Annotated in this window: 48 protein-coding genes (1 of these 48 running past the window's edge); 15 read left to right on the top strand and 33 right to left on the bottom strand. The window is 35.7% G+C overall.

Features of this window, described 5'->3' with window-relative positions:
* The 5 genes from VB264_RS11155 to VB264_RS11135 form a co-directional block, all read left to right on the top strand.
* Positions 1–538 carry the 3' portion of a CPBP family intramembrane glutamic endopeptidase gene (locus VB264_RS11155; RefSeq protein ID WP_323249364.1) on the top strand. It extends 395 nt beyond the left edge of the window, so 538 of the gene's 933 nt are visible here — the last part of the coding sequence; the start codon falls outside the window, past its left edge; the stop codon is at positions 536–538.
* A gap of 28 nt (positions 539–566) precedes the next feature.
* A complete protein-coding gene (locus VB264_RS11150) occupies positions 567–803 on the top strand; it encodes a putative signal transducing protein (protein WP_323249362.1) in 237 nt (78 codons plus the stop codon).
* 23 nt (positions 804–826) lie between these two features.
* Positions 827–1,663 (top strand): phosphatidate cytidylyltransferase, encoded by an 837-nt coding sequence (locus tag VB264_RS11145; protein ID WP_323249360.1) that lies wholly within the window; start codon positions 827–829, stop codon positions 1,661–1,663.
* Between the two features lie 123 nt (positions 1,664–1,786).
* A complete protein-coding gene (locus tag VB264_RS11140) occupies positions 1,787–2,512 on the top strand; it encodes a carboxypeptidase-like regulatory domain-containing protein (RefSeq protein WP_323249359.1) in 726 nt (241 codons plus the stop codon).
* Between the two features lie 270 nt (positions 2,513–2,782).
* Entirely contained in the window at positions 2,783–3,517 is a 735-nt protein-coding gene (locus tag VB264_RS11135; protein WP_323249356.1) for an acyl-[acyl-carrier-protein] thioesterase, read from the top strand.
* A 17-nt stretch (positions 3,518–3,534) separates the two neighbouring features.
* Here the strand turns inward: VB264_RS11135 and VB264_RS11130 are convergent, their stop codons facing one another.
* From VB264_RS11130 to VB264_RS11100, 7 genes are all read right to left on the bottom strand, one after another.
* Complete coding sequence (locus tag VB264_RS11130) at positions 3,535–4,044, bottom strand: hypothetical protein (RefSeq protein ID WP_323249354.1); 510 nt, start codon at positions 4,042–4,044, stop codon at positions 3,535–3,537.
* A gap of 3 nt (positions 4,045–4,047) precedes the next feature.
* A complete protein-coding gene (locus VB264_RS11125; protein WP_323249352.1) occupies positions 4,048–5,946 on the bottom strand; it encodes an OmpA family protein in 1,899 nt (632 codons plus the stop codon).
* A gap of 88 nt (positions 5,947–6,034) precedes the next feature.
* Positions 6,035–6,619, bottom strand: coding sequence for a 7-carboxy-7-deazaguanine synthase QueE (locus VB264_RS11120; protein WP_407654652.1), 585 nt, complete (start codon positions 6,617–6,619; stop codon positions 6,035–6,037).
* 562 nt (positions 6,620–7,181) lie between these two features.
* On the bottom strand, positions 7,182–7,661 hold the full coding sequence (locus tag VB264_RS11115) for a group II truncated hemoglobin (protein ID WP_323249348.1): 480 nt from the start codon (positions 7,659–7,661) through the stop codon (positions 7,182–7,184).
* A 183-nt stretch (positions 7,662–7,844) separates the two neighbouring features.
* Positions 7,845–8,282, bottom strand: a complete 438-nt coding sequence (locus VB264_RS11110) for a VOC family protein (protein WP_323249346.1) — start codon at positions 8,280–8,282, stop codon at positions 7,845–7,847.
* A gap of 177 nt (positions 8,283–8,459) precedes the next feature.
* Positions 8,460–9,296: an alpha/beta hydrolase gene (locus VB264_RS11105; protein ID WP_323249344.1), complete on the bottom strand. Its 837-nt coding sequence runs from the start codon at positions 9,294–9,296 to the stop codon at positions 8,460–8,462.
* Positions 9,297–9,416: 120 nt separating this feature from the next.
* Positions 9,417–10,157 (bottom strand): CPBP family intramembrane glutamic endopeptidase, encoded by a 741-nt coding sequence (locus VB264_RS11100; protein ID WP_323249342.1) that lies wholly within the window; start codon positions 10,155–10,157, stop codon positions 9,417–9,419.
* Positions 10,158–10,571: 414 nt separating this feature from the next.
* Here VB264_RS11100 and VB264_RS11095 point away from each other — a divergent pair, with 414 nt between their 5' ends.
* The 4 genes from VB264_RS11095 (at position 10,572) to VB264_RS11080 (ending at position 13,470) form a co-directional block, all read left to right on the top strand.
* Complete coding sequence (locus VB264_RS11095; protein ID WP_323249340.1) at positions 10,572–11,273, top strand: hypothetical protein; 702 nt, start codon at positions 10,572–10,574, stop codon at positions 11,271–11,273.
* Positions 11,274–11,365: 92 nt separating this feature from the next.
* On the top strand, positions 11,366–11,803 hold the full coding sequence (locus VB264_RS11090) for a DoxX family protein (RefSeq protein ID WP_323249339.1): 438 nt from the start codon (positions 11,366–11,368) through the stop codon (positions 11,801–11,803).
* Positions 11,804–11,877: 74 nt separating this feature from the next.
* Entirely contained in the window at positions 11,878–13,005 is a 1,128-nt protein-coding gene (locus tag VB264_RS11085) for a helix-turn-helix domain-containing protein (protein WP_323249336.1), read from the top strand.
* Between the two features lie 273 nt (positions 13,006–13,278).
* Complete coding sequence (locus VB264_RS11080) at positions 13,279–13,470, top strand: hypothetical protein (RefSeq protein WP_323249334.1); 192 nt, start codon at positions 13,279–13,281, stop codon at positions 13,468–13,470.
* 52 nt (positions 13,471–13,522) lie between these two features.
* Here the strand turns inward: VB264_RS11080 and VB264_RS11075 are convergent, their stop codons facing one another.
* From VB264_RS11075 to VB264_RS11060, 4 genes are all read right to left on the bottom strand, one after another.
* Positions 13,523–14,731 (bottom strand): hypothetical protein, encoded by a 1,209-nt coding sequence (locus tag VB264_RS11075; RefSeq protein WP_323249332.1) that lies wholly within the window; start codon positions 14,729–14,731, stop codon positions 13,523–13,525.
* 2 nt (positions 14,732–14,733) lie between these two features.
* Positions 14,734–15,168 (bottom strand): hypothetical protein, encoded by a 435-nt coding sequence (locus tag VB264_RS11070; protein ID WP_323249330.1) that lies wholly within the window; start codon positions 15,166–15,168, stop codon positions 14,734–14,736.
* A 613-nt stretch (positions 15,169–15,781) separates the two neighbouring features.
* The gene (locus tag VB264_RS11065; protein WP_323249328.1) at positions 15,782–17,320 is read right to left on the bottom strand and encodes an RtcB family protein; all 1,539 of its coding nucleotides are present in this window, start codon (positions 17,318–17,320) and stop codon (positions 15,782–15,784) included.
* A gap of 377 nt (positions 17,321–17,697) precedes the next feature.
* Positions 17,698–19,212: a TROVE domain-containing protein gene (locus VB264_RS11060; RefSeq protein ID WP_323249326.1), complete on the bottom strand. Its 1,515-nt coding sequence runs from the start codon at positions 19,210–19,212 to the stop codon at positions 17,698–17,700.
* Positions 19,213–19,389: 177 nt separating this feature from the next.
* On the opposite strand from VB264_RS11060, the gene VB264_RS11055 reads away from it, so the two are divergent.
* Complete coding sequence (locus VB264_RS11055; protein ID WP_323249325.1) at positions 19,390–20,397, top strand: helix-turn-helix transcriptional regulator; 1,008 nt, start codon at positions 19,390–19,392, stop codon at positions 20,395–20,397.
* 54 nt (positions 20,398–20,451) lie between these two features.
* Here VB264_RS11055 and VB264_RS11050 read toward each other — a convergent pair whose 3' ends face one another.
* The 9 genes from VB264_RS11050 to VB264_RS11010 all read right to left on the bottom strand — a co-directional run bounded on the left by VB264_RS11050 (position 20,452) and on the right by VB264_RS11010 (position 32,582).
* Positions 20,452–22,725, bottom strand: coding sequence for an NADP-dependent malic enzyme (locus VB264_RS11050; RefSeq protein ID WP_323249323.1), 2,274 nt, complete (start codon positions 22,723–22,725; stop codon positions 20,452–20,454).
* A 139-nt stretch (positions 22,726–22,864) separates the two neighbouring features.
* Positions 22,865–23,734: an aldose 1-epimerase family protein gene (locus tag VB264_RS11045; protein ID WP_323249322.1), complete on the bottom strand. Its 870-nt coding sequence runs from the start codon at positions 23,732–23,734 to the stop codon at positions 22,865–22,867.
* 178 nt (positions 23,735–23,912) lie between these two features.
* Positions 23,913–25,175 carry a cation:dicarboxylate symporter family transporter gene (locus VB264_RS11040; protein ID WP_323249320.1) on the bottom strand — a complete coding sequence of 421 codons (1,263 nt, stop codon included), beginning with the start codon at positions 25,173–25,175 and terminating at the stop codon, positions 23,913–23,915.
* A 252-nt stretch (positions 25,176–25,427) separates the two neighbouring features.
* The gene (locus tag VB264_RS11035; RefSeq protein ID WP_323249318.1) at positions 25,428–26,342 is read right to left on the bottom strand and encodes an AEC family transporter; all 915 of its coding nucleotides are present in this window, start codon (positions 26,340–26,342) and stop codon (positions 25,428–25,430) included.
* Between the two features lie 74 nt (positions 26,343–26,416).
* Complete coding sequence (locus VB264_RS11030) at positions 26,417–29,416, bottom strand: TonB-dependent receptor (RefSeq protein ID WP_323249316.1); 3,000 nt, start codon at positions 29,414–29,416, stop codon at positions 26,417–26,419.
* Positions 29,417–29,573: 157 nt separating this feature from the next.
* Positions 29,574–30,551 carry a FecR family protein gene (locus VB264_RS11025; protein ID WP_323249314.1) on the bottom strand — a complete coding sequence of 326 codons (978 nt, stop codon included), beginning with the start codon at positions 30,549–30,551 and terminating at the stop codon, positions 29,574–29,576.
* Between the two features lie 179 nt (positions 30,552–30,730).
* Positions 30,731–30,901, bottom strand: coding sequence for a hypothetical protein (locus VB264_RS11020; RefSeq protein WP_323249312.1), 171 nt, complete (start codon positions 30,899–30,901; stop codon positions 30,731–30,733).
* An 11-nt stretch (positions 30,902–30,912) separates the two neighbouring features.
* Positions 30,913–31,806 (bottom strand): Rpn family recombination-promoting nuclease/putative transposase, encoded by an 894-nt coding sequence (locus tag VB264_RS11015; protein ID WP_323249310.1) that lies wholly within the window; start codon positions 31,804–31,806, stop codon positions 30,913–30,915.
* Between the two features lie 197 nt (positions 31,807–32,003).
* On the bottom strand, positions 32,004–32,582 hold the full coding sequence (locus VB264_RS11010) for an RNA polymerase sigma-70 factor (protein ID WP_323249308.1): 579 nt from the start codon (positions 32,580–32,582) through the stop codon (positions 32,004–32,006).
* Between the two features lie 207 nt (positions 32,583–32,789).
* Between VB264_RS11010 and VB264_RS11005 the strand changes: the two genes are divergently transcribed.
* The 4 genes from VB264_RS11005 (at position 32,790) to bshB1 (ending at position 37,072) form a co-directional block, all read left to right on the top strand.
* Positions 32,790–33,749, top strand: a complete 960-nt coding sequence (locus tag VB264_RS11005) for a purple acid phosphatase family protein (protein WP_323249306.1) — start codon at positions 32,790–32,792, stop codon at positions 33,747–33,749.
* Between the two features lie 375 nt (positions 33,750–34,124).
* Positions 34,125–35,063, top strand: a complete 939-nt coding sequence (gene trxB, locus VB264_RS11000) for a thioredoxin-disulfide reductase (RefSeq protein ID WP_309912147.1) — start codon at positions 34,125–34,127, stop codon at positions 35,061–35,063.
* Between the two features lie 46 nt (positions 35,064–35,109).
* Entirely contained in the window at positions 35,110–36,228 is a 1,119-nt protein-coding gene (locus VB264_RS10995) for a peptidoglycan DD-metalloendopeptidase family protein (RefSeq protein WP_323249303.1), read from the top strand.
* Between the two features lie 124 nt (positions 36,229–36,352).
* Positions 36,353–37,072 (top strand): bacillithiol biosynthesis deacetylase BshB1, encoded by a 720-nt coding sequence (gene bshB1, locus VB264_RS10990; protein ID WP_323249301.1) that lies wholly within the window; start codon positions 36,353–36,355, stop codon positions 37,070–37,072.
* Between the two features lie 51 nt (positions 37,073–37,123).
* Here bshB1 and pdxH read toward each other — a convergent pair whose 3' ends face one another.
* From pdxH to VB264_RS10950, 8 genes are all read right to left on the bottom strand, one after another.
* Positions 37,124–37,768 carry a pyridoxamine 5'-phosphate oxidase gene (gene pdxH / locus VB264_RS10985; RefSeq protein ID WP_323249299.1) on the bottom strand — a complete coding sequence of 215 codons (645 nt, stop codon included), beginning with the start codon at positions 37,766–37,768 and terminating at the stop codon, positions 37,124–37,126.
* Positions 37,769–37,991: 223 nt separating this feature from the next.
* On the bottom strand, positions 37,992–38,303 hold the full coding sequence (locus tag VB264_RS10980; RefSeq protein ID WP_323249297.1) for a LytR/AlgR family response regulator transcription factor: 312 nt from the start codon (positions 38,301–38,303) through the stop codon (positions 37,992–37,994).
* A gap of 127 nt (positions 38,304–38,430) precedes the next feature.
* Complete coding sequence (locus tag VB264_RS10975; RefSeq protein ID WP_323249295.1) at positions 38,431–39,921, bottom strand: c-type cytochrome domain-containing protein; 1,491 nt, start codon at positions 39,919–39,921, stop codon at positions 38,431–38,433.
* A gap of 263 nt (positions 39,922–40,184) precedes the next feature.
* Complete coding sequence (locus tag VB264_RS10970) at positions 40,185–41,258, bottom strand: twin-arginine translocation signal domain-containing protein (RefSeq protein ID WP_323249293.1); 1,074 nt, start codon at positions 41,256–41,258, stop codon at positions 40,185–40,187.
* A 3-nt stretch (positions 41,259–41,261) separates the two neighbouring features.
* Positions 41,262–41,630 carry a glyoxalase superfamily protein gene (locus tag VB264_RS10965; protein WP_323249291.1) on the bottom strand — a complete coding sequence of 123 codons (369 nt, stop codon included), beginning with the start codon at positions 41,628–41,630 and terminating at the stop codon, positions 41,262–41,264.
* Between the two features lies 1 nt (position 41,631).
* Positions 41,632–42,954: an alpha-L-fucosidase gene (locus VB264_RS10960; protein WP_323249289.1), complete on the bottom strand. Its 1,323-nt coding sequence runs from the start codon at positions 42,952–42,954 to the stop codon at positions 41,632–41,634.
* 76 nt (positions 42,955–43,030) lie between these two features.
* Positions 43,031–44,512, bottom strand: coding sequence for a DUF1501 domain-containing protein (locus VB264_RS10955; RefSeq protein WP_323249287.1), 1,482 nt, complete (start codon positions 44,510–44,512; stop codon positions 43,031–43,033).
* A 129-nt stretch (positions 44,513–44,641) separates the two neighbouring features.
* Entirely contained in the window at positions 44,642–47,428 is a 2,787-nt protein-coding gene (locus tag VB264_RS10950) for a DUF1553 domain-containing protein (RefSeq protein ID WP_323249285.1), read from the bottom strand.
* A gap of 362 nt (positions 47,429–47,790) precedes the next feature.
* On the opposite strand from VB264_RS10950, the gene VB264_RS10945 reads away from it, so the two are divergent.
* The gene (locus tag VB264_RS10945) at positions 47,791–48,675 is read left to right on the top strand and encodes an AraC family transcriptional regulator (protein ID WP_323249283.1); all 885 of its coding nucleotides are present in this window, start codon (positions 47,791–47,793) and stop codon (positions 48,673–48,675) included.
* A gap of 79 nt (positions 48,676–48,754) precedes the next feature.
* On the opposite strand, the gene VB264_RS10940 is transcribed toward VB264_RS10945, so the two are convergent.
* The 5 genes from VB264_RS10940 to VB264_RS10920 all read right to left on the bottom strand — a co-directional run bounded on the left by VB264_RS10940 (position 48,755) and on the right by VB264_RS10920 (position 56,788).
* A complete protein-coding gene (locus VB264_RS10940) occupies positions 48,755–51,346 on the bottom strand; it encodes a TonB-dependent receptor domain-containing protein (RefSeq protein ID WP_323249282.1) in 2,592 nt (863 codons plus the stop codon).
* A 369-nt stretch (positions 51,347–51,715) separates the two neighbouring features.
* Positions 51,716–52,711, bottom strand: coding sequence for a YpdA family putative bacillithiol disulfide reductase (locus VB264_RS10935; RefSeq protein WP_323249280.1), 996 nt, complete (start codon positions 52,709–52,711; stop codon positions 51,716–51,718).
* 213 nt (positions 52,712–52,924) lie between these two features.
* Positions 52,925–53,641, bottom strand: coding sequence for a head GIN domain-containing protein (locus VB264_RS10930; protein WP_323249278.1), 717 nt, complete (start codon positions 53,639–53,641; stop codon positions 52,925–52,927).
* 269 nt (positions 53,642–53,910) lie between these two features.
* The gene (locus VB264_RS10925) at positions 53,911–56,346 is read right to left on the bottom strand and encodes a PspC domain-containing protein (RefSeq protein ID WP_323249276.1); all 2,436 of its coding nucleotides are present in this window, start codon (positions 56,344–56,346) and stop codon (positions 53,911–53,913) included.
* Positions 56,347–56,419: 73 nt separating this feature from the next.
* Positions 56,420–56,788 (bottom strand): PadR family transcriptional regulator, encoded by a 369-nt coding sequence (locus VB264_RS10920; protein ID WP_323249275.1) that lies wholly within the window; start codon positions 56,786–56,788, stop codon positions 56,420–56,422.
* Positions 56,789–57,671: the final 883 nt, after the last annotated feature.

Below are 57,671 nucleotides of genomic sequence, written 5' to 3'. Positions count from 1 at the left end.
AAAACTACAATTGCCTGCTTCATTAAAGGGATTAGAGGAGTGGATGGAAAATGCTGAAAAATCAACAGGAGAGTTGACCAAATTCCTTACAACCTTTAAAAATCCTGCACAGTTTGTTTTAGCTATAATTGTAGTAGCAGTATTGGCAGGCATAAGCGAAGAGCTATTATTTAGAGGAGTATTACAAAACTTAGCCTTAAAAGCCTTTAAAAACCATCATGCAGCCATTTGGTTTGCTGCTTTCTGGTTTAGTTTTATTCATTTCCAATTCTATGGCTTTATTCCTAGGATGTTATTAGGTGCTATGTTTGGATATTTGTATTATTGGACCCAAAATCTATGGCTTTCTATGTTCGCCCATTTTGTGAACAATGGTTTTACTTTATTGATGGCATATTTATATCAGATGAAAGTAACAAACACGGATATTGAACAAACCAAAACAGTACCCATAGCCATGGCGTTGATTTCAGGTTTATTTACCATCATTTTACTTCGTTGGTTCTGGCTTAATAGTATTTATAGAGACAATGATTGATTACATTTGATTTTTTGAACTGATAACAATGCTATTTATGACAGATTGGAAGAAAATTTACGAGTCTACAAATCCATTTAAAGCAGAGCTTGCCAAAGTTTATTTAGAAGATGAACATCAAATAAATACTGTGGTTATCAGTAAAAGAGATAGTTCATACCTTATTGGGCGTTGTGAAGTATATGTTCATTTGAAGGATGCCGTTTTGGCGAAATTCTTGTTGGAAAACGAGGGTGGTTTTGAAGAAAGTAAAGAAATTGCATAAACTATTAATAAAAAATAATCAATATGAATGAAAAACTACAAGGAATGTCAAATCTAAAACAAAGGATAATTGCAGCCGTTGTGGCTGTTCCTTTTTTGATATTTTGCATTGTTTTTAGCGATTGGACTTTCTTTGGGCTTTTTGCTATTATCGCTATTTTAGCACAGCTTGAATTTTATAAATTATTAGGCCTTGATGGCGACGAGCCCCTTACCTACTATGGTACCTTTTGTGGTTTCATCTTGGTGTCAGTTACCTTTTTAATCGAAAAAGGGATTATTCCTGAAGCTAATTATTATATCCTCTCGCCTTTGATGGCGTTGATATTTTTTATCAAACTTTATAAGGCACAAGACGAAAAACCATTTAAAAATATCGCTTATACTTTTCTCGGTGTTATTTATGTTGCCTTGCCTTTTGCACTAATTATCATTTTAGCATTTTTAAATAGTACAAATTTTAGTTGGCAACGTCCTTTAGGTTGCTTATTTTTGCTATGGGCAAGCGACACTGGTGCTTATTTTGCTGGAACAAAATTTGGGAAAACGAAGTTATTTGAAAGAGTATCACCAAAAAAATCATGGGAAGGAAGCGTTGGAGGATTTCTGGCTTCTATGTTGGTTTCTTTTATTCTTTCAAAATACTTTACAGACCTTTTGCCTTGGCAGTGGTTTGGGTGTGGTGCGATTATTGTAGTAGCAGGTACTTATGGAGATTTAGTAGAATCATTATTCAAAAGAAGTATTAAAATAAAAGATTCAGCTTCGACCATTCCAGGGCATGGCGGTTTCTTGGATAGATTCGATGGTTTATTGCTTTCTATTCCGTTTATTATTACTTTTTTAAAGCTATTTAACTAAACTTAGTCTGAATTCTACTAAACTTATCAAACGTTAAAAACTGTTAAAGCCACACAAGATTTTCATTTGAAAGCGTTATATTGAGTAAGTTTACATAAAAATTCATCATCTGAAAGTGAAACGATGTTACTAAGATTTAAATACATATTAATTGTTACTTTACTTATTTGTCTATCTCAATACTCAAGCTTTGGACAAGGACAGGATAAATCCGTGATTTTCTCGGGTAGAGTTGTTGCTGACCGTAGTTCTGATTTTTTGCCTAATGCTTATGTTTTCAACCCGCAATCTGGGAGAGGGACTTTGACAGACGATTTTGGTAATTTTTCATTGTATGTATATCCTGGCGATAGTGTGGTATTTACTTATGTGGGTTATAAAAAGAAGTATTATATCATTCCTAGAACCAACGAGCAAACGCAGGTAGCTACTATTTTCATGACTGAAGAGTCAAGAATGTTGGCGGAAGTAAAAATTTATCCATACGGTACTGAGGATGAATTTAAGAAGGCTTTTCTAGATATGAAGTTAGATAATGAAGCAGGAAGAAGAGCATTAGCTAAAAACCTTGAACAATCTAAATTGAATGTACTAGCCCTTAGGGCTGGCTTGAGTGGTGCTGGGAACTTCAAGAATTTCTCTGACCAAATGACCTACGCAGCAGCCAATAGAAGCTTTGTTCAAAGTCCTTTAATGTCTTTGACTAATCCTTTTGCATGGGCAAACTTTATCAAGTCTATCAAAAACGGAGATTTAAAAAAGACTGAGTATAAAAAAGCATATGAAGATGCTCCTTCTGAGGGGATTTCTAGACAGAAATTCTTGAAAGAACAAAAAACTGGAAATTAAATTTAATGTTATTTTGCTTAGTTACATTTCCAGTAATTTTTACAGCATTTATCAATTATAGAAACTTCCAGAAAAACGGTTTATAGAACTGTTTTCTGGAAGTTTTTTTCTTTTTAAAGTAGTGATTATGATTAGCAAATAGTGATTGGAGAACGACCCGCCGTCGAGGCAGCATTTTAAACTACTAATTATCAGTTGTTTACTACAAACAAAACCTTGCTTAAATTGTATTGATTACTTTACTTACAACCGAATTAACCACTTTGAAAATTGGAGTTTATTACAGAATCATATCGTATTAGAATTACCGAAGTAGATGCACATAGCAATCTTACCATCCCTGCATTAAATGGACTTTTTCAAGAAATGGCTTGGCGACATTCAGTAGATGCCAACGTATCAGCCCCGGAACTAACGGCCCAACATAATATTACTTGGGTATTGTCTCGCTTAAAAATCTGGATTGAAAAATTGCCCTCTTATGACGAAACGGTTACTGTAAAAACGTATGTACAAGAAATTGATAAATACTTTTATTACCGTGATTTCAAAGTATATGATGCCAACGGCATAGAGATTATTCGTGCCAATGCGCTATTTGGCTTGATTGACATTGCACGTCGTAGAATTACTTCAGTACCCGACTGGATGCGTGCCATCACTCCTATTTGTGCTAGCGAAAAACCAGTACAAAAGGTTTCTGGGAAAATTTTGCCTTTAACTTGCATTGAAACCCAAAGATCATTTGATATTCGCTGGCATGATATTGATTCAAACCAACACGCTAATAACAATCGCTATGTGGAATGGCTGATGGAAAGTGTCCCTACCAATGTATTAAACGATGGCGTGCTGAAAACCTTTGAGATTATTTTCAAGAATGAGAGTCTCTTTGGCGATAAAATCATCACCCAAAGTCAGCGAGGAACAGAAGGTTTTATACACAAAATGGTTAACCAGAATGGATTAGAATTGGTAACAGGAGCAACCGTTTGGGAGGTATAAAATAAATGATATACCTCTTATAAGGCTTTTAAAATCTTATTCGCTCGATTTTTAAAGGCGGGTGATTGATAAGGTAATTGTTCTTCAATGAGAAACTTTAATTCACTTTTTAGTTCGGGATACAATTTGCTTAAATTGAATAGAATCGTCATAGAGAATACTCTGATAGCAATGGCTTCGTCATGATTACTTAGGTATTTGAAACAAGTATCAACCGCTAATCCATGTAGTTCTTCTGGGATAGCAATATCTTGTAAAACCCTAACAGTATTGCGTTTGATGGCATCGTGTAAATTGTCTTGCTCTAGATTCAATAGCATTTTTTCGATATAAGGCGTAAGCAGAAAAGGCCAGCGATGAATGCAATCCGACATGATATTGGCAGTATGTTGATTTTTTCTACTATCTCCTTCAAAAAAAACTACCATCAACTCATCAAACCTTTCAGGTTTTCCATCAATCCAGTCTATAATTTTCGTAAATATTTCTCTTGAAAAGCGTTCAGGGATAGCCTCTTTGATATTCATGGTTTACAAAAACTTAATTTCAATTCTTCTGTTTAGCTTTCTATTATCGGCAGAACTATTGGGTAAAAGCGGTTTGTTTTTTCCATAACCCTCCGCTTTAATCATGGTAGAGTTAATGCCCTTTTGAATAAGATAAGTTCTGACAGCATTAGCTCTTTTCTGAGAAAGCACCAAGTTTTCAGCATCCTTCCCAACATCATCCGTATGTCCAGAAACCTCTATCGGCAATTCTTTATTTTCATTCAGCAAAATAATCAGTTTATCCAATTCTATCATCGACTCTGGGTGTAATTCCCATTTGCCCGTATCAAAAAAGATATTATTTAGGATCTCTTTCGCATTCTTTTGAATAGGCTCAAGCGAGATATTTAGCACCTTATCCGTACTGATTTGTTGTGATAAATCTACATTAATACTTTTAAAAAAATAGCCTTTTTTATTGACGAAAATAGCATATTCTATTCCAGCAATAAGTACAAAAGTATAATTACCCGTTTTATTATCTGAGGTAAACAAGCCCATCTTTTGCTTGTCTTTTAACGATACCAATTCAATATCTGCGGCTAAGGCTTGCTGAGTCTTGGCATCTGAAACGATTCCTTTCAAGAAAAAAGTAGGTTTAAATCTAGTCTGCAAGCTTTCGGGCAAAATGATTTCTACAATTTTTGCCCTACGATATTTATTATCTTGATTTTGCTCTAAAGAATAATAGGCTTTTTTACTATCTGAGGTAATAAATAAAGCTACTTGGTCTTCATGGGTATTTAAGGGAAATCCTAGGTTCTCTGGCGTACTCCACTTCCCTTCCTGATTTTCAGAGAAAAATAAATCCAGTCCTCCCAAACCGACATGACCTTCTGAGGAGAAAAACAACGTTTTGCCATTGGCATGGATAAATGGGGAAAGGTCGTCTTCTATGGTATTGATGGTATTGCCAAGATTTACTGCTTTTGCCCAGTTATTAGTGGAATCTAATTGACTAACCCAAATATCACGCTTGCCAATACTTCCCTTTCTATCAGATACAAAATAAAGCGTACGCCCATCAGCCGATAAAGATGGTTGTGATTCCCATTCACCAGAATTGATATTAGTGCCTAAATTTTGAGGAGGTGACCAATCATCCCCCTGTTTATAAGAAATAAACAAATCGCAACTTCCGTAGCCTTTTCGTCCTCCGCAAGAGGTAAAGACTAAGATTCTACCATCAGCCGAAATAGAGGCGGTACCCTCGTTTTGAAGCGTATTTATTTTATCAGAAATGGATGTAGGAACAGACCATGTGCTGTCTTTGAAAACTGATTGGTACAGGTTTTCATCTTTTTCTTCTTGACCAGTAAAAATAAGTGTTTCACGGTCGGCAGAGAGTACTGGAAAATATTGGGATTCAAAACGATTGACTGTTTTGGGCAGTTCTATCGGAGAGATTTTCAAAGGGTTTTCAATTGCTTTGATGGCAAACTTACAACTTTCGAGCCGTGCTGAATAACGTTTTTTATTAGAAAGAGAAACAGCAGGAAGTCCTTTTTCAAGATAAACCAAGGCTTTCTGATATTCGCCCTTTTTTAAATACAGCATCCCTACTTGTTGCGAAGCAATTTCACTAACACTGGTTTTCTCTTGGGCATTGATGGCTTTTTCGTAATGTAAAATAGCATTACCAAACTGCCTGTTTTGTTCATACAGCTTGCCTAAATGGAAATAGGGTTCTGCAAATAAATTATCTTTTTCAATGGCTTCTTCAAATTCGTTGAAAGCCGTTTCGATATCCCTATTTTGTAATGCATTTAAGCCTTTTTGATAGGCATCAACTGCTTTTTTATTAGTCGAAGAAAGTGTATTCTGACCTTTAGACTGGAAAATATAAGTAATCAAGATAACGAATAACAATATACTTCTCATGTATGGCAAGTTTAATAGCGCAAAAGAATTTGTTTTACAATTTAGTAAGAAACTAGTCAATTGTTATGCGCTATTAACCAAGTATCCACTAAGGAATATCCATAAATTTATGTACTTGTAACGAAATTCTCCACTTCGGATTGTTCTTGATGTATTCAATAATCTGTGGAAGCATCTGTTCCATTCTACTCCATTCTGGTTGAAGATAAAGCATACAATCAGGAGAAACCAAGGCAGCAAAGCTCTCAGCCCATTCAAAGTCTGATTGATTGAAAATAATAACTTTCAATTCATGTGCTTTCGGATAAATATCAGGATTAGGCGATTTGAATTTTTTAGGAGAAAAACAAATCCAATCCCAAGCACCCGTTACTTGTTGACAAACACCTGATGTTTCTATATTGGTTTCAAATCCTGCTTGATGCAAAGCGCCGGTCAATTCATCTAAATTGTGCATCAAAGGTTCTCCACCAGTAATCACTGCCAAACGACCAGCATGAGCGGAGGCTTCTTCAACGATTTGACTAATACTTAATTTTGGATGTGCGTTAATATCCCAAGAGTCTTTTACATCGCACCAATGGCAACCCACATCACATCCGCCCAGACGAATAAAATAGGCTGCTCTACCTTGGTGAAAACCTTCGCCTTGAAGCGTATAAAAGGTCTCCATTGTGGGAAGTGAGTGATTTGATGAAAGAATTTCTATATTGTTTTGTTGTACTGTCATGACTGTAATGTAAAAATATAATTACAAAATTAACATTTTTCTGGCAGTAAATTGTGTTTGGGAGTTGAAAGGTGTAAAAGGGGTGAGTTTGAAGGTGCTGAGGATTGATTATAGATTTCTTTATAACTCAACTCATGGCATGACTTTGAGTCATGCCATGAGTTACATATAGACTGTGTTTATTTCTTTGTAGTATTTTTAAGATATTCTTTAAATTGCTATTTTTCACAAAGTTCCTTCAATTTGTCGAGTGCTTTGGGATAACTATAACTAGTCGTAGGCTCTCCTACGACTCAAATTAAAAAGAGCGTCCGCTCGCTCGTTCAAATGAAACTATTTTTTTCTTCGATGAAACAAAATATCTCTTTTTGATATAGAAATATAGTTTTGATAATTTGTACGTTCCTTACACACATGTTATTGGTCTTGCCCCCGAAACAAACATCAATAACGGCGCAAACTTTTGCCAATATAATCTTAGCAGATTGTGGTATTTCGCTTTTATTTAATTATTATTTGGGTTATATGGCCCGCCTGTTTCTCCCCAGCCCCATTTAGGCATTGGTTCGCTTGTGTCTAATGGATTATTGGTCAATTGAGAATTGATAACTGCTAGTCTGGTTCCCCATTCAATGTAACCCACGAAAGCAGAGCGAAATTCAGGGTCACTTTTTAGTCCAACTTCATCGGCCGTTTGCAACAGAAGTTGAACCCAACGTTGGCGTTTATTTTCTGTAAGCATTTTGCCTATATGTTTTCCAATCATTTCAGCATGGCTTCCACCGTCCTCAATTGTGTATAATTTGTCTCCACCAAAAACTTCTGCAACAAAATGAGAAACATGTTTGATATGTTCTGATGACATATTTTTAAAAACTTCGCTGAGTAAGTCGTCCTTTAAAACTTTATCATAAAATTTCGAAAACAAGGTCTCAAAGGTTTCCATATCACCCGCCCATTCATATAAGGTTGGTATATTTTCCATTTCCTATAAATTTTTAGAGTGGTATTTTACAATGACTGAAAAAGTTCTGCTTCTTAGCAAATGTAGTGAAAATCACTACATTTGCCAAGATGAGGAGTAGTACAACAGCCGATTTTTATTCCTCCTTCCAGTCTTATGCAAAGCTTTTGTTAGGTTATTAGGCATTCGCTTGTTTTTCTTCGGTTAAATTTGTCCTTCATAATTTGGGTCAAAATCTATCATCCATTCAATTCCGTATTTGTCTCTAAACATACCAAAGTATGAACCCCAAGGACTGTCGGCAATAGGCATTTCAATTTGTCCACCTACTGAAAGTCCGTTAAATAATTTGTCGGCTTCTTCTTTGCTTTCTGCACTGATTGAAATTTTACTTCTGTGTTCATTTTCGTTTGTTCGTCCCATAATTTCCGGGACATCATTAGCCATTAGAACGTTTTTACCAATCGGCAAAGCAATGTGCATTATTTTGTTTGCTTCATTTTCTGGGACTGCAAATTCAGGACTAGCAAGGTCTTTGAAACGCACAATTTTTGCGAATTCTCCGCCAAATACTGATTTGTAAAAATTAAAAGCTTCTTCGGCATTTCCGTTAAAGTTAATGTGTGGATTGATGAGTGCCATAGTTTTTATGTTTAAATTCTTTATATACAAACCTACCCTTTAACACTCAATAAACAAGGTCTAAAAGCGACAAAAAAGAGGTTCTTTGTGCCAATATCTATCACTAGTACTAGGCTCTACAACTAGTCGTAGGTGTTGTTGGTGAACAAACAAAAATAACGGCGGAAAAGCCTCTTTCTAATCTCGTAAAATAAACCTTAATGCATCAAAGTACGCAACTATTGGTTCTGTCATATGGGTTTCTTCGGGGTAGTTTTTATACATATATTCTAGTCCTTTCAGTTTTCTATTTGTAATCAAACTATCAAATTTTAATAAATCTGTATGAAAGAAAGTTCCTTCGTTTCCATCACTGTAAAAAAAACGCTTTTTGAGAGATGACAATTTTGCTAATTTAGCTTCTGTAAGTTTTAGCATATAATTATTGTCCCACCAAAAAGAGGGACTTACGGCTATATACGCATTAAACATATCAGGATGTGTGAGCATACAATTTATGGTTGCAATACCCCCGAAAGAATGCCCCGCCAATATTTTATAGGATGTCGTTTTGTAATTTATTTCAATATGAGGCATTAATTCTGTTTCTATGAATTGAAGAAATTGCTCATTACCGCCACTTGGTTTTAAGGTAGTGTCCTCCTTTCCATCGTAAGTCTTTGTACTATGCGAAGGGGTAAGATCTTTTTTCCTGTCAATATTAATAATGCCTACCACTATTACTTGAGGGAATATTTTAAAATGGCTTAGGTAATTAATATATGAGGATAGTATATGAAAATGGTTTTCTCCATCCAATAAATATAACACAGGCAAAGCCTTATTGGGCTTTGTTGAATCTTGTTCTGGAACATGAATATAGAATTGCCTGTCTTGATTTAATACTTTGGAGTGTAGTGTATATACTTCATTTGAAATGTGATTAAAAAGTTTAACACTTTGAGCTTTTGATTGCAATGAGAAAAGCAATAAAAATAATATCCCGTATTTTATAGCATTAACATTGATTGACATAGCGTATTTATTTAAAATTAATTTGCAATATTTACGTTTGACACGGCTTAGTTTTCCAATATTTTGTCCGAATTGCCTACAACTAGCAGGTATTGCCGACGGTGCGGAATTAGAATTCCGTCAAGCCCCACTATTGTCAATACCAATTTTGGCGGTTGTTGTTTCTATTTCAATAGCGTTATTTTGCTTTTTTGATAGCAAATTGAGGTACCAATAGGTAACTACTGGAACAGCAAAAAGTTGGAAAATAAAGACAACTGCAGATAAAATTCCACCCAATTTCTGTCCTCCACTAATAACCAAAAGCTGTTTTCCTAAAGGTCCATTCGAAAAGATAATTGTACTTACAAAGTTCCATCCGAAATGAAGTCCAATTGGCAAATACAGAGATTTTGTCCTTGCAAACGCCATTGCGAACATAGCTCCCCAAATTCCTGTCATTATGAAAATAATAGTCATTTGTAAAGGATTTCCCAATGCTCCAGACGTAAACCAATGATAAATACCAAAGCATATTGCAGAAGTTATGCAAGCAGTCCTGACGCCAAATTTTTTAATAAGTATATAAAGCAAAGCACCTCTGAAAATTAATTCCTCATATAGCACCGAATTTAGTGTCCACCATGAACTGGCTAATAATTTTTGCCTTGTAAATTCATTATTAAGTGTCCACTTGTTATCTATAAAAAAAACGAAGGATAAATAATAAAGTGTACCACAAACAGCGGCTATTAAAATACCAAAGAAAAGATTAAAAAGTGTGCTTTGTGTTGGAACAATTCCCAAAACCAACAAACCCTTTTTGAAAAATATCCATAGCAATAGCCAAGAAATTATAAGTTCAACTATTAGTCCAAGCATGAGTTTGTTTATTTTTTAATGTTAGTCTGTACAAATATGATGGCCGCTAACTCATAAATATAAGCATATTTGCGAGTTTTTCTAAAAATAAGTGATTGATACAAATAAATCAATAAACACTTTCACAAATCTACAAACACTTAACTTTCAATTAATTACACCAATCAATTTTAATAATTCTGTCTTATAACAAGACGAAACACTAAAATCATATTCTAACCCATGAATACCTGCATTTAATGAACTGTAAACTCTCTATTTTTTAGCTTAGAGGGGCTTCCCACAATATCAAGAACGTCTCAAATCATCATTCAAGACGTTCTAAATCATTTTTTAAGGCGTTTTAGTGTTTTTGATGGGCAAACTTTGACCCATCAATTAAACGAGGTAAAAACCTCCAAAAAACTCTCTAAAATGAAAACGCAACTCAAAACACTTTTTTTCATTTGTTCGCTTTTAATCACTTTCATCGGACAAGCCCAAACAGAACCTTCTCGTGTAAGCTTTACTATCAAAAATCCTTCTCTTAAAAATAGACTGATTGGCTTTAGTAGTTACAACACACAATTACAAAAAATTACTGGAGGCTATGGTTATGGCTTAAATGCACTGGCTTCGCACGCTGTCAATTTGCCTTCACCTGTTTATGTTTATCAAGAAAAAAATGGTAAGAAAGAATTATTCTGTGTAGTAACTCAGAAAGATGATGGGAAAGTCTTTTTCATCAATCAAAACTATGAAATTACTCGTGAACAGTATTTAGACTTTGCTCGGGCTGAAATGACTCAGAAGAATAATGAAAAAGAGAAAGACGAAAATTCAATAGAAAGTATAGCCAAGAAAATGGGCATTAAATTGGTGGGTGTCAAGATAAAAGGTGCATCATGGTTTCCTTCGATGGCTCATGTACGTTATGAATTACCTTGGGGAAACGATAAGCAAATAGGTTTTTCAACCTCTTTAGGTAAGGCAAAAGGTAAATATGTATTTCTTCCACTGGGTACAAAAATATATCAGTGCAGTGATAAGTATTGGGACAGAAGCGTAAAATTCACAGAGAAACTTCTACTAACTATTGAAGGAAGCAAAGACGATTATACCGTTTCATTACAATAAAAAATTCGTGGATTTACTCAAGCTATTTTGTAAAGAAGCCCTTACAAACTCATTGTTATATTTTACATAATTAATTAAAAAAAATCAAAATCATGAAAACATTATTCTCAAAAATCATCACTCCTGTTTATACATCTGCTTGGTACACTGACCTGTTATTGGCTTTGCCACGCATTGTTGGCTGTTATTTTTTAGCCATAAATTTTGGTGGAAGTAAGTTCCCTTGTCCAGATTGGTTTATCCAAGATGTTGCTAAATTTGGTTTTCCATTCCCTACATTTTTTGCATGGGCTGCGGTACTCGCTGAAACATTTGGGGGTGCTTTGTTAGTTATTGGTTTATTTACCCGTGTAGCAGGCTTTATGGTAATGTGTACGATGTTAGTAGCAATTTTCTTTCAAAAATGGGGAGGTGAAGTCTGGGAAATGTTACCAGCTATGGGTTTTCTCTGGATTTCTTTATACGCCATAGTGATGGGTTCTGGACATTTTGGACTAGACCATCTCATTGCTAAAAAGTGGCTCAAATAAAACATTTTACGCTTAATTTGATTTCATTGTTTAGAATGCCCAATAATACCTTTATTTCATAATATTCTTCCAAGATGCAAATCTACTGGTCAAATTATTCTGTTCCGCTTTGGTTTGGTTTTATTCAAGCGTGGATTTATGCTTTTCTTTTTTGGAAAAGAGCCTATCAAAACAACCGTCTTTCCGACTACCTATTTGGTTTGGTATTGATAGGAATGGCTTTTAATATCTGGGAGTATATGCTGGGTTTTTCGGGCATTGAAATCCTATGGCAAGAACTAAATTTTCTTCCAAGAACATTTGGTCTTGCTTTTCCTCCACTTTGTTACTTTTATTTTAAAAGCCAAATAGACAAGGATTTCCGTTTTACTTTAAAGGATGTTTTTCATTTCTTACCCTTCTTGATAGATACCTTATATCGTATCGTGATTTTTTCAATGGGGAAAGATTTTGTTCAGTATTTTGAGAAAAATTATCACAGTGCTTGGGGAATCGGTCATCTTGAACTACTGATAAGCATTATGCTGACTGCTTATTATGTGTATAGAGCATTTAAACTTTACAATCAGTATAGATTGTGGACAAAAACCCAGTTTTCAGATATAGAGGCTGTTAGTTTTAAATGGTTTCGTAATCTATTGATTGTACTACTCTTAGATTGGGTAGTGTCATTGATTAAATTGGTAGTGATTAGTAATTTCAAATTAGATTTTCAGCAGGATTGGTGGGATAATTTAATAGGTGTGATATTGATATATTACATTTCAATTACGGGTTATGCACAAGCTCAACCAACCAAAAATTTAGTCTTCAAAGAAGCAGAGAACACAATATTGGAAAATCCACAAAAAGAGAAATTTGATGAAGATGAGTTAAGCCAATGGAAAACAAAAATATTAACATTAATGCATGATGATCAACTGTATTTACAGCCTGAACTCACGCTTTCTGATATTGCCATTCGACTTAAAACTAATATCTCTGTGCTTTCGGGTGTAGTGAATAATGCCTTTGGAAAGAATTTCAATGATTTTGTGAATGAATACAGAGTAAAAGAGTTTCAAAAAAGAGTCCTGTTGCCTGAAAATAAAAATATTACTCTTTTGGGTATAGCCTTTGACTGTGGTTTTAATTCAAAAGCCACTTTCAATCGTTCCTTTAAGAAATTTACTGGAAAATCACCGAAAGAATTTTTGACTTAATACGTTTTCATGCTCTTTCATTTGTTCCGAAGGGCAAATCAAACTGGTCTTAGGTTTTTCCTAAGACCTAAAACAATGAAGAGCGTCACGCTTGAAAGGGCTTATTGTAAATATTAAATTGTTTCAAGGCAAAATAAATATTTATCCCTCATACATTGTGCGAGCGTGACGCTCTTTAACATTTTGAGTCGTAGGAAACAACCTACGACCAGTTTAAGGGGCAAAACAAAAGTGTCTAAATTAGCCAATATGAAACTCAAATCTGTCTTACAAATGGCAGCTTTATCAGCAGTCAAATATGATAAACAGCTCAAAGAATATTACGAAAAAAAATTAGCAAAAGGCAAATCAAAATTGTCAATTTTAAATGCGGTTAAAAACAAATTAATCCACCGTGTAATATCAGTTGTACAAAGAAAGAAAAAATATGAAAATTCCGTTAATTTTTCCTTGTTTTTATCATAGAAATCAACGGCGGAAAATCTGGTTTCATAAGTTTTCCCCATGTTGTGCGATGTTATATATCGAATGCGTATCCCGAATTGTCGAGCCATTTTACAATGTGTTCTGATGATAAAAAATAACCTCTGTCTGCGTCACCACTTATAAGCATCCCACACCATGAATATCCCTGTGAATCGTTTGAACATATCCAAGCACCTGAATCACCAGCTCTAACAGGTGAATCTTGAATATAATAATTTGTACCCAAAAGTTTAATTGGAATGCTCCTCAACTCAATCAGATTAGTAAAGCAAGCATATTTAGAAACAGAGCCTTGTTCATATGCTATTTTATATGAAACACACAATCCGCCAACTGTTAGTTGCTTTCTTTCATTAGTGGTCCGTCCATTAAACTCAACTTTCATCCCTTGATTTATGTCCTTAAATTCCTTTAGCTTATTTATTTTGCCGAGTTCATGAACAGCAAATTCGCAAAGTTCATCTTTTTTTACTTGAATTAGCGTTACATCCATATTGCCTTTACTGCTATCTGGACTACAAGGTGCTTGAGGGTCGCAAAAGTTCAAATTGCTTGAAAGCAATACCTTACCAATGTCTCTGTTATTACTTTTGGAATCATATTTTGCAGGTTGAAAAACTGATTGATTTTGCAACGAAGCAACATGAGAACACGTTACGCCAAATACATTTCCGTCTTTGTCTTTTAAGAACCCGCCTAACGTTCCATATCTCTTTTCATTATCCTCGCTGATGCTAATACCTCCGACTAGAGGAATATGTTTGCTTTGAGAGTTTAAAAATGTATTTCTACTCCTTCTTTCAATTAATACTCTAAAATTTTCATCATTACGATATTCGCCTACAAGCTCTTCAAACAGTTCAATCCTTGCGTCATTGAATACACTAATGATTACCTCGAATGGGCTAAAAAACGCTCTTTCAATATTTTCTGGAATTAATTTTCTGAAATTATTAATTTCAGAAAAGCCAATTTGCGATGAGTCTGTAAACTCTGTACTTCCCCAAAAAGGCATATCAAACATGAATGGAAAATCATAGCCATATCTAAAAAATCTTTCGTAGGTATAGAAGATATGCGGAATATCATTCGGGGGAATTTTTTTTGTGATTGAATAGAGAGATAAAAAATTGTCGGAAAAACGAATTACTGTTCCCTGATGTCCTTGATATTCGGCTACAGTATTAAAAAGGCTATTTAATTTTTGATTTTCTCTAATAAAGTCTAAAAAGAATTGCATAACTATTTATTTAAGGGTATGGCAGCACTAATTAAGCTAAAAGCAACGAGTACAATTGAAGCTACAGCTTGGTCAAATATATCTGGCGATATTGTCTGTAGTAATTGTTTTCCTGTGGTAACATAAGCCCAAACAATAAACGCAACCGTTGATAGAATCAAGTGATTACGTTTTGGTTTGTCTGCTTCAGCAACATTGTTTAGGTATATTGGTGTCAGAATAAGTCCAATAGCAAAAACAATCCAAGCAATCACATTTTGAACTTGAATATTTTTTACAGAACCAACAAATCCAATCATTGTTAGATACCCTGCAATAATTTCGCTTGGTATTAATCGAGCAACCTTATCAAGGTGGTCACTGAAGCCTTGTCCTTCCCCAGCAAATGCTTTTGGTTGTGTCGGATCATATTTTTTTTCGTAATAGAGACGTCCCATATTTTTGGTTTTTTGTTACTAATGAAGGTTGCTCAAAATAATATCGCACAACTCGCTAATAAGCGAAAGTTTGATAGTATTTTTTATATTGTTCATACCTAATTTCTATTTTTCTAAAGTACTACTTTATTTTTTCTTTGCAAACTCATGTCTGTATTTTAAAATTCAAAAATTTAAAGACGGGTTAAATGTTTATTTTTTATCATATTCCCTTCAAATAGCCTTTAAAACCTAATTAATCGCTTGTTTGTTTTGAAAAAATTATCGTTTAATAAAATATGTTTATAGTTATCGGTTCCATTTTAATTAGCTGATAGATAGGCAGATGAATGCTATTATAGAGATCAGAGCTGATTGCTCTAAGCCACCTTATTGGTAATTTCTCACTTTCCCAAAATTCAAAAAAATGGCTATAACATCAGAAACAGGACACTACGCTATTCGATTTGTTCCGAAGGTCAAATCGAATGAATGATAAAAACGTTCTCTGAACGTTCAAGCATCTTCTTGCTTGATTAAAATCCAATTTTATCAAACCTTCTATTTACCTCTCAATGCAAGTAGAAAAGCGGTAACAAAAACGCTTGATAAGAACCTCCCACCAAGCGTTTGATTAATCCTCTGCTTTCTCTCTCCCATCTGCCATTCTTACAATTTTAGGAGAAAATCTGGCTAATACATGTACTAATTCTTCCTGCGACGCCATTACTTTATTGATGTCTTTATAAGCTTGTGGAGCTTCATCTAAATCTGCGCCAATCAGTTGTACACCTGCTTTATCAAGGGCTTCTCTTAGGTCGCTTTTGGTAATCATTCGTAATGCTTTGGTACGCGACATCCTTCGTCCTGCACCGTGTGCAGCCGAATTAATGCCTGCATCAATGCCTTTGCCACGAATTACAAACCCTGGCTGTGTCATCGAAGCAGGAATAATGCCTAAATCGTTAGCTCCTGCTGGCGTTGCTCCTTTTCGATGAACCATCACCTCAGTACCATCTCCTAGTTGTTCCTTCCAAGCAAAATTATGGTGGTTTTCAATGCGTTTTAAAGGCGTTTGATTCATGGCTCTCGCAATTTTATCATGAATTTCATGGTGATTCGCCGAGGCGTAATCTCCCGCTAAATTCATTGCTAACCAATATTCTTGTCCTTCGTCGGTATTCATATCCAACCAAGCCAAATGCTTGGCTTCTTTAGGCAAACGAGTTTTATCCATGGCAATTTTTGAATAATGATTCGCAATATTCCCTCCTAAACCACGTGAACCAGAATGCGAAAGCAAGGTTAAGTACGAACCTTTAGGCAGATTCATTAAATCGTCTTCTGCCAAAATCTCTAAAACACCCCATTCTACAAAGTGATTTCCAGTACCAGAAGTACCCAATTGTCGGTAGGCTTTATCCTTTAAATCACGGGTAATTTTGATTGCTCCCCATTCTGAACGGTCAAAAAGTGAGTCGTCAAATTTCTTTCCAGATTCCCCACCTATTCCGAAGAATGTGTTTTCAGTCAATACTTTTTTCAACAATTTATCTTCTTTTTGAATCATGTTGGCTGGCAAATCAAAAATACTCATGCACATTCGGCAAGCAATATCAACCCCAACTGCATAAGGAATAATGGTATTGGCAGTTGTGGTCAATACACCTCCAATAGGCAAACCATACCCTTGATGGGCATCAGGCATTAAAGCCCCTGCTACCGAAATTGGCAACTTCATAGCAGTTTGCATTTGGTCTAATGCACCTTGTTCAATTTGAGCAGCACCATAAATTTTATATGCTAAAGCTTCTTCCCTCAAATCAATATCTACATTGGCTTGACGACCTATTTTAGTCAATTCAAATTTAGGTTTAGCATTCTCTGCTTCGATTAATGATTTACCATAATCACTCAATATGATTTCCTGACCTATTTCCTTTAGGTGTTTAGTATAAAGTGCTAGGTTAGTCAGCTTATTTTTAGAAAACGAAAATTTTTTGGGTGATTCTATCATTTGGGCAAACATCAATAGCACTTGTGCTTTGGGATATACGCCATGATTGATTAAGCCACTAGCTACTCTTGAAAACTTGGCTAAAGCTTCTTCTGATTGTACGCCCAAGGCTTTCAAATCTTCTTGGACGATTGTTTCTTCTAGTAAAATGTTCATTGATTGATATTTTTTAAAATAGTTAATAAGCAAAACATTAAGGCAAAAAAACAAAAAGAGAAAAATTTGCTCTACCAACTGAGCTACATCTTTTAAAATTTAAAAGACAGTGAGACTCGAACTCACGACCTAATCACCAATCCGAAGTATCTCTTTTTTACGGCACTTAATGTTATTATCAAAATATAGGTGTTAATCTTTCATTAAATGATTTAGCATTCAAAACTCTTAGTTCAAGTCTTTATATACTAAATAACATTTAACCATTATAGGTATTTTTTACAAGAGCAAAATTTATGCTGAGTGCAGGGATTTTCTTCCCTAATAGTTAACAGAGCTACGAAGTAACTCAGCATCTACGGCATCTTGTAAATATCTTAAAGCGCTATTTTCTCTATCATCGATAAAGCTGATTCCCCAGATTCAAGAGCAGATAATACATCAAAAATTTTATCTGACCAACCTGCCATTAAAAATACATCACCTCTTTGCACATTGATGGGTGCTTGACCATACCCAGCCAAATCAAATAAATATAATTTAGCATTTGGAGCTATCTTTTTGTAAAGTCTCCAACAGTTTGACATAGAATTCTCGCCCTTTGTATCCCACAATTGCATATCAGTAAACATCATTATTTTATCAGCGATGTATCTTCGTTTAATCAAATCTTGGATGACCAAATAGCCATTTGTTGAATAGCCTACTTCCCCTTCTCGTCGATAAAAAGCATCAACATTTGCCAAAATTCCTTGGGTTGGTAATTGTATTACTTTCCAAGTATCACCAAATATACCTGTTACTATATTTTTACATTTTGGTTGCAAAATCATCCCTAAGAGTAAACCTATATCATACAATAAAACCTTACTTTTAGGAGAAATACTTTTCTGCATAGAGCCTGAAACATCGCAAGCAATGACCACTTTCACATGATTATCAAATCCTTTCAAATTAGTTACACTGTATTTGATAGCTTGCTCTAAAGCATTCAGAATTAATGGAACATTGCCATGATTAACTTTAGATAATTCTCTATACGCTGCTAAAAACCTAAATGGCAATTGTTTTGAATTAGCTACCGCTCGGCTATCTGATAAATAAGTACATACTTTTTGTAAGTATATTTCTTCTACATCAGCTTCAAGTATGTTTCTTAGATTACGCATCAAAGCCATATAGCCTACTTTCTGAGAATCAATTAGTTCTTGCCATTTATGTTTAAAGGCGACTTTTCTTTCATTCTTATTATTAAAAGACTTCTGCCCTAAAGCTGAAAGTTCTGTTTCCCATGTGTACGGAATAGCTAAATTATTCTGAGCGATTTTATCAAATATTCCTTGTTGAGTCTCATCTTTTGGTTTAGGATGTACTAAAAATAAAGCATCTCTCAACTTAATTCCATTAGCCTGATTATACTTTGCAAATTGATATTCGTCGAAATTATTAAACGCATTGGCTAAACCTTTCTGAATTTGTTTAGATAATCTATTGAGTTGTTTTGTACCAGTACGAACATTGCTTTTTTGATAATAAGCTAATACTTCCAATATTTCGTCTGGTCTGACAACGATATGTTCGATGGTTTTTCTAACTAAACTATTTCCTTGATTAATTTTTGCTAATTCAACAGAGAGTAACACAGGCACTGTTCGTAAATACATTTGCTGACGTACATACACTGCAAGCTTTGCCACAAACTCGGGACTGACTTTAGTCATCAATTCCTTAATTCTTTTTTGTCTACTATCCTCATCTTCATAAGTGGTAGCTTCTATCATACTTGTCACTGAGGCAGAATACAATTCCATTTCAGGACTTACTTTATAAGCTGGTGCTCCTTGATAGTTTTTATAGAGCGTACCAGCATTCTTAAACCAGTTAAATTTCATACTTATAGGCTGTTTTCATTATTGACACTACAAAGTTGCAAGACCACAACGCAGTCTTTTTGCGTAGTAAAATTTATTTTCTATTTTTAGTAAAATATTTTTTCTTTGCCTAAAATAAGTTGTCTTCAAACAAAGACAACTCCTCACTCACAATTCAACATTCAAAACTCAGTTGATATGCCTACTAATAGAAATGCCTTAATCCGTTATAAAACCATTGATACCTGTTTGCAGAATCGTCAACGAAAATGGACACTCGAAGATTTAATTGAAAGTGTATCCGAAGCCCTTTATGAATATGAGGGCATCGACAAAGGAATTAGTCGGAGAAGTATCCAAGCTGACATTCAAATGATGAGGAGCGAAAAATTGGGCTATGAAGCACCGATTGTCGTGATTGATAAAAAGTATTATACTTATGAAGACCCTAATTTTAGTATTACCAAAACACCTCTGACAAGTGCGGATATATCAAGGATGAATGAAGCCCTTGATATGCTAAAACAATTTAAAGGTTTTTCTCATTTCGATCAACTAAGTGAAGTAGTCAATAAGCTTGAAGAACATATTTATAGTAATAAAGAAAAAAGAGCGTCGGTAATTGACTTTGAGAAGAATGAGAATTTGCGTGGGCTGGGTTACTTAGATACTATTTATCAAGCTATCCTCCAGAAAAAGACGATATATATCAATTACAAATCTTTTAAAGCTAGAGATGCGAACCAATTTCATTTCCATGTATGGTGGTTGAAGGAATATAAAAATAGGTGGTTTGCAGTAGGTGTTAAACATGATAAAGACATTATTACCAATTTGGCCCTTGATAGAATCTTAGATTTACAAGTTGATACAGCGTTTCCTTATATAGAAAACCTAAGGTATAGCCCAGAATTGTATTATTATCATGTGATTGGTGCAACAGTTAGCCACAATATTAGAAACAGTCGAGTACGTATTCAGGTATCAAATCTTCATGCTCCTTATGTAGAAACTAAACCGCTTCATCATTCACAGCAGGTGATAGAAAGAAACCATAAAGGAATCATTATCGAAATAAAAGTTCAGCTTAATTTTGAACTTGAAAGAGAAATATTAGGCTTTGGGGATGGAATGGAAGTATTAGAGCCTAAATTATTAAGAGAAAAGATACAAAAGCGATTAACAATCGCTAGTAATCAATATTAGTATTTTTACTGATGGCATGACTTGAGGTCATGCCATCAGTTGTACTTTCAAAAATTACTTTCCTTGTGCTTCCACAACAGCAATAGCTACCATGTTGACAATCTCTCTCACAGATGACCCTAATTGAAGTACGTGAACAGGCTTACGAAGCCCCAAAAGGATTGGTCCGATATATTCTATATCACTAGTTTCTTTTAATAAGTTATAAGCAATATTCGCTGCCGATAGATTCGGGAAGATTAAAGTATTGGCTCCTTCATCTGCTAATTTAGAGAACGGATAGTTTTCCTTAATCAATTCATTATCAAAAGCCAAGTGCGCTTGCATCTCTCCTTCTACAATCATCTCTGGGTGTTTCTTTTGTAAAATAGCGGTTGCTTCACGCATTTTTACAGCATCATCACCATTGGCAGTTCCAAAGTTTGAATAAGTCAATAAAGCGATTCTTGGTTTTAAGTTAAAACGCTCTACTGCCTTGGCTGTTAGTTCGGTGATTTCTACGATGTCTTCTACTGTTGGGTTGAAGTTTACCGTAGTATCCGAGAAAAACACTGGGCCTTTTTTAGTAAGAAGGATATACATACCTGCTACTTTCTTCACGCCATCTTCACGACCAATAATTTGTAAAGCAGGACGAATAGCATCTGGATAGTTACGCGTAAGACCCGAAATCACACAGTCGGCATCACCAGTTTCTACCATCATCGAGGCAAAGTAACTGCGTACTTGCATCTGTTTATGGGCTTCGTATTGGTTATAGCCTTTGCGTTTTCTTTTATTAAAGAATATATCGCCATATTCTTTTAATCTTTCAATCGTTTCTGGGGCACGTGTATCGATGATTTGTACTTCGCTTAAATCTAGGTTATTCTCTTGAATAATTCTTCTAATTTTAGTCTTATCGCCCAACAATATCGGTACGCAAATACCTTCGTCTTTCGATTGTTGTACAGATTTTAATACCTTCAAGTTTTCAGCATCAGCAAATACGACACGCTTAGGCGAGCGTTTTGCTTTGTTGAAAATGTATTTCATCAATTGGTTATCTAAGCCCAAACGCTTACTCAATTCTAATTCATAAGCATCCCAGTCTAGAATCGGCTTTTGTGCTAATCCCGCTTCCATCGCCGCTCTGGCTACTGCTGGTGCTACCGTAGTAATCAGTCGTGGGTCAACAGGTTTAGGAATGATATAATTTCTACCAAAAGATAAGTTCTTTTCGTTGTAAGCTAGGTTTACAATATCTGGCACTGGCTTTTTGGCTAATTCAGCCAATGCTTTAGCAGCAGCCAATTTCATTGTTTCGTCAATTTCCGTTGCTCTTACATCCAAAGCACCTCTGAAAATATAAGGGAAACCCAGTACATTATTCACTTGGTTAGGATAATCTGAACGACCAGTCGCCATGATAATATCCTCACGAGCGGCTACTGCTTCTTCATAAGAAATCTCTGGTGTTGGGTTAGCCATGGCAAAAACGATAGCATCTTTTGCCATTGTTTTTATCATCTGTTGTGAAACGATATTACCGACTGATAAGCCAAGAAATACATCTGCCCCAACCATTGCTTCTGCCAAATTATGAATATCAGTACGTTCAGTAGCAAAAGGCTGTACGTATTTGTTTAAGTCGGTACGTTGTTTAGATACCAGACCGTCTTTGTCAAACATCAATATGTTTTCTACTTTTGCTCCTAAACCTAAATATAATTTAGCACACGATAAAGCAGCGGCTCCAGCACCCGAAATCGTGAATTTACATTCTTCAATGCGCTTGCCTACTATTTCTAAAGCATTCAACAAAGCGGCTGCCGAGATGATGGCTGTGCCGTGTTGGTCATCGTGCATGATAGGAATATTAAGGTCTTTTCTCAATCTTTCCTCTATTTCAAAACACTCTGGCGACTTGATGTCTTCAAGGTTTACTCCTCCAAAAGTTGGCTCTAGAATCTTTACAGTTCTAATTATTTCTTCTGGGTCTTCTGTATTCAATTCTATATCAAATACATCAATATCTGCAAAGATTTTAAATAATACGCCTTTACCTTCCATCACTGGCTTAGAGGCTTCGGCTCCAATATTACCTAATCCTAAAACGGCTGTACCATTTGAGATTACAGCTACTAAATTACCTTTAGAAGTATATTTATAAACGTCTTCACGGTTGGCCGCAATCGCCAAACATGGCTCGGCTACGCCCGGCGAATAAGCTAATGAAAGGTCTCTCTGTGTTTCGGTTTCTTTGGTGGGAATTACTGCAATTTTACCCGGACGACCTTTTGAATGATAGTCTAAGGCGTCTTGTTTCCTAATTGAAATTTGAGTCATAATGAAGTGTCACAAAAAATGGTTTGTTTCAAAAACTGTCGCAAAAGTACGCTAATGGTTTTTGATAAGCTAAGAAAATCGTGTTGTATTCAACTGACAAGCCAGCAAAACAAAGTATCAATACCCGTAAAAAATGCTTTTAGAATACCTCCACAGTCCAAGTACGAAGGAAATTCCCTTTTGAAGATAGCTTCTCGATGCCCTCCTTTTCTGGTAATTCTTGCTTATGAATTTCACTATCAGCAATGCCACACCAAGGCTCTATACAAACAAAATCGGCATTGATGGCGGCCCAAATTCCTAAAAAGGGGAATCCTTCAAAGGTGAATTTCAATTGTGTAGGAGCTTTATCCGTCTTCAAAATTACTTCTGTTGATTCTAAGTGTTTGAAAACAAGGGCATCTTGATAAAACAATTCTTTTGTCAAAGGCAAACGATTGGTGTTTTCTAAGAAAGTACTCGCTTCTTTTTTGATTAATCCACCATTGGCTAATTCCCATCGTGGAAAATCTTCTGTTTGATTAAATGCCAAATAATAGTCTTCATAAACAGTATCATCTGAAAGTGGTACAGCAAAAGCTGGGTGACCGCCTACTGAAAAATACATTTCGTCATTTCCAGTATTTGTCACGGAATACGACACCGACAGCGTTTTTCCTATCAATGTATAAATCAACCGAAACTCGAAAGTAAAAGGGAATATTTTCAAGGTTCCTTCATCTTCCGTTAAAAGGAAAACGATACTATCTTCTTTTTTCGTTTCAACCTTAAATACTTTTTCACGAGCAAAACCATGACGAGGAAGCGTATAGGTATGTCCTTGATAAATGTATTGATTATTCTTTAATGCTCCTACAATAGGGAATAATACGGGCGAACTCTTTCCCCAAAAAGTAGGGTTGGCTTCCCACATATATTCCACACTATTTTCTTTATTAAATAGGCTCACTAGCTCTGCTCCTAGCGAATTAATACTTGCTCTTAAATATTGATTTTCAATTATTTGCATAATTATTTATCGTAATTGTTGTGTCGATTTATATATTTATTCTTTTAAAATTAATAATCAGTAGCGGCAATCCCTTGCGGTTGCCGAAGCGTAGAATAATCGCAGACAACGGCAACCGCAAGGGATTGCCACTACGTTTTATAAAAAAACTCCTCACTCACAATTCAAAACTCTGCCCTCAAAGCACTCTTTCCATTTGTTCGCGGTCAAACTCTTTTTCATTATTGGCTAACCAGATGGTAGCTACACCATTTCCAATAAAGTTGGTAATCGCTCTTGCTTCCGACATAAATCTATCAACACCCAATAACAAAGCAAGCCCCTCTACGGGTATTACTTTAATGGCTGTGAGTGTAGAAGCCAGTACGATAAAACCACTACCCGTAACACCAGCAGCACCTTTTGAGGTTACCATTAAGATTCCGATAATGGTTAGAATTTGTTGCAAATCTAAGTGAACATTGAATACTTGTGCTAAAAAAAGTACAGCCATTGATAAATAAATGGTGGTACCATCTAAATTAAATGAATATCCCGCTGGCACTACTAACCCTACTACTGATTTTGAACAACCCATTTTCTCTAGTTTTTCCATCAACGACGGTAAAGCTGCTTCTGATGAAGATGTTCCTAAAACAATCAGTAACTCTTCACGAATATACTTTAAAAATTTCCAGAGATTTACTTTATACATTCTCAAAATAAAATACAATACTACAAAAATGAAAATTGCCATTGTGCAATATACTGTTACCATTAGTTTACCCAAAGGTAAAAGTGTATGAACACCGTATTTAGCAATGGTAAAAGCCATTCCTCCAAAAGCTCCTACAGGGGCAAAAAGCATTACTTTGTGCAAGGCCCAGAATATTTTTTTAGAAACTGGTTGAAGGAATTGTACAATCTCGTTTCGCTTAGAATAGTTGCTTAATACAACCCCCAAGAAAATGGCTAAAATAAGGACTTGAAGCGTTGCATTGTCCATTAAAAACTTTAGCCAACTGAATGATTCGGCAGATTTAGTATATTTAGAAATATCGCCTCCTTTTATTTCAGAAGTAACTACACCATCGCCCGGGCGAATGATATTTGCCATGATTATTCCAATAAACAGTGCTAATGTCGTAACAACTTCAAAATACAACAACGATTTAGCTCCTACTTTACCCACCTTTTTTAAATCTCCCATCGAAATAATGCCTAGCATGATGGTGATGAAAATAATAGGACAAATAAATATTTTCACAATGCTGATAAAAATACTACTTAGCAATTCACTAAAACTGGTTTTTATCTCAAATTCAGATAAATACAGGCTAAATTTTATCGGTTTTTCTAAAATAGGCTGTAAGGCTATTTCTGGTGCGAAATGCCCTAACAATACCCCCGCTGTAATGGCAGAAAGTACCCAAAAAGTTAAATTTTTAAATAGTTTTTTCATGGAAATTAAAATTGTTTACGTAGTAATTGGTAAATAGTGATTAGTGATTATCATTTCAATTATTTGACGCTCAATTGTTTAACAAAAAATAGCTTAAATTGCATTTGTTTCTTGGCAATGTTTTCTGAGTAAAATATAAAGTATTTGAAAGACGCTATAGGCTTTAAGCAATAAGCAAAAATAAATATGTATTTATCGTGAACATTTTGCCTAATGCCTACGGCTTACAGCCTAAAGCAAAATAGTTAAAGGTTAAAAATATAGCATTAGTCCATACCAAATACACACATTCAATAAAGATAAAGGAATACTAATACTTACCATTTGGGTTGCTAAGCTTGGATTGAGTTTATACGTTACTGCGATGATAGTAGCAGTATTCATAGACCCTAAAGTAGCCCCAATTACACAAAGCTTTCCCAATGCTGAATATTCTCCTAAAATGAGCATATAAATGATAAAAATTAGCAATGGAGCAATAAATAATTTATAAAACAACCCAAAGAAGAGCGCTTTTAAGTCTAATTGGCTCTTATTAAAATTAATTTGTAAGCCAATAGAAAGTAATGCTAAAAAACTAAAGGGATTGCCGAGTTTATCTAAAATTTGCTGTCCCCATACAGGAAAATGATAATTTGTAAGGTTTAGTATTAATGCTAAACAAAAAGCTACAAATGGAGGAAATTTAAAAATATTGATGGCTACTCTTCCAAATGAAAAATCAGCAGAAGATGAGTAATAGGATGCTGTAAAAATTCCTAAAGTGCCACACACCACAAAAGAGCCTGCTTGGCTCATTAATATGCCATATTGTAAGCCTTCTTTCCCAAAAAGCACTTCGAAAATCGGGAAACCTACAAATGAAATACTACTAATGCCAGCGGTAAGAATTAAAGCGCCTTTGGTATTATCGTCTATTTTTATAAATGTTGCTAGTAAATTAAAAAATATGAATGACCCAACATAAATAATATAAGGCATCAAAACAGGTAATAATAAATTCCTACTAAAATGAATTTCAGTAGTATTCAGGAAAGTCAACGCAGGTAAACAAATATAAATAATAATGGTATTCAACACCGTGGGGGCATCCTCAGAAAAACCTTTCAGTTTTCTGAGGAATACACCAATGGCAAGGCAAATAAGTAATAATAATAGATTGGTCAAGTTTTAAATAGTTATAAGTTGTACTCAGTAATTAATAATAGCTGTGAGCCTTGAGATTTATATATTGATATGCTTTACAGTCTAATCGATAGGCTACCATAATAATATGCCCCATTGAATCCAAACTGATTCGCATTTCTGGTATAGGGTACTTGTCCGTTTGAATAAGAAGCATAATTGCTCAGTACTTTGTCGGGATAAACGTTTGTTAAATTGTTTCCTCCAATAGTAATGCTTAAAGACTTATTAATGCTATAGACTACCGAGGCATCAAATAAATTTTTCCCTCCAAATGTTTGGCTACGATGGTTCAGACCCGAAGGTTTTTCCCAAGCAGTTACTTCACCAAAATATGAACTTCTGAAATTTACACTCAATTTACCTACTTGATAGCCTAAAGATACCAAAACTTTAGTATGTGGTTGGCTGGTTTCAATCAAGGCTCTACTTACGGTATCAATCAATACTACAGGAGCTTTAGTATCTTGTTGTAAAGCCGTAGGCGTTGCTTTAATCTTAGTAATTTCAGTTTTGTTGACTGTCAGTGCAATACTCGCCGTAAATTTACTTTTAGGGCTAATTGAATTTTTATAAGACGCCACTACGTCTATACCTTTTGTCCCAGTATTGATAGCATTGGTAAAAAAGGTGATTTCTTGAAAATTAGGGAATAAGTTTTTCAAGGCAGCTATGTTGTTAACATTCAGGTTTTCTGTGATAATGATTCTATCAGTTATGTCAATCTGATAAGCATCAACGGTTAACAGAAGGCTATTGCCCACTTTTGCCGTAATCCCCAAATTATAATTCCATGAAGTTTCTGGTTTTGGGTCTTCTATCCCGATTTGTTTCAATCGTGGTTCGTCAGAAGGCAATTGTTTGGTACTTCTGATTATGCCATTTTGCACTGTAGAGGTCGTAGCAGCATTCGCAATTTGTTGAAGCAGTGGCGCTCTAAAACCTTTGTTGATTGACCCTCTGATAGATAAATCCTCTGTAATTTTGATTCTTGACGCCAATTTCCCAGAAATATTACTACCAAAATCACTATAGTTTTCATAGCGTAAGGCTGCTGCGACCAATAATCTATTAGTGATATCACTTTCCACATCGGCATAAACACCAATATTAGAACGGTTTACGCTTTTTACATCAGCCTTATCGATACCAACCCGTCCTTGTGAGCCTGGCGTTTTGTTTTTTGAAGCAGCCAATGACCCTATCAAATACGATGCTTCGTCACCAGCACTAAGCGTAAAGTTATCTACACGATATTGCGTACCAAAAGCAAAGTTTACTGATTTTGTATTCCATAAGCCCATTATCGTTTTTGAGGCATTTATTTCCGTCAAACTTTGACCAAATGAAATTCTACCGATGTAAAAATCTCTTGGAGAAGATGCTCCCATAGAAGCATTTGAAGAATTTTTAGCAGATTGATCAAGGTAGTTTCTGCCATAGCCTGTACTAAAGTCCCAGTTCCAACCTGTAAAAGTTTTACGCTTAATGCCTACAAAAGAAGAATAATCGACCGAAGTACCTGGAAGTTCTGGTACATAACCATCGGGATATAAATCTACATTGGAAGTAGCACTTGTAGGCAAAGCGGTACGGAGAAAAGCACGTGCAAAAACATCTTTTTGAGAAAAGCCCCCGAAAGAATATAAAGTCCAGTCAATTTTTAGCGGAATATCAAGGTTATAAAATACTTGTCCAGATTTCATAGCATTACTTCCGTAAGCTGTAGGGCGGAATGAACCATAAGTACCATCTCCCCAGTATCCTCTTGATTTCAAAGCAGCCTCATCTGTTGCTTTTACATTGGTATAAATTCCAGTATAAGCTCCTCCTACTACTGGCTGTGGATTATATGGGTCTGAGCGGTCAGTTCCTTTTACATCTTGATAGCTTCCTGTAATATTCAACGAAGCCTTCTTCCCTAATGAGAATCCATAATTGATAGCCGCGGTATATCCACCACCGTCCCCTTTGGAGGTAACACCATACTGAATCTGGGCTGAACCATTGTTGACAGATTTTTTCAATACTAAATTGGCGATACCCGCAATGGCATCAGAGCCATATTGAGCGGCGGCACCATCGCGTAAAATTTCCATTCTTTCCAATGCCAGCGAAGGCACAGCGTTCAAGTCTGTCACCACTGTTCCTTTTCCTACGGTCACATTATTGTTGAGTGCCGCAAACTGATGATGTCTTTTGCCATCAATAAGCACCAACATTTGGTCGGGAGATAATCCTTTTAAAGATGCTGGGTCGGCATAGTTCGCTACACCATTGATACCGTTTTTGGCCGAATTGAATGAAGGTGACATGAATTGTACTTGTTGAGACAATTCCATTTGTCCTGTCGACTGTAATTCTTTCGCACTGATTACGTCCACAGGCACTGGTCTTTCGACATTCGTACGAGCCACTGTAGACCGTGACCCAATTACGACAACTTCACTCAATTGTTCATTGTCTTCTTTCAAAACAACCTGCATTACGTCTTTAAGGCTCACATTTACTTCCTGTTTTTTAAATCCAATAAATGAAAATACAAGTACTTCTCCATCTTTGGCTACCATACTAAATTTGCCTTCTGCGTCGCTCACGGTACCTCTTGTAGTTCCTTTTATTAAGATATTTACACCAATTAAAGCTTCTCCTTTTTCGCTAACTACTTTCCCTGATACTTTTTCTTCTTCAATAATAGCCTCCTCTTTTTCACTGGGAAAAACGTTTGATTGTTCTTTATTCCTTTTCAAAATAATCTGTTCTTCAATTACCTCATAACGAATTTGGTTTGGGAAAAGAAGTTTAGGTAATACGATACTGAGGGCTTCACGATTTACTTCAAGACTTACTTCTTTATCAAGATGAATTGAATTATTGCTATACACAAAATGTACACCTGATTGTTTTTCTATTTCCAACAATATCACTTTCAAACTCACATTATTGAGTTTCATGGATACTTCTCTGTTGAGAATCTGCTGTGCTTTGCTCGGAGAGCCTAGAGCAATCACCGAAAAAATAGCAAAGAAAAGGCACTGACTAATTGTAATTTTCATAATCGTAAGCATTAGATGCTTTGTAGCTAGAAGTTTTTTCATCGGTTAATTAAATTTAGTATTGTTTTTGATTTATTTGAGACATATTATCCCACCTCTCTCAAAATTGATTCGAGAGCAGTAAGTATTCTACAGCAATATTGGTTTGATAGTTAGTTTAAGGGCATCCGTTTCCTTTCAATGAAATATTTTGTCCATCTATTACGTACTCAGCTTCGATGGATCTACAAATTATTTCGAGGATGGTAGAGAGGTGTACATTTTCAAAATTACCGCTCAAGCGACAGTTTCGGAGTTTAGGAGATAAATCGATACTTACATTAAAATTTTGTTCAATTCTTTCTACTACGTTTTGCATGTTATCATCATCGAATTGTAAGGATGACAATTCCCAGTAAAAAGTTTTATCAGTGGGTAACAAATTCACCAGCATTTCATCTGTTTTCGTTTCCAACACCACTTGTTGTTTAGGTAATAAAATCACTTCTTTTTCTATTTCATTTTTCACAGATACCTTTCCTGTAACGACTGATACTTCAAAAGTTTCCATAGCAGGGTATGCTTTTACATTGAAACTAGTTCCTAGCACCGTGGTAGTCATTTTACCTGAATAAATCAGGAAAGGGCGACTTTCATCTCTTTTCACATCAAAAAAAGCTTCGCCTTTTAAGTTTACCTGTCTATACAAACGATCAGATTGATTATAACTCAATTGGGTTTTAGGTTGTAATAGCACTACACTTCCATCTGGCAACACCACCTTTAAAATTTTAGCAGAAGAGTTTTCATATTTTGCCCAATCCGAAATTGGAATATCAGATTTGATTTTACTTATTTTTTCATGGCTATTTGGAATAAAATAAAAAGAAAGTCCAGCTACAATGACTAACATAGCTGCCATACTAGCCACCGCCCAAACCCAACGAGGAGGAGTATATCTTTCCTGACGTTTGATTTCTTCACGAATAGATTTTTTAATCTTATTTTCAAGTTCAATACGTTCTAGTTGGCTTAATTCACTTAGTCCATCTGGATTATTTTCAAATGAAGCGTACCATCTTTCAACAAAGAATATTTCTCCTTCCGAGGCTTCATTGTTCAGATAACGTTCAATAATTTCTTGATTTAGTTTCATTTTATTTCGCTTTCAAATACTAAGTGAAGCAAGCCGTACTTTTCCCCTATGCTAATAGAAATATTTTTTAAAATAATTTTTCTACCACAAACGAAATAGAAAGCATCAGTTCCCAGAAAAACAAAAAACAAGCCTTTCGAGCTTGTTTTGATATATTTTACGAAATAATTGAATAGCCTTTACTTTGAAGTATTTTCTATTTTTTTGATAATTTCTTCAACTTCTTTAATAGATAGTCCAAAAGATTTTGAAATTAATTCAGTAGAAGCTCCATTTTGAAGTAATCCCTTAACATAACTAAATGTAGTTTTTTCTCTTTCTTCTTCTCTAATTTCATCTGCAATAGTCATGGCAATATTGTTTAATTAGAAGAGCTTTTCAATTTCTTGATAATTTCTTCTACCTTTTGAATAGATATGCCAAAAGATTTTGAAATTAATTCAATTGAGGCACCATTTTGAAGCAAGCTTTTTATATTATTGAAAGTAGTTTCTTCTCTAATTTCATCTGCAATAGTCATAGCAATATTGTTTACATTTTGTGAAACCTGTGTAAATATAGGCGATAATTTATTCTGTGTCAAGTTAATACCTCCTTCGATGTAGCGAAAAGTAGTCTTAATAAAATCATCCTGATGGGCAGCATCCAGAGCGTTTAGCTTATCAACCAAGAAGGGAGCTAGATTCAAAAAATTATTCGCTTTGTCTCTACTGTGTTTCATCAACATTGTTGTTACACTTAATAAATCATTTTTAAAATTCTCAATCTGATAATCTTGAATTTCATTAAGAGAGAACAAGAGGTAATCAAATTGAGGAATAAACTGGTGCAGGCTTTCATGAGGATTGCCAAAATAAGCAATCATCGAAAGCTTTTTCCAGACAGCCTCACCATGATAAATAACCGTGGAGATAACGACAGATAATTGTTTATTTTGTTTCTGTTCTTCTAACCATACGTTATTCATATAACGCAAAAGCTGTAGATGGGGATATTTTTCAGGATAAGATTTATGCTCAAAAAGCAAGGAAACTAAAGCTTGTTGCCCAGCATATTCTGTTTGATAAACAATATCTGCCAAATGCTCTGATAAATCAGCGTCGGTAAAAGAAGCATTTGTTTTCTTTAATTTAAACAAATTTATTCTCTCTCTAATTTCAGGGGGAAATGTTTCTTCAATAAAGCTCTGGGCAATCTCTAGTCTGGAGAACGTTTCTTTAAAGAACTTGTCGTGTGGATTATTTAATTGACTCATGATGATAGAACATTTTAATAAAGAAGCTGTTTAAACTTTCCGTTTCTGAGGTGAAAGTATTGTATTTTTGAATTGATTTTTTCAAAATTTGCGAAGCATAGCATCGCTACGTTGAGTAAATTTTGGAACAAGCTATTCTAAAAGACTTAGTTTAATCCGAAAGGGAAAGTTTAAACAGCTTCAAATTAACTTTTACATTAATGCAGTGCAGGTATCAATATAATAGAAAGTGCCGTATAATCGCTCAATACTTCTCTTAGTATTTTCAAAGCTTTGGTCATTTGATTTTCAACTGTTTTTTCTGAGATGTCAAGGCGTTCAGAAATTTCTCTTTGTGATAGCCCCGTTCTTTTCAACAAAAACACCTCTCTACATCTTTCGGGCAACGACTGTAACGCTTTTTGATAGGCTTCGTTCAATTCATCAAAGGCAACCATTTGTTCTGTAAAATTATAGTCATCTGCTGGTTGTAGGCTATTTGAATATTTTTCAAACAAATCGTTTTTCTTGTATTGAGCAATCACTAGGTATTTTACTGAAGTAAACAAGTACGCTTCAATGGTTGTATTGATTGTCAACAATTTGCGACGCTCCCACAGGGAAATAAATAATTCTTGTATTACCTCTTCGGTCAATTCTCTATTTTGAAGCCGCTTGTATGCAGCAGCATAGAGTTTAGAGAAAAACTTTTGGTACAAAAAATCAAAAGCCCTTGCATCACTTTCTGAAAGTGACGTAAGTATTTCCTGATCTGTATCAAATGTTTTTATCTTCATAGTTTAGCACAAAGTAAATATATATTTGTACGAAACCTTCAAGTTAAAAGTATTTTTCATACAATTGCTTTAATTAACCCTTTCATAACAAAGATTGATGGCAAAGACGATTATTTTTGACACCTAAATGTCTTTATACTTCCAGTGCCTTCAATGATGGCATTTAACAAATAAATTATCCAGAATTTTATCTTTAATTTTTACAGAATGAAGTCAATAAATCTTTTTAAGCGTTTTTGTTTAGCTTGCTCATTGTTTACCAGTGGAATAGCGGTAGGTCAAACCACTGAGGTGAATAGTCATGCAGGTGCTTTGAACTTTTTAGTCATGGGCGACTGGGGTAGAAATGGCGCCGACCATCAAAAACCAGTAGCTAGCCAAATGGGCAAAGTAGCTACAAAAATCAAAGCCGATTTTATCATTGCTACTGGCGACAACTTTTATCCAAGTGGTGTTAGAAGCGAATTTGACCCACTTTGGAAATATTCTTTTGAGGATATTTATACTGATTTCTCTTTGCAGTGGGACTGGTTTCCTGTATTGGGGAATCATGATTATAAATCGAATCCAGATGCACAGGTAGCTTATTCAAAAATTAGTCGCCGTTGGAATATGCCAGCTCGTTATTATTCAAAGACGTTTTCTATCGATGGCAATCCCAACCAACAAGTATTGATAGCTTTTATTGATACCAATCCTTTAATTCCAGAGTTTTACAAAGGTGAATACAGCAATGCAGTGGTTAGTCAAGATAGTACGGCTCAAAAGGTTTGGCTAGAGAAAACCCTTTCAAACAATTCTCCTTCCATTAAATGGAAAATTGTGGTAGGCCATCATCCTCTTTTTACGGCTACTGAAAAAAGAAGAGAAAGCTATGATACACGTGCTATCCGTGCTTCGTTAAAATCAGTATTAGATAAGCATAAGGTTGATGCCTATTTGTGTGGACATGACCACGATTTACAACACTTATTACCTGAAGGAAAAACACATTATTTTGTATCAGGTTCGGCTTCAGAAAAAACGCCTATTGGCACTTTGCCAATTAGTAAATTAGCACTTTCTGATTATGGTTTTATGGTATTTTCAGCCACTGGGAACAAGCTTTTTGTTCAAGTAATCAATGAAGAAGGCAAAGTGGTTTATACTACTGAATTAACGAAATAAAGCTCTTTACTAATTCTTAGAATTATGCATGCGAAGTTCGGTTAAACGCTTGAAAGGCAATGTTTAACTCGAATTTCGCTTTTGTATTTTACGGAAATCTTTAAAGATATCTCAATTGTTCTGACTATCCTTTCAGTACAAAAATTGGTTTTGTACAAATTATATTTCATCGCAAATATTTTTACACCCTTCAAAATCAAGTATATATCACTAAAAATCAACAACTTAACACCAATATCAATATTTCATTTTGAATAATTTCTTGGCATTCTGGATTTTATCTGCAATTTTTACGTATAAATTTTTGTTCTCATTTTACTAGCAAACTAGCATAAATATTACAAGAATTAAGTACAAAAAGTATTAAACTTAACAATGGCAGAGCATACCAAATGCCTTATTATAGGCTCAGGACCAGCGGGTTACACCGCAGCAATTTACGCTTCACGTGCAGGATTGACACCGATAATGTATCAAGGGCCACAACCAGGCGGGCAGTTAACAATAACCAACGACGTAGAGAATTTTCCAGGATATCCTAATGGAATTCAAGGACCAGAAATGATGCAAGACCTAGAAAAGCAGGCTCGTAGATTTGGTACTGATGTACGTTATGGAATGGCTACTTCGGTAGATTTTTCAGTAAGTCCAAAAAAAGTTTTCATTGACGATACACACGAAATTTTAGCAGATACCGTTATCATCTCAACGGGCGCTTCAGCCAAGTGGTTAGGCTTGCCTTCGGAACAAGCTTTTAATGGTCGTGGAGTATCAGCTTGTGCTGTTTGTGATGGTTTCTTTTTCCGTAATCAGGAAGTAGCAATCGTTGGTGGAGGTGATACAGCAGCAGAAGAAGCTACTTACTTAGCCAATCTTTGCTCAAAAGTACACATGATTGTACGCCGTGATGAATTACGCGCTTCGCAAATCATGCAAAAAAGAGTTACTTCAAACCCTAAAATTCAAATGCACTGGAATACAGAAACAGATGAAGTGTTAGGTGATGACGGAGGTGTAACAGGCGTAAGAGTAAAAAATACCGTTTCAAACGAAACCACTGTTTTACCTGTAACAGGTTTCTTTGTGGCAATTGGTCATAAACCTAACACAGACATTTTCAAAGGTTTCTTGGATATGGATGAGGCAGGATATATTATCACAGAAAAAGGATCGAGCCGTACTAATATTGCAGGTGTATTTGCTTCAGGCGATGCACAAGACAATATTTATCGTCAAGCAATTACAGCAGCAGGAACTGGCTGTATGGCGGCTTTAGATGCAGAAAGATGGTTAGCTGAAAATGAATTACATTAACCGCCTCTTTTGATGGCATCTTCGTTCTTTATTAATTTTATTTCAGATGAATACAATTAAAAAATTATTAGTCTTAGTATTTTGTCTCGTTTCATTCATTTCTTTTTCACAAGAATCTGGGAGTTTTAAGAAAAACCCTAAGATTAATGTGAAAACAAATGCAAAAGATAAAAGCAACAAAAATTTAGACGAAGCCTTAGATGAATTGCCCAAACTGCAATTCAGGACTGACTATGTTCCTGAACCAGTAGCTACTTCGTCGGCTATTACTGCTTCCTCAAAATTTGAACCTGCCAAAGAACTAAATTCTTCGATTAGTATTTTTGATACAACATCTGTTGATGAAAGAGAGCCTTTAATCGTTGAGATTGAAGAAGAAACCAGAGCAGAAGGTAGTGATGATTTTGTGTCAGTAGCCACCTATTTTTCTATTTGGGATGCTACTAATATCGACCCTTACGATATTAATCCAAAAGATTTTGACGACGTAGTAGATATTGAGCTATTTAATAAAGAACAAGGAAGATACTGGTCTGTACCAAACACAGCACCGAAATTAACGTCTGTTTTTGGCCCTCGTTGGGGAAGAATGCACTCGGGTGTTGATTTAGATTTAGAAACTGGCGACCCTGTCTATGCTGCATTTGATGGCATTGTCAGAGTATCAGGATATGATGGCGGTGGATATGGTAAATTCTTGGTAGTTCGTCATTATAATGGCTTAGAAACGCTTTATGGTCACTTATCTGCTAAAAACTTTGAATCTGGCGCTTATGTAAAAGCTGGTGACCAAATCGGTTTAGGTGGAAGTACAGGACGAAGTACTGGTTCACACCTGCACTTTGAAACTCGCTATGAAGGTAACCCTTTCAACCCAGCGATTTATGTATTTAATTTTTCTGGTGAAAGAACTGAACCTGTTTCAGACCATGTATTAATTTCTGCCAGAGTATTCGATACCTACGGACTTTCATTAGATAACGAATATGGTTCAAGTGCTAGAAAAGTAAAAACACGCAGAACTGCTTGGACAACCGTTCGTTCTGGTGATTCATTATATTCTATCGCTAACAGAGCAGGAATTTCAGTAGATAAATTAGCAAGAATGAATGGTATGAGAATTTCTGCTAGTTTAAGAATTGGAAGAAGACTTAGAATTCATTAATTAATAGTGATAATATTTAAAAAGAGCCAACAGCACCAAAATCTGTTGGCTCTTTTGTTTTTTAGCTCAATTTCCTGTTTAAATTGCAACGTTTTTCAATTCAGAAATAAGATTTTATACTACAATGAAGTTAGATATATTGGTGATGGCGGCACATCCAGACGATGCCGAATTAGGTTGTGCTGGAACGATTTGTATGCAAATAGCACAAGGCAAAAAAGTTGGAATCGTTGATTTTACTCGTGGTGAGTTAGGAACAAGGGGAACACCTGAAATTCGCTTGGCTGAATCGGTTGAAGCTACCAGAATTTTAGGCGTTCATGCGCGCGAAAATCTTGGTTTTAGAGATGGTTTCTTTGTCAATGACGAAGAACACCTGATGAAACTAATCAGGGTAATTAGACGCTATCGTCCTGAAATCGTGTTAGCCAATGCCATTAACGACCGCCATCCAGACCATATTAAAGGCTGTGAGCTAGCAGTGGATTCATGTTTTAAATCAGGCTTACGCATGGTTGAAACGTTTGAGGACGATGGAACAGTACAAGAAGCTTGGCGACCTAAAAATGTGTATCATTATATCCAAGATAGGTATATTGACCCTGATTTTGTAGTAGATATTTCGGCATACTGGCAACAAAAAGAAGATTCAATCAGAGCTTTTAGAAGTCAGTTTTATGACCCAACCTCAAAAGACCCTGATTCATATCTTTCTTCTCCTGCATTTTTGAAATTTGTGGAAGCACGTAATCGTGAAATGGGGCATAGTATTGGTGCAGAGTTTGGCGAAGGCTATACGTCTTACAAAAAAATTGGGGTAACTGATTTGTTCCATTTGAAGTAGTGATATAAAAATTATGTCAGTGACTCCCAAAAGTCACTGACATAATAAAAGCTAAGGGGATAGACGTTCTATCTTCCAAACATGTTCTTCTAATTTTGTATAAGCAATCCTATCGTGAAGCCTTGACGGACGACCTTGCCAAAATTCAACATAAGTTGGGATTAAGCGATAACCACCCCAATGTGGAGGGCGGGGAATAGGGTCATTACCAAACTTTTCTCTTAAATACTTTTCTCTTTCTTCAAGCACTTCCCTATTTTCAATCACCATACTCTGATTAGAAACCCAAGCTCCTATTTGGCTTCCTAATGGACGGCTTTGAAAATAAGCGTCTGATTCTTCAGCACTTACTTTTTCAATAGTTCCTTCAATGCGTACTTGACGCTCTAATTCATTCCAAAAAAATGTAATACAAGCATGAGGGTTTTCGGCTAATTCTGTGCCTTTCTTGCTAAGGTAATTTGTATAAAAAGTAAAACCCGTATCAATACCTTTCAACAAGACAATCCTTGCTGACGGTTTAGCATCGCTGCCAACCGTTGAGACAATCATGGCATTGGGCTCTGGCAATTTACTGGCGATAGCCTCATGAAACCATTTTTGAAATTGTTCTAACGGAGAAACACTTACGTCTTGAACGTCTAAACTGCCTTTGCTATAATTTTCACGAAGTGCAGCAATATCGATTTGTATCATTGTTGGATTGACTATCTTTCTATAAAATAGTCCTATTTTGGTTACTGATAAATTAGTAAAATGATGCTCACGCCATTTACTTTTAAATAAACACAAAGTGTATATAATAGTTGCGTAAACGAGTAAAAATCAACATTTCTAACGCACAATTTCGGGAAAATAAACCAAAGCAACAATGAGCAAAGTTATTGTTATATCGCAAATATGCATTAAATCGAGTTAATCAGTCAAGTAAAAAACGCTTTCTACGTGAAATTGGAAGGGTTCTGCCATCTAACAAAATAAGCTCATAGTTATCTACCTCCCGAATGAATTTTTGGTTAACTAAATACTTTCTGTTGATTCTCAAAAATGAATCAGTATTAACTTTTCCTTCAACTTTAGAAAGAGTTTTGGCGATTACCTTTGATTTTCCAAAGGCAAAGTGAATACGTGTATAATTGATTTCTCCCTCAAAAAATATAATTTCATTCGCAAAAAAAGTAGCTCTTTTACCCAATTTGAATTGGATTGGTAGAATATGTTGTGGTATCATGGTATTGCTATGTTAGGAGGATTTGACATAACAATATTCCCAAAATTTGGCAAGTAGAACAATGTGTTAAATACGGTAAAGTGTACCGTATTTAACCCGTATTTATAAAGGCAGCTTTTGCTTAATCTTATTTCGCCACCACCTTCTGTGTATTTACTTTGTTGGTATCATTAGTAGGTATTTTATCTTCCCACCCAATATTTACCTCGACATTCGGCAATGCTTTTTGTAAAGCTAATACGCCTTGCTTAGTAACTTTAGTTTGCCAACAATATACTTTTTTTAGATTTTTCAATTTTGCCAATTCTTTGATGCCTGCATCGCTTATTTGGGTATCAAATAAATTGATGTATTCCAGAAACTTCAAATCCTTTAGTTGGGCTAGCCCAACATCAGTAATTGCTGTGTGTTCTAAATGTAAACGCGTTAAATGTTTTAATTTAGAAATTTCAGCCAAGGATTTATCTGTAATCTTTGTACTCCCCAACTTTAACCATATAATTTGGTCAGATAGATTGGTCAAAAGATTTATTTTTGAATCATCAAAAGTACGCGCATTCACAAAGTTGACATCTAAAAAGTGCTGTTCTTTTGATACCGACAGTACTACAACATTCATTGCTGTTAGTTTCTGAATATCACTTTCAGCAGCGGCTGATACTTTTTCGTTGAATACAGGTGAAATACTTTCTCCACCACTAGTATTATTGGTTTCCACTCCGCTACTCAAAGATGCCAAGAATGGCTTTACTTTTTCATCTGGTTTTAGTTGCGCTACTTTTTTATCAAAGCCTGCTCCATTTTGAATCCACCAATGTAAAAGCGAAATTTCTTGTTCGCTCAAAGGTGTTTTCCCTTTCGGTGGCATGTGGTGTTCGTCTTCTTCGGGCAATAGCAAACGTTTGATTAATTCGCTATTGGCTGCATCATTCGCTTTGATGATTGCCCCGTTTTCTCCCCCTTTTATCAAAAGTGCTTGCGTATCCATTCTCAATCCCCCTTTGATTTTATTGGCATTATGGCAAGACCAACATTTTTGTTCCATCACTGGGGCAACAATATCTTGATAGACCAATGCTTCATTGATATTTTCAATTTTCTTTCTAGCTCCTGTTCCTCCTTTGGTTCTCGGTGGCAATCCTGCTATCGAACGAAAAGGTTCGGGGGTATAAGCATATAGATAGTCTTCCCCATGCGTCATGTTGCCCCCTAAATGTCCCGTACCTGTTAATAAAATCACGATTAAATAAACAGCAGGCATATAGGCTTTCTTCATGGTTGGGTCTTGTTGCCAATTCACTTTCATGTACCAAGCCGCTAATGCAACCAATGCTACGCCAATACCCATCCACTGATGAAGGAACAATGTTTCTTCATTGTATTCACCAGAAGAAGAAAGTAAATAACCAAAAATACAAGATATAACTGCCGTAATCATGCCAACAAACAAAATAGGCGCAATAGCAGGCTGTAAAGATGTGAGTCCTTTTTTACGAGAAATAAGTTCTAATATAGCAGCAATCATCAGCATTCCGATAGGTAGGTGAACTACTACGGGATGAAAATGCCCAAAAAACATTGCCCAATCAGAAGGAGCATTGGTTTGTAATACAATCATTGTTTATTGTTTTGGAAAAGCTTTAAGCAGTAGGCTCTAGGCTTTAGGCATTTAATCTTTTAAGGGGCCACTCATGGCATGAGTATTTAAGTTTTCAGCAATCAGATTTGAGCAATCAGCTATCAGCTTTTTTAAAAATTTGTGGCACTCATGGCATGACTTCTAATTACTTGGCAACTTTGATAAAAATCAGCAAAGCCATGCCATGAGTATTTTTTAATAGTGTTAAAAACTCCTCATTCTGCACTCTAAACTCAAAACTCCTAAGCGATTCTTTCTAATTTAACTGGATACGTTTTTTTAGAATTCCATTGAGGTACATATACGTTTTCATCAGAATCTACATATACATCATGTGGATGCATAAATACTTGATTAGGGTCGTCTTTGTATTGTCGTTGTAGTTTACCGTCTTTGTAAGTAGGCTCAGAACCACCCGGTGTTGACACTACTTTCATATCTTTATCCAATACTTGTATGTAACCAGAATTATTCCAAGACCCATCAGTACTTCTGAAAGCAGCAGCAAAAATATGATCGCCACGTAATACTGGGCGACACACAAAAGTACCTGGCAGATGATAAACGGCTAAGAATTTCCCATCTAATGTAAAACGTTTCAGACAGTTATGAACACGGTCGGTAACTAGTAACGTAGGATTCTTTTTATCACGAGTATCTACTAAAATACCGTGGCAGGTATCAAATTTCTCGTCAGTATATTCCTTAGAATACCCACCAAAATGGCGAATATATCGTCCTTTAATGTCATACTGAGTAATGTATTGCGAGCCGTACCCATCCGCTACATAAATATCTCCATTGGCAGGGTTAATAGCCGTTTCGGTAGGTACAAAACGATTGGGTGATTCATAAACACCTGTTTCTTTGGGATATTCTAGCTTCATTACTTCACGCCCTTTCAAATCCGTTTTAATTACTTGGTGACGAGCATTATCGCAAATAAACAAAAACTGTTCTCTGCCTTCATTAGCAATCGTTAAACCATGTGCACCCGGATAGGTAGTTCCCCAAGCATCTAATAGCTTTCCTGATTTATCATAAATCAAGATATTATTTTTAGTTTCATTGGTACACATAATCAAACGTCCTTTGGCATCTTCCACCATTTCATGACAATCGTTCACAGGGTTTTTATCTGCATCCAATACGCCCCAACCTGCTACTACTTTGTACTTGTGTGAATTGTGTCCAATCACAACGTTTTCCATGTTCTTTTGAATCTTATTCGCTGAAACTGAATTTGCTATTAAGCCAGAACCCACTGCTAAGCTACTGGTTTTAAGAAAGTTTCGTCTTGATTGATGCTCGTTCATTGATTATGCTTTTTTATATTCGTTAAATAGTAATCGGTTTCCAAAAGGGTCTGTTAAACTCATGATGTTTGCCCCCCAAAAAGCTTCCTCTATGGATGGGCGATAATATTTATAAGGTCTGGTTTGTAATTCGTTGAAGAAACTTTCTAAATCAGAACAGTCAATAAAAACTTTTCCTCCGGGGGTACAGTCACCGTAATGTTCAGTAAGATGAAAAGTCAATTCCCCTCTTGAAATCTGGATATAATAAGGCGTATTTTCTTCAAACTGATGTACCCAGTCTTCTTGAAAACCGAGCCAATCAATATAGAATTCTCGTGCTTTATCAACATCAAAGATTCTCAACAAAGGAATTGTCTTTTCTATTTTCATGTTATTTTTCTAATTCAATGACGTTATCTAACTCGCTTTTATCTAAAGATGCAATATCAAATACAAAATAGTTATTATCTAATTTCTGATACTTTATAGGAGTTCCATTTTTAAACAACTTAGCACTTTTGAAAGCCTGCGGAACTTTCAACATAAATTTATCGTCTTTGTATTTCAATAAATGAAGATAGATTTTGTTCCCTTTTTCGGTAACAGCGCCCCATTCCTGCGGACGAATAAATCCTCCTTTAGAACCATAAATGGTTTCTCCATACACTTTAGTCCACTCTCCTACTTTTGCCAAACGTTCTACAAATTCAGGTTGGATTTCCCCATTCGGCATTGGCCCAACATTTAATAAAAAGTTAGCTCCATAACCAGCAGCACGCACCAAGTAATCTACCAATTGCTTAGGCGTTTTATAATTGTCATCTTTGATATTATATCCCCACGCGCCATTCAAGGTTTCGCATGTTTCAAGTGGCAATGCTGAAATATCTTGTCCGCTCAATCCTCCTTTGTTTTCTCCTGGTAAGTCACGTTCAAACATTTGGAAGTCTTCTCCTGGTAATGGGCTCAAATGGTGATTATTCCCAATCAAACATTGTGGTTGAAGTTTATGAATCAAGCCATAAATCTCATCGTATTTCCAGTCAATTTTTGATTGCAAGGTTTTGTCGTGGTCGTTATCTAGCTGGTCCCAGTGTCCATCAAACCAGATGGCCGATACTTCACCATACTTTGTTAATAACTCTGTCAATTGACTTTTCATAAAAGCCAAATAACTGGCATAATTACTCTTTTTAGTACGACCTGTTCCTTTTCCAGTTTTTCCTGTTTCATAAGGATAATCATCACGATACCAGTCTAACAAAGAATAATAAAAACATATTTTAATACCTTGCTTATGGCATTCGTCTGCTAATTCCTTGACAATATCACGCTTATAAGGCGTATTCATAATATTCCAGCTCGACTGCTTTGTATCGAAATTACTAAAGCCATCATGGTGGCGAGTAATCAAGGTAATATATTTCATCCCTGCACCTTTGGCAATATCTACCCATGTTTTGGCATTAAAATCAACAGGATTGAATGTTTTTTGGAGTCTAGAATAATCTTTTACAGGAATGTTTTTGATTTGCATTACCCACTCTCCATCACCCAAAACACTAGATAAACCCCAGTGAATAAACATCCCAAAGCGTGCTTTTTCAAATTCTTCACGTGCTTTAATATTTTCGGGACTTGGCGTATAACCCGTTTGGGCAAATGTTGACAAGCTTGTTAATAAAGCCAATAAGGCTATTTGTATCTTTTTCATAATAGTTTAAAATATTTGATTTAAAGGAGTAAGATACAACTGCACAATTATACTCTATTCATGCTATCCTGTTTAATCAGGACAGCACAGGCTTAATCACTTTTCCTGCCGTATCGGTCAATCTAAAGTTTCTTCCTTGAAAAGGATAAGTGAATTCTTCATGATTGAAACCTAAGCAATGCATAATGGTCGCTTGCAAGTCAAAAACGGAAGTTCTATCCTTCGTGCCTACATATCCAAGCGGGTCGGTTTCGCCATGAGAATATCCTCCTTTGATACCTCCGCCTGCCATCCAAACCGTAAAGGCTTCAGTATGGTGGTCTCTGCCTTTAAAAGCAGCGGCTTTGCCCTCGCGGTTCTCTTGCATGGGTGTTCTACCAAATTCGGCACCCCACACAATCAAGGTTTCATCTAATAATCCCCGTTGCTTTAAATCTTGCATCAGTGCCGTAATGGCTTTATCGACGGTAGCACATTTATTGGTTAAGCCATTCACGACATCACTGCTTTCAGAAGCTCCCCCGTGCGAATCCCATCCCCAATCAAATAATTGTACAAACCTTACTCCTTGTTCTACTAATTTTCTGGCTAATAAACAGTTGTTAGCAAAGGATTCTTTTCCCATTTCAGTACCATACATTTCATGAATATAGGCAGGTTCTTTGGAAATATCCATTACCTCAGGTACTGTTGTTTGCATCTTAAAAGCCATTTCATATTGCGAAATTCTAGCTAAGGTCTCAGGGTCATTAAATTCTTGATATGACTCCTTATTGATTTCAGTGATAGCATCAATCGTATTTTTTCGGATGTCTCTATTTATGCCTGATGGGTCAGAAATATACAAAACTGGTTCCCCTTGATTTCTACATTGTACCCCCTGATAAACAGAAGGCAAAAAGCCACTCCCCCATAAGGCTTTTCCACCATCAGGATTTTTCCCTCCTGATGTTAACACCATATAGCCCGGCAAATTCTGGTTTTCAGAACCTAATCCATACGTTGCCCATGTACCAGTACTTGGTCGCCCTAAACGTGCCGAGCCTGTATGTAAAAGCAACTGTGCAGGTGCATGATTAAACTGGTCGGTGTACATGGCTTTCAAGAAAGAAATATCATCTGCCACGGTTTGCAAATGTGGCATTTTATCCGACATCCATGCTCCACTTTGTCCCACTTGTTGGAAATTCGCCTGTGGCCCCATCATCTGAGGTACACCACGAATAAAAGCAAATTTTTTACCTTCTAAAAATGATTGAGGACAAAGCTGTCCATCTAATTTCATTAGTTCGGGCTTATAGTCGAATAACTCTAATTGCGAAGGAGCACCCGCCATGTGTAAGTAAATAACAGACTTAGCTTTCCCTGCAAAATGAGGCATTTTAGGCGATAGAGGATTAGCAACATTCGTCATAGCCGAAGGCTGATTGCCTCCACAACTCTGTAGCAAAGAACCCATCGCCATCATTCCTAAACCTGTAGTGCATTGTTTTAGGAAATGCCTACGTGTTTCGTGACGAAGCGTTTCAAAAAGAAGTTCTTCTTGTAAGTTTTTCATAATTGCTATAAGCTTTATATTAATTGGCCAAAGGAGTCTTTTTTACCCGCAGATTTCAGAGATTTTTTCCGCTGATTTTCAGTGATAAATAAACTCCTCACTCGAAATTCCAAACTCCTCACTCATCAATCATTCTTTCATAATAAACTCATCCAAATTCAGCAAGGTGCTTGCTACTAAAGTCTTGGCGGCTAAGTCAGGAATATTTTTGGGTTTGATATTATCATCTGGACAAATATTCAATAACAACGCTGCCTCATTTTTACTTTTCTGATACGTTATTAGTGTGTTAGTATAAAGCTTTTTCAAGATGGCTAATTTCTTATCTGTAATGTTTTTACACATCGTTAATCGATAAGTTTTCGTGATTTGCTCATCAATTGTTCCCCCGCTTGCTTCCATCTTCTTGGCTAAGCTTTTAGCACATTCTAAATAAACAGGGTCATTTAAGGTAACGAGTGCCTGCAAAGGTGTATTGGTTCGGATTCTCCTAGCCAAACAAATATCACGGTTTGCTCCATCAAAAGTTATCATGGATGGATAAGGCGTTGAACGACGCCAATAAGTGTATAAAGCCCGTCGATATTTATCTTCCTTATCACTTAGTTTCCAAGCCATACTACTATAGGGCGTATTCCAAATGCCATCTGGCTGATAGGGCATTACGCTTTTACCATACATTTTGTAGCTCAATAAACCACTTACCAACAATGCTTGGTCTCTGATTTGTTCGGCCGACAAACGTACTCTTGGCCCACGAGCCAACAAACGATTCATCGGGTCTTTTTCTAATAAATCATCATTAGCTTTTGAATCTTGCTGATATGTTGCCGACATGACGATTTCCTTCAACAGCTTTTTAGGTTTCCATTGATATTCATCCATAAATTTTATCGCTAGAAAATCTAATAATCCTGCATTGGTAGGCGTAAATCCTTGTGTACCAAAATCCTCTAGGGTTTCTACCAAGCCCGTTCCAAAAAGTTGCTCCCAAAAACGATTCACCGCCACTCTGGCAGTCAATGGATTTTCATTACTCCCTAGCCACATGGCTAAACCTAAACGATTTTTAGGTGCTCCTTTCGGTAATCTTCCCAAGGCTTCAGGAATATCTGGTTGTACTACTTTCGTTTTTGCTAACCAGTTTCCTCGCTCCCAAACATTCGTTTGTCGGGCATATTCAAGAGGATTATCAAGCATAACGGGCGTATTTTCAGTATTTGCCCTTACTAATTCCAAAAAGGATTGTTTTTTTTCATTGTACTCTGGTTTTCCTTTACCCGGAAATTCAGGCAATAAGGTAAAACTTCCAATCACACAAGTACTTTGGTCTGGTTTGACTTTTGCATTCTTGAAAGTCAAGTACCAATCCTGTCGCCCGCTCATTTTGGGTAAATCGTATAATTGATAGTCCCATGAGTTAGTCCACCCTCCTTTTTGCGTAGTGTCTAATTTTATCGTCGTGAGTACTTTCCCTGTCAGTGAGCCTAAGCGAATTTCCATCAAAGTTGGGCTTCCTGTTTTGTTTCCATACGCTACCAAAAGCTGTCTTTTACCCTCCACAGGCAAAGACTTAAACCTTACCGAACCGCCATTTCTTATGCCTAAATATTTATTATCAGCCAATGCTCCATTAATAAATTGGTCGCCCGCATGCGGATGAATTTTAGGTTCTAGAAAAGTCAAATATTGCGTGATTTCTTTTTCTTGCTGACTACTGAAATTAGTTTTCAACCACGTTTGTAATTGAGTTAATCGCTGTTGGTCTTCTGGTTTATTAAATTGTCTGAGATAAGGAGAATCGTCTGGTACATCTTCATCACGAGTATTGTAGAAAAACGCCATTGATTTATAATAGTCTTCATGACGAATAGGGTCATACGGATGCGAGTGGCATTGTACACAAGCAAAGGTCGTAGACTGAAATACCTCCCAAGTAGTGTTTACTCTATCCACCATCGTAGCATTTCTAAACTCTTCGTCGTCCGTACCGCCCTCATCGTTATTAACCGTATTACGATGAAAGGCCGTAGCGATATATTGCTGTTCGCTTGGGTTTTTCAATAAATCACCCGCCAATTGTTCTTTAATAAACTGAGTATAAGGCATATCTTGGTTAAATGCCTTGATGACGTAATCTCTGTATTGCCAGATATTCCTACCTTCATCTTTTTCATAGCCTTTTGTATCTGAATACCTAGCCATATCCAGCCACATTCCTGCCCATCGTTCACCAAATTGTGAGGATGCCAGCAAACTATCTACCATTTTCTCATAGGCATTATCGCTATCATCCTTCATAAATGCCCCTATTTGTTTTTCGGTAGGTGGTAAGCCTGTTAAATCCAGACAAAGTCTTCTTAACAATATCGATTTTTCCGCTTTAGTTGAAGGCTTTAAACCTTCTTGCTCCAATTTATCTTTTACAAAATAGTCAATATCATTCTTCTCCCATTTATCTCCAAACAAACTAAAGAATCCAGCAAAAAAGCCTTTGTTCGGCACAGCAGGCATTGTTGGTTTTACAAAAGCCCAATGTTCGCCCCAATTTGCTCCTTGATTCACCCACTTTGTTAATATCTCTATCTCTTCTTTCTTCAAAGGCTCTTTTTTCAAAGGCATCCTTTCTTCGGGGTCTTTATGGGTAAGTCTGATAATAAACTCTGAATGCTCGGCATCGCCCGGAATAATAGCAGGTTTGCCTGATTCGGTTTTGCCCAAAGCCTCTTCTCTAAATAGCAAACTGAATCCTCCTTGCTTTTTTACACCTCCGTGGCAAGCAATACAATGCTTGTTCAAAATGGGTTTTACTTGTGTGCTATAATCTACCTCATTGCCTTTCTTATTCAGTGAATACAGCGAATATCCCCCAATAATGACAATAGAACCAATAAAGATTAATTTACTAATATTCATATTTTTACGAATCTTACAATGAAGTGACCCTTACTTATCAAAACAGTTCACAGTCAAAAACCCTATGTATGTGCTAAATACTTTTGAATGAGTTTTTTCCCGTTTAATTGTAAACTATTATTTTAAATCAATGGTAGATTATAGGCTTGCCCTATAAAGATGGATAATGTACTGGAAAATATCCTTTATGTTGACGAAAAAAAAGAAAAACAAAAACAGTATGTACAGCGTATCCTTTCCTTAATTACGATTGATATTTTGAAATAATCTACTATTGAATTGCAAACTTACCTGTTTAAAGGCTACATTTACATGACTCTTTTTATGAAAAACATAGATAATATTATTATATATATACTTCAATGGCTACAAGAGAAGAAGGCTTTTTAGGACAACGTACATACATTATGCCCCATGAATTATTGTCAAGAGTCATTAAGCACCCATTAGTCGAAACATTATATATTACTGACATTGGGTATTATCTCAAAGCTAATAACCATGCTTGCGAACGTAAGAATGGTTGTGGACAGCATATTCTAATATATTGTTTAGAGGGCGAAGGCTGGTATATGATAGATAACCAAAAGTATCTTGTCAATCAAGACCACTTTTTTATTATTCCTGCAAATCTTCCGCATAGTTATGGTGCCAATATTAATAATCCATGGACAATCTACTGGGTACATTTCGTTGGTACGCTATCCGCACATTACATAAACTTCTTATTTGAAAACACTAAAAATTATTCGCCTGTAGCATTGCTTCCCAACAATCAGCGTTTAGTGATATTTGATGACATTATTTCGCACATCGAAATGTCATTCAATGATGATAACATCGTTTATGCAAACGCTCAATTCTCCCATTTCCTAACTACTTTCAAAGCTTCTGTTTTTAACCCCAACCCTCAGCATACTACAGAAACTGACCCTATCAGTAAGGTAATTGCTTATATGAAAAAACACCTGACTGAAACACTCACGTTGGAACAACTGGCAGATGTAGCGGGGATGTCTGCTTCGCATTTCTCAGCAGTTTTTCGACAGAAAGTACAGAGTTCTCCAATCAACTTTTTCACTTTTCTCAAAGTACAGCAAGCGTGTAGCTTATTAGAACACAGCAAGTTAAGAGTAAAGGAAATTGCTTACACAATTGGCTATAATGACCCTTACCATTTTAGTAGAATATTTACGACAGTAATGGGTATTTCACCTCGTGAATTCCGTAAAAAAATCAAAGAATAGGTTGACTTATAAAGTAATCAGCATAAAAAAAGCGACTCTGATTGCTCAAAGTCGCTTTTTTTCGTAGGAAATGTTATGATTATCTTGGACGACCACCACCGCCACCAGTAGTTGCTGGAGCTGCTTGTTGTTGCTGACCACCGCCGTTTCCGCCACCGTCGCCACCATCTTTCAAGTCATCGTTATTAACAGATTTCTTTCTCTTTTTAGGTGCATCAAAAGACATCTTACCAATACGGTAACTGAAGTTAATTTTAAAGTTCATGTTACGTAAAGTAGTAGTACTTTGCTGAGAAATCGTCGAAGATTCTATGTTATTATTAATCTTGAAACCATTAGGTGTAAAGAAGTTTTCAGCTCCAAAACCGATACTTCCTTTTTTGTTTGCCAAGTCTTTCTTAATACTTAAACTGTAAATTCCGAAACCTCCTTGGCTACCTTGTAATTGTACTTGATTACCACGATAGAATGAGAACGCCTGAAAGCCCCAGCCTTTAGAAAGGTTATAACTACCAAACATTCTAAAGCTTGCTACCCATCCTTGGTTTTTAGCATTCAAAAGTGGGTCAGGGTTGTTGTTATTCAAAACAGCATAATAAATATCTGTTCCTCCGCCTAATTGGAATTTGTTAGAGATATTCACACTTCCAAACAAGTTCATTCCATAAGCATCTTCATTACCAATGTTACGGTAAGAAGTTAAAAGGAATGGTCTGCCTTGGGCATCTACTTCATTTGTACGAATACTTTGGATAGAACCTGTAGTATTACGCATAAACAATGCTGTTGTCAAGAACGTATTTTTAAAGAATGTATTTATCGTAAATTCATAGTTGTTGGTGAATTCAGGCGATAAGTTTGGATTACCTTCTGTAACGTTTGAAGGGTTTGAAGCATTACGATTCGGGTTTAAGAACTGTAATGATGGTCTTTGAATACGACGGTTATAAGCCAATTTCAAAGTAGTTCCCCCTTTCAAGCTTTTTGATACGTTGAAACTTGGTACCAATGTTCCGTAGCTTGGAATATCAATATTATTCTTTGCTCCACCTTCCGTTGTTTGAATCGCATTGATGTCAGTATGTTCATAACGTACACCACCTTTGAAGCTATATTTTTGCTTAGTTGTTAAGGTATAAGAAAAATAAGATGCTGCAATGTTTTGGTCGTAATCTAATGCTCCATTATTTCCAACTTGAGTAAACGTACTATTTACTTTTCTGAAAATTCCTTTTCCACCAAATTCAATCATTTGTGTTTTACCAATTGGTGATTGATAATCTGCTTGAAGTGTAGTTTCTTGGTTATAACTTGGGTTGATATTCGAAATACGGTTTCTACCTAATTGCACTAAAGAGTCAGATAAACCATAAATAATGTTCGTGAAATTATTTTTACGATCATTACGACTATACTGTGCTGACAAACTTAACTCTTGCTGAGGCTTTTTGAACGTATGCGTATAGTCAACGTTTAAATCTATCGTTCCAGAATTATCTTTCGTTTCTACATCACGTACTGTTGTTGTATTACTTCCGTTTGTTCTGATAATGTTTGTAGATAATGCATCTTGAAAAGTATTCTGATTTCTTGCACCATAACGAGCAGAAGCAGTGATTGAGTTAGACTTATTAATATCCCAGTCCCATCCAAATTGATAAGAACCAAACAAACCATCATTTCTAGTTGATGCACTTTGTTTCGTAATTGTTCCATCAGATTTAGCTAGCTGTGTATTAACAAACTCACCATTTACATTATAGTTAGAACGGCCAAAACCACCTAAAGAGAAACCCATGTTTCCTTTTCTATAGTTTCCGTTCAATGACATGTTAGCACCACGAATACCTACACTGCTATCCAAGTTTAGGGTTAAACCTTGTAGTGTATTCTTTTTTGTAATGATGTTGATAATCCCTGATGACCCTTCAGCATCGTACTTAGCAGAAGGCGAAGTAATTACTTCAACCGACTTAATCATGTCTGATGGAATCTGTTTCAAGGCATCTGCAATACTACTAGCTACAATCGTTGAAGGTTTATTATTAATCAACACTTTTACGTTTTGGCTACCACGAAGCGTAACGTTACCATCCAAATCTACTGATAACGAAGGTACTTTTCTTAATACATCTGTTGCATCACCACCTTTGTTGGTTGCATCTTTTTCAGCATTGTAAACCATTCTGTCAACTTTGTCTTCAATCAAAGAACGCTGACCTTCTACGGTTACTTCTTGTAAAACCTGACTTGTTTGGCTTAATTTAATCACACCTAAATCGATGTCATCGTTTTTGTTCACAATTTTCACATCAATTCTTTTTGAGTGATAACCCAAAAATGAAATAGCCAATACGTAATCGCCAGTAGCTACTTTTGCTAACGTAAATTTACCTTTTTCATCACAAACTGTCCCGTCAACAGGTTTATTAGTTGCTTTCGCTAATAATGCCACACTCGCAAATTCAACAGCTTTAGTAGCCGATGAGTCGATTATATAACCAGTAATTTTTGCTGACCCTTTTGGCGCAGCTTGAGCCGTTCCCGGAATAGCAGTAGCTTCTTTGGGACGTCCGCCACCCATTCCGCCCATTCCTCCTACTGGAAACTGAGCAAAAAGGTTGGTGCATATAAGGCTAAATAACGTTAAGGATAATAATATTTTTTTCATAAATATATTTTTAAAATGTTCGCTCTTTTCTTTAATCAGAAGCAAAGTTGGAGTAAATAATTTGTTGTAAGAATTAAAAAAGTACAAATGGATTGAATTTCAGATAAGTGGAAAACCCACAAAATTTATCGATTAGACACTCTTAGAACACAAAAATTGCATGGTCTTCTCTTAGATTTAGACAATTTTCGACCAAATACAGAAGTGTGTCGGTGAATGACAATTTTTTATGGACTCAATTTAAAGAAGCTAGAAAAGGCTGATAAATAATGCCTTTTCTAGGCAATGAGTATGAAATTTATTGCTGATTTAACCTATTTTCTCACCTTCTTTATAGGTGTATTCGAGAGAAAGCAATTAAAACAGTCATTAGTAGTTGGCATTATGAATAACCTTTCCTGTTATCTTCTGTAGAATTTTAGTCGCATGAATCCTTGAATTTTCAATAAATAAGGAATGCGTATTCATCCCTCCGCAAATTACCCCTGCTAGATATATATTAGGTAAATTTGTTTCCTGTGTGTCATCATTATACGTAGGTTTTAGGATTTCATCATTTGATAAAGTAATTCCTATTTTCCGTAAAAAATCTAAGTTAGGTTGATAACCCGTCATCGCAATGACATAATCGTTTTCTATCGTAACAATTCCTTCGGGTGTTTGGATATCTATTTCATGTGGACGAATACTGGCTACCTCTGAGTTGAAATAGGCTTTGATTGAACCTTCCTTGATTCTGTTTTCAATATCTGGTTTAGCCCAATATTTTACCCTGTTTCCTATTTCGTCCTGTCTGATAACCATTGTTACGCTTGCTCCTTTTCGCCAAGTTTCTAAGGCTGCATCAACCGCAGAATTATTGGCACCAACTACTACTACATTTTGTAAAGCATAAAAATGCGGTTCTTCATAATAGTGTGTTACTTTTGGTAAGTCTTCACCAGGAACATTCATCAAATATGGAATATCATAAAAACCCGTCGCAATAATAATATGCTGTGCTTGATATTCGCTTTTAGTAGTTTTAATGGTATAAATAATATCTTCTTTTTCGTCCGACTTGTCAATTTGCTCAACACCTTCGAAAAGCTTTATATGCAACTTTCGGTGAATAGCTACCCTGCGATAATATTCTAATGCTTCAGAACGAGTTGGTTTAGCATTATTTGAAACAAAAGGGACATCGCCAATTTCAAGTCTGTCCGAAGTACTAAAAAAGGTCATGTTTGCAGGGTAATTGTAAAGCGAATTTACCAGACATCCTTTTTCTAAAATCACATAGCTTAATCCAGCTATTTGGGCTTCTAATCCACAAGCCAAACCGATAGGTCCTCCACCAATAATAACCAAGTCGTAATGTTGCATATAAGTAATAATTGTGAAATGTGAGTGGTGAGTAGTCCGTAACTGCGATGCTGACAGCATTACCTTAATTCACACAACAACATCATTTATTTTACATAGATACTTATCATCTTTTAATAGAACAAGTTTCTCTGTCTTTCTAACACACAAAACCCCGCAAGAGTTCTGCAACACTTGCGGGGTTTATGCATTTAGCATTTATTCATGCTATCTTTACTCTCCACTCTTTACAGATGAAGCACCAGACACATCAGATCTTACTGATGGCTGTCCTTTGTATCTTACAGATGAAGCGCCACTTGCTTCTACATTCAATGTTTTACTAGCGTTTACTCTAGCAGAACTCGCACCAGAAACTTCAGCATCTACATCTCTTGCTACAAAGTTGTATGAATCTACATTACTTGCACCAGAAAGGTCAAAGTTAAGCTTAGAGGTTTTACCGTTTAATTTTACCCTAGATGCTCCAGAGCAATCTAAATTTACTTTGTCGGCATTGATATTAATTTCAGTAGTGGCGGCGCCTGAAAATTTCAATGTAATATCTTCTAAATCATCGAAACCAGAGATTTTAGATCTAGTAGCACCCGAGAAATCTACTTGTTTTAGGTTGGGCATCACAATCGTGAAGGATACTTTCTTACGGCTATTATTCCATTTCCAACCACCATTTGAATTACGGTATTTGGCTATAAGCGTTGTGCCACTTACCTTAACTTCCAAATCTTCAATGTCTTCAGTACGTTCAGCATCCACTAATACTTTGTAGGCATTGCCATACTTTACATCAATGATAAAAGCACTTGACATATCTAATTTATCAAAACCTTTCAAAGAAAACTCTTTGGTATTTTGAGCAAACATTACGTTAGCAATTCCTAATAAAAAACTCAATAATAAACTGTTACGAAAGTAGGTTTTAGTATTCATGTCTTTGTTGTTTTTATTTTTTATTAAGATGCAATGTATGCGACAAAGGTTGCACACTTGCTCTTTTTTTTATAAAAGGTTTAGTATTATGATAAAATTGTTATTGAAGCTGTTTAAACTTTCAGTTTCTGAGGTGAAAGTATTGTATTTTTGAATTGATTTTTTCAAAATTTGAGAAGCATAGCATCGCTACGTTGAGTAAATTTTGGAACAAGCTATGCTAAAAGACTTAGTTTAACCCGTAAGGGAAAGTTTAAACAGCTTCATTATTAGTCTTGTTCTTTTTCAATAGAACCGCCCTCTTGTACTGAACGATTCACTGAAGGTTCGCCACGATAACGAATAGAACCGAAGCCTACAGTTTTGGCATCTAGTTTTTCACGAACATTGATTTCTGCCGAAGCTGTTCCTTTTACTTCTAAAGTGGCACTGACAACATCCAAATCGAATGATTCTAATTTTGATTCATTGTCTAGTTTAGCTTTCAATTTGTTGTAATTCCCGCTAACCTTTAGTTTAACGCCATTGGCAAGGTCAACCAAAAGTTCTTCTCCGTCAAAATTCTTTATTTTACTAGTTCCCACACCACCTTTAATAGCAAAGCCTTTTAATCTTGGCATACTAATATGAATATCATAAATATCACTTGGCTTTTGTCCGTCTTTGGCTTCAATAATCAATGTACCGTCAGACACCGTATATTTCAATTTTTCAAGGGCATTTTCCCCAGCGCTACTTACTTCCACACTAAACTCGTCTGCTTGATTTACCAATACATTCGATATACCAGACAGGTTGACTCTTATGTTTTCAAAATCTTTTAGTGGCAAAGTCTGAATAGATACGCCATCAGGGAAACCATATTGCTCATCATCTGAATTATGGTCTGAATTTCTTTTTGGAAAACGGTTCTCGCAAGTAAGGTCTCCGTCTTTGGTAAACTTCCAGATTGAGCCTTTGAATAAATCTCCTGCACTTTCGTCAAAATATCCACCATCAAAATTGTTATCTACAAAACTTGCAAAGCCACGAGTCATCGAGAACGTTTTTCCATAAGGAATATATACTTTCATTCTGATTCTTTGGTCACGGAAATGAGCATCATCTTTGAATTCAAATCTGTCATCAAATTTCAAAACAGAGTCTTTCTGAACGATATTATACATAACAGACATTGCATTGATTTCTGCATCTTTTTTGTCAGCACCATCTGCTCTGAAAATTTTCTCAATTTTAATATCAGTACCATCATAGCCAATTAGCTCAACAGAAGGCTCCCAGTCTTGATCCAACCCTGTATAATTGATATCAAAAATAGGTGTTTTCTGATTGAAGTTAAACGTTACGTTTTCTTCAATAGAGGCTGTTTTTGCAAAGTTTTTAGCATATTTTACGCCCGTGTACATTGTACTAAGCAAACCAATCAAAAACACCCCTAATAAGCTTTGCCAAATGATTGCATTGAAAAGGTTTCGGCGAATGACCAATGAAATACCAGCACAAGCCACTACAAATGCAGGAACTGCCAATGTTAGGAAACCACCTAAAAATAATAATGGAGAAGCATCACGGGCAATCAAACCTACAGGCAAATGGTCACCAATATATACGTTAGCATTTTCCAACGCTGTTAAGCCTACAAAAAGCGAAAAGAAAAGTGCTATGATAAAGATTACTCCCGAGAAAGTCATCATCCCTCCCACAAAGATTCTAGCAATGGATGCTAAAAATACGGTGAATGGGCCCAATGCTTTGAATACTTGCGAAATAACACGGAAAGGTAATAACAAGATTCTAGTGAGTGTATCCTCAGGTTTACCTTCTGAATGCAACGTTCTTTTGATGTTTGATTCGATGTTTTCAAGCGTAATAGGTTCGCCCGACATTTGCATTTTATCTGTCAAAGACTTAGCTTCTGGTGCTATCGCCCACAGGATTAAATATAATACAACGCCCGAACCAAAAAGGAAAATACTAAGTACAAATACAAAACGAAGCATACCTAAATCCCAACCTGTATAAGAGGCTATACCGCTTACTACGCCCCCCATTACTTTGCCGTCTGGGTTAAGGTAAAACTTACGGATTCTATCGTCTTCTTCCAATGCTGCATTCGCAGGAAAAGCAATCCAACAAGCGATGTATAACACGAATGTTACGCCGCTTAATATTCCTGCTGTAATCGGGCCTATGCCTAGTAAGAAAAATAAAAAAGTTAGGCGAATCCAAAGTGGGTCAAAGCCTAAATTATGAGCAAGTCCTGCACAAACTCCACCTAATAGTTTTCTTTTGACATCTCTGTAGAGTTTTCTATCATGTGATGCAAACCTACTATTTTCATACGTATGTGCTTTACGCTCTTGATATTCCTCTTGTTTTTTCTCTTCTTTAGGCTCTTCTTTTTTCTGCCCACCTACAGCAAAGTCTTCATCTTCTTCGATGGCGGCGAAATCTGACACTGAACCCATTGAGGCTATTAAGCCATCTACGTCTTCAATGGTAATTACTTGTGAATCTTCACTTTTATGTTTAGTCCAAAATTTTTCAGCAATTCTGGCTTCAATGTCTGCAACAATTTCTTTTGAACCTTCATAAGAAGCAAAATATTTCTGAATAGATTTCAGATAGGCATTTAATCGCTCGAAGCCGTCTTCTTCGATATGAAAAACTATGCCTGCAATATTGATTGATATGGTCTTTTTCATGTTTGAATGAATATATGAGTTAATACCCAAATGCTATTATTAGTTTTGTCTGGTTGGTGTTTAGACTATCTTCTTAAACCCCTTCCTGCTCTGATTCTTTGTTATGGTGATGAAAAGAATCATGAATTATTTGGTTGACAGATGCTTGTAATTCGCTCCAAGTGTCACCGAACTGAACAAGAAATGTTTTTCCGGTTTCTGTCAGGATATAATACTTTCTTGGAGGCCCTGATACCGACTCTACCCATTTGTAATCCAACAATCCCGAGTTTTTTAACCGTGTAAGCAAAGGATAGAGCGTTCCTTCCACAACCATTATTTTGGCAGAAGTTAGCTCCTCAAGCATATCAGAGGCGTAAACTTCTCCTCTGGAAATGATGTGCAGGATACAAAATTCTAAAATTCCTTTCCGCATCTGCACTTTGGCATTTTCTAAATCCATATGTATATATTCTGTTTATATTGTTGGTCTCAAAGTGTTCAACCCTGAATGATAAGCTATTGGTTGTATACGCTGATGCTGGCTTTTTATGTTGAATAAATGGCTTACTATCTGTTGTTTCATTACTCAATGTATAAAGCTTATGAATCAAAGCTTAAACAAAGATATAAAAAGGTACTATGTCATGCAAGGTACTATAGTAAAATATTTTTTGATTTATACAAAAGGATTAAAATAATTACGAAAGGCAAAAGAAAGTCAGAAAAATATGAGGGAAAAAAGTAGCATTGGGCTAAAAAAATTTAGCGAACCTTAGTAAGGTTCGCTAAAATGTATCACTAACACACCAAAATATGGTTTCGAGTTTAAAGAGCATAACTCTTCTTGCTAAAAACCTATTTGAATTTATAGATATCACTATTTACTTCATAAGTAAATAGCTAAATTGATCTTCACTTGAAAGAATTAAATAAAACCTAAAGTAAATGATAATAACAAACTTATAACAATAACTTGTTAATTCAAATTTGAATTATATTTTTCTTATTTATTAGCAATAAACTTGCCATTTATTATCAATTGTTAATACATAACTCGAAAAATAGTCCATTATTTAAATAATTCTATCCATTAATGACAATAACACTACTTAAATATAGTATTGCACAATATTTAAACAAAACAAAGCACGAAAGTAACAAGCTTAAGATTTTTTTTATCCTGTTTTTTTAGCATTAGACATTTGTATGCTAAACAATATAATGATTACATGATTAATAACTTTGTTCAACAGATAAAATCACTTCATACCTCTTGTTTCATTACCACGAAATTTTATTTTTAATTAACTTTATAATAGAAGCTGTTTAAACTTTCCGTTTCC

The sequence above is a fragment of the Arcicella aquatica genome (genome assembly GCF_034928825.1).
In the GTDB taxonomy this organism is placed as follows: Bacteria; Bacteroidota; Bacteroidia; order Cytophagales; family Spirosomataceae; genus Arcicella; species Arcicella aquatica.
Note: the sequence above shows the minus strand (reverse complement) of the source record. Positions and strands in the feature narration are given on the sequence as shown.

Excerpts from the sequence above, each read along its gene's own strand:
- VB264_RS11150 (WP_323249362.1), top strand. The coding sequence starts at position 567 with ATGCTATTTATGACAGATTGGAAGAAAATTTACGAGTCTACAAATCCA.
- VB264_RS11145 (WP_323249360.1), top strand. The coding sequence starts at position 827 with ATGAATGAAAAACTACAAGGAATGTCAAATCTAAAACAAAGGATAATT.
- VB264_RS11140 (WP_323249359.1), top strand. The coding sequence starts at position 1,787 with ATGTTACTAAGATTTAAATACATATTAATTGTTACTTTACTTATTTGT.
- VB264_RS11130 (WP_323249354.1), bottom strand. The coding sequence starts at position 4,044 with ATGAATATCAAAGAGGCTATCCCTGAACGCTTTTCAAGAGAAATATTT.
- VB264_RS11125 (WP_323249352.1), bottom strand. The coding sequence starts at position 5,946 with ATGAGAAGTATATTGTTATTCGTTATCTTGATTACTTATATTTTCCAG.
- VB264_RS11120 (WP_407654652.1), bottom strand. The coding sequence starts at position 6,619 with ATGGAGACCTTTTATACGCTTCAAGGCGAAGGTTTTCACCAAGGTAGA.
- VB264_RS11115 (WP_323249348.1), bottom strand. The coding sequence starts at position 7,661 with ATGGAAAATATACCAACCTTATATGAATGGGCGGGTGATATGGAAACC.
- VB264_RS11110 (WP_323249346.1), bottom strand. The coding sequence starts at position 8,282 with ATGGCACTCATCAATCCACACATTAACTTTAACGGAAATGCCGAAGAA.
- VB264_RS11105 (WP_323249344.1), bottom strand. The coding sequence starts at position 9,296 with ATGTCAATCAATGTTAATGCTATAAAATACGGGATATTATTTTTATTG.
- VB264_RS11100 (WP_323249342.1), bottom strand. The coding sequence starts at position 10,157 with ATGCTTGGACTAATAGTTGAACTTATAATTTCTTGGCTATTGCTATGG.
- VB264_RS11095 (WP_323249340.1), top strand. The coding sequence starts at position 10,572 with ATGAAAACGCAACTCAAAACACTTTTTTTCATTTGTTCGCTTTTAATC.
- VB264_RS11090 (WP_323249339.1), top strand. The coding sequence starts at position 11,366 with ATGAAAACATTATTCTCAAAAATCATCACTCCTGTTTATACATCTGCT.
- VB264_RS11085 (WP_323249336.1), top strand. The coding sequence starts at position 11,878 with ATGCAAATCTACTGGTCAAATTATTCTGTTCCGCTTTGGTTTGGTTTT.
- VB264_RS11080 (WP_323249334.1), top strand. The coding sequence starts at position 13,279 with ATGGCAGCTTTATCAGCAGTCAAATATGATAAACAGCTCAAAGAATAT.
- VB264_RS11075 (WP_323249332.1), bottom strand. The coding sequence starts at position 14,731 with ATGCAATTCTTTTTAGACTTTATTAGAGAAAATCAAAAATTAAATAGC.
- VB264_RS11070 (WP_323249330.1), bottom strand. The coding sequence starts at position 15,168 with ATGGGACGTCTCTATTACGAAAAAAAATATGATCCGACACAACCAAAA.
- VB264_RS11065 (WP_323249328.1), bottom strand. The coding sequence starts at position 17,320 with ATGAACATTTTACTAGAAGAAACAATCGTCCAAGAAGATTTGAAAGCC.
- VB264_RS11060 (WP_323249326.1), bottom strand. The coding sequence starts at position 19,212 with ATGAAATTTAACTGGTTTAAGAATGCTGGTACGCTCTATAAAAACTAT.
- VB264_RS11055 (WP_323249325.1), top strand. The coding sequence starts at position 19,390 with ATGCCTACTAATAGAAATGCCTTAATCCGTTATAAAACCATTGATACC.
- VB264_RS11050 (WP_323249323.1), bottom strand. The coding sequence starts at position 22,725 with ATGACTCAAATTTCAATTAGGAAACAAGACGCCTTAGACTATCATTCA.
- VB264_RS11045 (WP_323249322.1), bottom strand. The coding sequence starts at position 23,734 with ATGCAAATAATTGAAAATCAATATTTAAGAGCAAGTATTAATTCGCTA.
- VB264_RS11040 (WP_323249320.1), bottom strand. The coding sequence starts at position 25,175 with ATGAAAAAACTATTTAAAAATTTAACTTTTTGGGTACTTTCTGCCATT.
- VB264_RS11030 (WP_323249316.1), bottom strand. The coding sequence starts at position 29,416 with ATGAAAATTACAATTAGTCAGTGCCTTTTCTTTGCTATTTTTTCGGTG.
- VB264_RS11025 (WP_323249314.1), bottom strand. The coding sequence starts at position 30,551 with ATGAAACTAAATCAAGAAATTATTGAACGTTATCTGAACAATGAAGCC.
- VB264_RS11020 (WP_323249312.1), bottom strand. The coding sequence starts at position 30,901 with ATGACTATTGCAGATGAAATTAGAGAAGAAGAAAGAGAAAAAACTACA.
- VB264_RS11015 (WP_323249310.1), bottom strand. The coding sequence starts at position 31,806 with ATGAGTCAATTAAATAATCCACACGACAAGTTCTTTAAAGAAACGTTC.
- VB264_RS11010 (WP_323249308.1), bottom strand. The coding sequence starts at position 32,582 with ATGAAGATAAAAACATTTGATACAGATCAGGAAATACTTACGTCACTT.
- VB264_RS11005 (WP_323249306.1), top strand. The coding sequence starts at position 32,790 with ATGAAGTCAATAAATCTTTTTAAGCGTTTTTGTTTAGCTTGCTCATTG.
- trxB (WP_309912147.1), top strand. The coding sequence starts at position 34,125 with ATGGCAGAGCATACCAAATGCCTTATTATAGGCTCAGGACCAGCGGGT.
- VB264_RS10995 (WP_323249303.1), top strand. The coding sequence starts at position 35,110 with ATGAATACAATTAAAAAATTATTAGTCTTAGTATTTTGTCTCGTTTCA.
- bshB1 (WP_323249301.1), top strand. The coding sequence starts at position 36,353 with ATGAAGTTAGATATATTGGTGATGGCGGCACATCCAGACGATGCCGAA.
- pdxH (WP_323249299.1), bottom strand. The coding sequence starts at position 37,768 with ATGATACAAATCGATATTGCTGCACTTCGTGAAAATTATAGCAAAGGC.
- VB264_RS10980 (WP_323249297.1), bottom strand. The coding sequence starts at position 38,303 with ATGATACCACAACATATTCTACCAATCCAATTCAAATTGGGTAAAAGA.
- VB264_RS10975 (WP_323249295.1), bottom strand. The coding sequence starts at position 39,921 with ATGATTGTATTACAAACCAATGCTCCTTCTGATTGGGCAATGTTTTTT.
- VB264_RS10970 (WP_323249293.1), bottom strand. The coding sequence starts at position 41,258 with ATGAACGAGCATCAATCAAGACGAAACTTTCTTAAAACCAGTAGCTTA.
- VB264_RS10965 (WP_323249291.1), bottom strand. The coding sequence starts at position 41,630 with ATGAAAATAGAAAAGACAATTCCTTTGTTGAGAATCTTTGATGTTGAT.
- VB264_RS10960 (WP_323249289.1), bottom strand. The coding sequence starts at position 42,954 with ATGAAAAAGATACAAATAGCCTTATTGGCTTTATTAACAAGCTTGTCA.
- VB264_RS10955 (WP_323249287.1), bottom strand. The coding sequence starts at position 44,512 with ATGAAAAACTTACAAGAAGAACTTCTTTTTGAAACGCTTCGTCACGAA.
- VB264_RS10950 (WP_323249285.1), bottom strand. The coding sequence starts at position 47,428 with ATGAATATTAGTAAATTAATCTTTATTGGTTCTATTGTCATTATTGGG.
- VB264_RS10945 (WP_323249283.1), top strand. The coding sequence starts at position 47,791 with ATGGCTACAAGAGAAGAAGGCTTTTTAGGACAACGTACATACATTATG.
- VB264_RS10940 (WP_323249282.1), bottom strand. The coding sequence starts at position 51,346 with ATGAAAAAAATATTATTATCCTTAACGTTATTTAGCCTTATATGCACC.
- VB264_RS10935 (WP_323249280.1), bottom strand. The coding sequence starts at position 52,711 with ATGCAACATTACGACTTGGTTATTATTGGTGGAGGACCTATCGGTTTG.
- VB264_RS10930 (WP_323249278.1), bottom strand. The coding sequence starts at position 53,641 with ATGAATACTAAAACCTACTTTCGTAACAGTTTATTATTGAGTTTTTTA.
- VB264_RS10925 (WP_323249276.1), bottom strand. The coding sequence starts at position 56,346 with ATGAAAAAGACCATATCAATCAATATTGCAGGCATAGTTTTTCATATC.
- VB264_RS10920 (WP_323249275.1), bottom strand. The coding sequence starts at position 56,788 with ATGGATTTAGAAAATGCCAAAGTGCAGATGCGGAAAGGAATTTTAGAA.